General features: G+C 58.8%; 52 protein-coding genes (1 of these 52 running past the window's edge). 20 read left to right on the top strand and 32 right to left on the bottom strand.

Features of this window, described 5'->3' with window-relative positions; translation table 11 throughout:
- The 16 genes from fleQ to BT119_RS21165 form a co-directional block, all read right to left on the bottom strand.
- Positions 1-1,176 carry the 5' portion of a transcriptional regulator FleQ gene (fleQ, locus tag BT119_RS21240; RefSeq protein ID WP_072366886.1) on the bottom strand. The gene continues 300 nt to the left of window position 1, outside the view, so only the first 1,176 of its 1,476 coding nucleotides appear in the window; the start codon lies at positions 1,174-1,176; its stop codon lies beyond the left edge, outside the window.
- Between the two features lie 177 nt (positions 1,177-1,353).
- A complete protein-coding gene (gene fliT, locus BT119_RS21235; RefSeq protein WP_003370114.1) occupies positions 1,354-1,650 on the bottom strand; it encodes a flagellar protein FliT in 297 nt (98 codons plus the stop codon).
- A 24-nt stretch (positions 1,651-1,674) separates the two neighbouring features.
- Positions 1,675-2,064: a flagellar export chaperone FliS gene (gene fliS, locus BT119_RS21230; RefSeq protein WP_003370112.1), complete on the bottom strand. Its 390-nt coding sequence runs from the start codon at positions 2,062-2,064 to the stop codon at positions 1,675-1,677.
- Between the two features lie 124 nt (positions 2,065-2,188).
- Positions 2,189-3,670 carry a flagellar filament capping protein FliD gene (gene fliD, locus BT119_RS21225; RefSeq protein ID WP_003370109.1) on the bottom strand — a complete coding sequence of 494 codons (1,482 nt, stop codon included), beginning with the start codon at positions 3,668-3,670 and terminating at the stop codon, positions 2,189-2,191.
- A gap of 83 nt (positions 3,671-3,753) precedes the next feature.
- Entirely contained in the window at positions 3,754-4,146 is a 393-nt protein-coding gene (locus BT119_RS21220; RefSeq protein ID WP_003370107.1) for a flagellar protein FlaG, read from the bottom strand.
- Positions 4,147-4,218: 72 nt separating this feature from the next.
- Positions 4,219-5,067, bottom strand: a complete 849-nt coding sequence (locus BT119_RS21215) for a flagellin domain-containing protein (protein ID WP_003370106.1) — start codon at positions 5,065-5,067, stop codon at positions 4,219-4,221.
- A gap of 328 nt (positions 5,068-5,395) precedes the next feature.
- The gene (locus BT119_RS21210; RefSeq protein ID WP_054081560.1) at positions 5,396-6,322 is read right to left on the bottom strand and encodes a ketoacyl-ACP synthase III; all 927 of its coding nucleotides are present in this window, start codon (positions 6,320-6,322) and stop codon (positions 5,396-5,398) included.
- Between the two features lie 307 nt (positions 6,323-6,629).
- Positions 6,630-9,536 (bottom strand): TIGR00180 family glycosyltransferase, encoded by a 2,907-nt coding sequence (locus tag BT119_RS21205; RefSeq protein WP_072366885.1) that lies wholly within the window; start codon positions 9,534-9,536, stop codon positions 6,630-6,632.
- Between the two features lie 114 nt (positions 9,537-9,650).
- Positions 9,651-13,223: a glycosyltransferase gene (locus BT119_RS21200; protein ID WP_072366884.1), complete on the bottom strand. Its 3,573-nt coding sequence runs from the start codon at positions 13,221-13,223 to the stop codon at positions 9,651-9,653.
- An 89-nt stretch (positions 13,224-13,312) separates the two neighbouring features.
- The gene (locus tag BT119_RS21195; protein ID WP_003370095.1) at positions 13,313-14,905 is read right to left on the bottom strand and encodes a flagellar hook-associated protein 3; all 1,593 of its coding nucleotides are present in this window, start codon (positions 14,903-14,905) and stop codon (positions 13,313-13,315) included.
- Positions 14,906-14,918: 13 nt separating this feature from the next.
- Positions 14,919-16,979: a flagellar hook-associated protein FlgK gene (gene flgK, locus BT119_RS21190; protein WP_054081556.1), complete on the bottom strand. Its 2,061-nt coding sequence runs from the start codon at positions 16,977-16,979 to the stop codon at positions 14,919-14,921.
- Between the two features lie 10 nt (positions 16,980-16,989).
- Positions 16,990-18,234 carry a flagellar assembly peptidoglycan hydrolase FlgJ gene (gene flgJ, locus BT119_RS21185; protein WP_003436082.1) on the bottom strand — a complete coding sequence of 415 codons (1,245 nt, stop codon included), beginning with the start codon at positions 18,232-18,234 and terminating at the stop codon, positions 16,990-16,992.
- A gap of 10 nt (positions 18,235-18,244) precedes the next feature.
- On the bottom strand, positions 18,245-19,354 hold the full coding sequence (locus BT119_RS21180) for a flagellar basal body P-ring protein FlgI (protein ID WP_003436081.1): 1,110 nt from the start codon (positions 19,352-19,354) through the stop codon (positions 18,245-18,247).
- Between the two features lie 13 nt (positions 19,355-19,367).
- On the bottom strand, positions 19,368-20,081 hold the full coding sequence (gene flgH / locus BT119_RS21175; RefSeq protein WP_002554309.1) for a flagellar basal body L-ring protein FlgH: 714 nt from the start codon (positions 20,079-20,081) through the stop codon (positions 19,368-19,370).
- Between the two features lie 84 nt (positions 20,082-20,165).
- Positions 20,166-20,954 (bottom strand): flagellar basal-body rod protein FlgG, encoded by a 789-nt coding sequence (flgG, locus tag BT119_RS21170; protein WP_003412455.1) that lies wholly within the window; start codon positions 20,952-20,954, stop codon positions 20,166-20,168.
- 46 nt (positions 20,955-21,000) lie between these two features.
- Positions 21,001-21,741 carry a flagellar basal body rod protein FlgF gene (locus BT119_RS21165; RefSeq protein ID WP_003370079.1) on the bottom strand — a complete coding sequence of 247 codons (741 nt, stop codon included), beginning with the start codon at positions 21,739-21,741 and terminating at the stop codon, positions 21,001-21,003.
- Between the two features lie 283 nt (positions 21,742-22,024).
- Between BT119_RS21165 and BT119_RS21160 the strand changes: the two genes are divergently transcribed.
- Entirely contained in the window at positions 22,025-22,216 is a 192-nt protein-coding gene (locus tag BT119_RS21160) for a hypothetical protein (RefSeq protein WP_032609907.1), read from the top strand.
- On the opposite strand, the gene BT119_RS21155 is transcribed toward BT119_RS21160, so the two are convergent.
- From BT119_RS21155 to flgB, 5 genes are all read right to left on the bottom strand, one after another.
- On the bottom strand, positions 22,217-23,962 hold the full coding sequence (locus BT119_RS21155; RefSeq protein ID WP_072366883.1) for a flagellar hook protein FlgE: 1,746 nt from the start codon (positions 23,960-23,962) through the stop codon (positions 22,217-22,219).
- 197 nt (positions 23,963-24,159) lie between these two features.
- On the bottom strand, positions 24,160-25,488 hold the full coding sequence (flgE, locus tag BT119_RS21150) for a flagellar hook protein FlgE (RefSeq protein WP_003436076.1): 1,329 nt from the start codon (positions 25,486-25,488) through the stop codon (positions 24,160-24,162).
- Positions 25,489-25,513: 25 nt separating this feature from the next.
- Positions 25,514-26,203, bottom strand: a complete 690-nt coding sequence (flgD, locus tag BT119_RS21145; protein ID WP_003370069.1) for a flagellar hook assembly protein FlgD — start codon at positions 26,201-26,203, stop codon at positions 25,514-25,516.
- Positions 26,204-26,218: 15 nt separating this feature from the next.
- A complete protein-coding gene (gene flgC, locus BT119_RS21140; protein ID WP_002554316.1) occupies positions 26,219-26,659 on the bottom strand; it encodes a flagellar basal body rod protein FlgC in 441 nt (146 codons plus the stop codon).
- Positions 26,660-26,662: 3 nt separating this feature from the next.
- The gene (gene flgB / locus BT119_RS21135) at positions 26,663-27,070 is read right to left on the bottom strand and encodes a flagellar basal body rod protein FlgB (protein ID WP_003370068.1); all 408 of its coding nucleotides are present in this window, start codon (positions 27,068-27,070) and stop codon (positions 26,663-26,665) included.
- 288 nt (positions 27,071-27,358) lie between these two features.
- On the opposite strand from flgB, the gene BT119_RS21125 reads away from it, so the two are divergent.
- Positions 27,359-27,802 (top strand): hypothetical protein, encoded by a 444-nt coding sequence (locus BT119_RS21125; protein ID WP_072366882.1) that lies wholly within the window; start codon positions 27,359-27,361, stop codon positions 27,800-27,802.
- A 46-nt stretch (positions 27,803-27,848) separates the two neighbouring features.
- Here the strand turns inward: BT119_RS21125 and BT119_RS21120 are convergent, their stop codons facing one another.
- A complete protein-coding gene (locus tag BT119_RS21120) occupies positions 27,849-28,322 on the bottom strand; it encodes a nuclear transport factor 2 family protein (protein ID WP_003370064.1) in 474 nt (157 codons plus the stop codon).
- Between the two features lie 10 nt (positions 28,323-28,332).
- Positions 28,333-28,800, bottom strand: coding sequence for a cyanase (gene cynS, locus BT119_RS21115; protein ID WP_003370061.1), 468 nt, complete (start codon positions 28,798-28,800; stop codon positions 28,333-28,335).
- A 73-nt stretch (positions 28,801-28,873) separates the two neighbouring features.
- Between cynS and cynR the strand changes: the two genes are divergently transcribed.
- On the top strand, positions 28,874-29,785 hold the full coding sequence (gene cynR / locus BT119_RS21110; RefSeq protein WP_175550602.1) for a transcriptional regulator CynR: 912 nt from the start codon (positions 28,874-28,876) through the stop codon (positions 29,783-29,785).
- A 93-nt stretch (positions 29,786-29,878) separates the two neighbouring features.
- On the opposite strand, the gene cheR is transcribed toward cynR, so the two are convergent.
- Both cheR and BT119_RS21100 read right to left on the bottom strand, forming a co-directional pair.
- Positions 29,879-30,706, bottom strand: a complete 828-nt coding sequence (cheR, locus tag BT119_RS21105; protein ID WP_003347319.1) for a protein-glutamate O-methyltransferase CheR — start codon at positions 30,704-30,706, stop codon at positions 29,879-29,881.
- A gap of 51 nt (positions 30,707-30,757) precedes the next feature.
- Positions 30,758-31,684 (bottom strand): chemotaxis protein CheV, encoded by a 927-nt coding sequence (locus BT119_RS21100; RefSeq protein WP_003436070.1) that lies wholly within the window; start codon positions 31,682-31,684, stop codon positions 30,758-30,760.
- Between the two features lie 77 nt (positions 31,685-31,761).
- Between BT119_RS21100 and flgA the strand changes: the two genes are divergently transcribed.
- The 4 genes from flgA to BT119_RS21080 all read left to right on the top strand — a co-directional run bounded on the left by flgA (position 31,762) and on the right by BT119_RS21080 (position 34,342).
- A complete protein-coding gene (gene flgA / locus BT119_RS21095) occupies positions 31,762-32,520 on the top strand; it encodes a flagellar basal body P-ring formation chaperone FlgA (RefSeq protein ID WP_003417867.1) in 759 nt (252 codons plus the stop codon).
- A 161-nt stretch (positions 32,521-32,681) separates the two neighbouring features.
- The gene (gene flgM / locus BT119_RS21090) at positions 32,682-32,996 is read left to right on the top strand and encodes a flagellar biosynthesis anti-sigma factor FlgM (RefSeq protein ID WP_003370051.1); all 315 of its coding nucleotides are present in this window, start codon (positions 32,682-32,684) and stop codon (positions 32,994-32,996) included.
- 49 nt (positions 32,997-33,045) lie between these two features.
- Positions 33,046-33,513: a flagella synthesis protein FlgN gene (locus BT119_RS21085; protein WP_003370050.1), complete on the top strand. Its 468-nt coding sequence runs from the start codon at positions 33,046-33,048 to the stop codon at positions 33,511-33,513.
- 82 nt (positions 33,514-33,595) lie between these two features.
- Complete coding sequence (locus tag BT119_RS21080) at positions 33,596-34,342, top strand: flagellar brake protein (RefSeq protein WP_003370048.1); 747 nt, start codon at positions 33,596-33,598, stop codon at positions 34,340-34,342.
- A 68-nt stretch (positions 34,343-34,410) separates the two neighbouring features.
- Here BT119_RS21080 and BT119_RS21075 read toward each other — a convergent pair whose 3' ends face one another.
- The 3 genes from BT119_RS21075 to BT119_RS21065 form a co-directional block, all read right to left on the bottom strand.
- Positions 34,411-35,826, bottom strand: a complete 1,416-nt coding sequence (locus BT119_RS21075; RefSeq protein ID WP_054081552.1) for an MFS transporter — start codon at positions 35,824-35,826, stop codon at positions 34,411-34,413.
- Positions 35,827-35,880: 54 nt separating this feature from the next.
- Positions 35,881-37,122 (bottom strand): glutamine synthetase family protein, encoded by a 1,242-nt coding sequence (locus BT119_RS21070; protein ID WP_175550604.1) that lies wholly within the window; start codon positions 37,120-37,122, stop codon positions 35,881-35,883.
- 195 nt (positions 37,123-37,317) lie between these two features.
- The gene (locus tag BT119_RS21065) at positions 37,318-38,229 is read right to left on the bottom strand and encodes a methyltransferase domain-containing protein (protein WP_032609902.1); all 912 of its coding nucleotides are present in this window, start codon (positions 38,227-38,229) and stop codon (positions 37,318-37,320) included.
- A 236-nt stretch (positions 38,230-38,465) separates the two neighbouring features.
- On the opposite strand from BT119_RS21065, the gene BT119_RS21060 reads away from it, so the two are divergent.
- A complete protein-coding gene (locus BT119_RS21060; protein ID WP_054081550.1) occupies positions 38,466-39,275 on the top strand; it encodes a glycosyltransferase family 2 protein in 810 nt (269 codons plus the stop codon).
- Positions 39,276-39,340: 65 nt separating this feature from the next.
- On the opposite strand, the gene BT119_RS21055 is transcribed toward BT119_RS21060, so the two are convergent.
- The 3 genes from BT119_RS21055 to BT119_RS21045 all read right to left on the bottom strand — a co-directional run bounded on the left by BT119_RS21055 (position 39,341) and on the right by BT119_RS21045 (position 42,709).
- Entirely contained in the window at positions 39,341-40,036 is a 696-nt protein-coding gene (locus BT119_RS21055; RefSeq protein ID WP_044309047.1) for a sensor histidine kinase, read from the bottom strand.
- Positions 40,033-41,634 carry a tetratricopeptide repeat-containing response regulator gene (locus BT119_RS21050; RefSeq protein WP_003370034.1) on the bottom strand — a complete coding sequence of 534 codons (1,602 nt, stop codon included), beginning with the start codon at positions 41,632-41,634 and terminating at the stop codon, positions 40,033-40,035. Before BT119_RS21050 ends, BT119_RS21055 begins: the two co-directional genes overlap by 4 nt.
- Positions 41,635-42,034: 400 nt before the next feature.
- Positions 42,035-42,709 (bottom strand): TIGR04211 family SH3 domain-containing protein, encoded by a 675-nt coding sequence (locus BT119_RS21045; protein ID WP_003436066.1) that lies wholly within the window; start codon positions 42,707-42,709, stop codon positions 42,035-42,037.
- A 452-nt stretch (positions 42,710-43,161) separates the two neighbouring features.
- Here BT119_RS21045 and ppnN point away from each other — a divergent pair, with 452 nt between their 5' ends.
- Entirely contained in the window at positions 43,162-44,535 is a 1,374-nt protein-coding gene (ppnN, locus tag BT119_RS21040; protein ID WP_003436065.1) for a nucleotide 5'-monophosphate nucleosidase PpnN, read from the top strand.
- Between the two features lie 51 nt (positions 44,536-44,586).
- On the opposite strand, the gene BT119_RS21035 is transcribed toward ppnN, so the two are convergent.
- On the bottom strand, positions 44,587-45,456 hold the full coding sequence (locus BT119_RS21035) for a helix-turn-helix domain-containing protein (RefSeq protein ID WP_044309050.1): 870 nt from the start codon (positions 45,454-45,456) through the stop codon (positions 44,587-44,589).
- Between the two features lie 153 nt (positions 45,457-45,609).
- On the opposite strand from BT119_RS21035, the gene pobA reads away from it, so the two are divergent.
- The 11 genes from pobA to BT119_RS20980 all read left to right on the top strand — a co-directional run.
- Positions 45,610-46,794, top strand: coding sequence for a 4-hydroxybenzoate 3-monooxygenase (pobA, locus tag BT119_RS21030; protein ID WP_003370026.1), 1,185 nt, complete (start codon positions 45,610-45,612; stop codon positions 46,792-46,794).
- Between the two features lie 214 nt (positions 46,795-47,008).
- Positions 47,009-48,334, top strand: a complete 1,326-nt coding sequence (locus BT119_RS21025) for an MFS transporter (RefSeq protein WP_072366879.1) — start codon at positions 47,009-47,011, stop codon at positions 48,332-48,334.
- 170 nt (positions 48,335-48,504) lie between these two features.
- The gene (dapA, locus tag BT119_RS21020; RefSeq protein ID WP_003370023.1) at positions 48,505-49,383 is read left to right on the top strand and encodes a 4-hydroxy-tetrahydrodipicolinate synthase; all 879 of its coding nucleotides are present in this window, start codon (positions 48,505-48,507) and stop codon (positions 49,381-49,383) included.
- Positions 49,384-49,393: 10 nt separating this feature from the next.
- Positions 49,394-50,563 (top strand): iron-containing alcohol dehydrogenase, encoded by a 1,170-nt coding sequence (locus BT119_RS21015; RefSeq protein ID WP_072366878.1) that lies wholly within the window; start codon positions 49,394-49,396, stop codon positions 50,561-50,563.
- Positions 50,560-51,819 carry a four-carbon acid sugar kinase family protein gene (locus BT119_RS21010; RefSeq protein ID WP_072366877.1) on the top strand — a complete coding sequence of 420 codons (1,260 nt, stop codon included), beginning with the start codon at positions 50,560-50,562 and terminating at the stop codon, positions 51,817-51,819. The genes BT119_RS21015 and BT119_RS21010 overlap by 4 nt, the downstream gene beginning before the upstream one ends.
- On the top strand, positions 51,812-52,834 hold the full coding sequence (gene pdxA, locus BT119_RS21005; RefSeq protein ID WP_003436046.1) for a 4-hydroxythreonine-4-phosphate dehydrogenase PdxA: 1,023 nt from the start codon (positions 51,812-51,814) through the stop codon (positions 52,832-52,834). The genes BT119_RS21010 and pdxA overlap by 8 nt, the downstream gene beginning before the upstream one ends.
- Before the next feature lie 78 nt (positions 52,835-52,912).
- On the top strand, positions 52,913-54,337 hold the full coding sequence (locus tag BT119_RS21000) for a sodium:solute symporter family protein (protein WP_044309054.1): 1,425 nt from the start codon (positions 52,913-52,915) through the stop codon (positions 54,335-54,337).
- The gene (locus tag BT119_RS20995) at positions 54,324-55,448 is read left to right on the top strand and encodes a sialidase family protein (RefSeq protein WP_003370014.1); all 1,125 of its coding nucleotides are present in this window, start codon (positions 54,324-54,326) and stop codon (positions 55,446-55,448) included. The genes BT119_RS21000 and BT119_RS20995 overlap by 14 nt, the downstream gene beginning before the upstream one ends.
- A 54-nt stretch (positions 55,449-55,502) precedes the next feature.
- Positions 55,503-56,189 carry an SDR family NAD(P)-dependent oxidoreductase gene (locus BT119_RS20990; protein ID WP_072366876.1) on the top strand — a complete coding sequence of 229 codons (687 nt, stop codon included), beginning with the start codon at positions 55,503-55,505 and terminating at the stop codon, positions 56,187-56,189.
- A 39-nt stretch (positions 56,190-56,228) separates the two neighbouring features.
- Positions 56,229-56,999, top strand: coding sequence for a DeoR/GlpR family DNA-binding transcription regulator (locus BT119_RS20985; protein WP_003436038.1), 771 nt, complete (start codon positions 56,229-56,231; stop codon positions 56,997-56,999).
- A gap of 302 nt (positions 57,000-57,301) precedes the next feature.
- A partial coding sequence (locus tag BT119_RS20980) for a toxin VasX (RefSeq protein WP_371857181.1) occupies positions 57,302-57,671 on the top strand: 370 nt, incomplete at its 3' end.

The following is a 57,671-nucleotide window of genomic DNA, read 5'->3' as shown; positions in this document are numbered from 1 at the left end:
GTAGCGAAACTTCTTTGGCAGCTCGGCTACACCAATCACACCATACGGATGCATGATCGCCATGCGCTCGACCAGGTTGGCCAGCTCACGGACGTTGCCCGGCCAGGCATGGCGACACAGCGACATGATGGCTGCGGAGTTGAAGCGAATCGAACCGCGCTTCTCGTGCTCCATACGCGAAATCAATTCGTTCATGAGCAGCGGGATGTCTTCGACACGCTCACGCAACGGCGCCATCTCGATCGGGAACACGTTGAGACGGTAGTAAAGATCTTCGCGGAAGCTGCCCAGCTCGATCATGGTCTCGAGATTCTTGTGCGTTGCGGCGATGATGCGCACATCGATGCTCTGCGTCTTGTTGCTGCCCACACGCTCGAACGTGCGCTCCTGCAAGACGCGCAGCAGCTTGACCTGCATCGGCAGCGGCATGTCGCCGATTTCGTCAAGGAACAAGGTGCCGCCGTTGGCCAGCTCGAAGCGGCCGGCACGGCTGGTGATCGCGCCGGTAAACGCGCCCTTCTCGTGTCCGAACAGCTCGCTTTCGAGCAGTTCGGCCGGAATGGCACCGCAGTTGACCGGCACGAACGGCGCATCTCGGCGCTTGGAGTGGTAGTGCAGGTTACGCGCAACCACTTCCTTGCCCGTCCCCGACTCACCAAGGATCAGTACGCTGGCGTCGGTATCAGCGACCTGCTGCATCATCTGCCGCACGTGCTGAATCGCACGACTGGTACCTACCAGACTGCGGAACAGGTTCGGTTCACGATGACGGCCGCGCTCGCGAGCCTGGTCGTACATCTCGCGGTAGACCTGGGCACGGTGCAGCGAATCGAGCAGTTTGCTGTAGCTGGGTGGCATTTCGAGTGCGGAGAGCACTCGCTTGCGCAAATCCTCGGGCAATTCGACAGAGGAATTTTCGCTCATCAGCAGCACAGGAAGGAACTCATCCCATGCCGCGATGGTCTTAAGGAGCCCTTGCAGGCTGCCCGGCGCGTTTACGCTGCCGACCAGTACGCACAGTACTTCTCGTGGAGACGCCAGAGAGCCGACCACCTGCTGCCAGTCCTGACTCGAACAGGAGAGATTTTCTTCGCCAAGAAAATTCAGGATCACCGCCAGATCCCGGCGGCGCTGGCTATCGTCATCGATTAGCAGAATCTTGATTTCACGCCACATGCAATAGCAACTTCCCTAGTCAACTCAATGCCCATGATTGGGGGGCAGCTTGGCTTCTCAGATGTATAAACCTTGAGACGCCAGAAAATAGTAAACATCACTAGTTAAGTCAAAAAAACGAACACAGTCAAATTTATGGCGAAATTCTTGTCGAACAATAAAAATGACAATTAAACATTAACCGAACAGATGGTATACCTTCGTAGCACTCTTCGCATTCTGGATTTGAGTCATTTCTTCGACAACCGCTTGACGCTCGCCGGTGGCAACATCAATCAATTGCCGATAGACCCCCAATAACTCCTCAAGGTTGCTGCGCAGAGCAGGTTCGTCATCGGGCGCTTCGCTCACCACCGCGTCAACACACTCGCGACACGCCAGATCAAGCTTGACGATAGCCTCCCAGTCACGCTCGGCCAGTGCCCCTACCAAGGCTTCCCGGGTTTCTTCGATACGCTTGAGCGCAGCACTCATTTTTATTCTCCTCGGAACAGCGGGTTATTGCATGGTACCGATTGCATCCCAGCCTTCCTTGACGGTGATCAACAGGCCAGCGACTTCATCGAGTATCTTCTGATCATTGCGAGCGTTGGCTTCCGCCAGACGCGTCATCATGTAGTGATACAGACTGTCCTGCCTGAGCAGCGTGTCACTGGGTGAATTTTCCAGATCCAGCCCCTCACGCAGACCGCCCACAATGTCGATGGCCTTGCTGATGAGTACGCCCTTGTTGGCGACGTCCCTGCGCGCCATGGCGCCCTTGGCCTGAGCGATGCGGTCGAGGCCACCTTCCATCAACATTTGCACCAGACGATGAGGGCTGGCCTCTGAGGTCTGGGCCTGGGAGCCGATCTTCTGATACTGCCGCAACGCTAACATCGGATTCATAAGGGGCCTCGTAACAAATCCAGAATACTGATACTCAAGCTATCGACGCAGTGCGCAGAAACTTTAGCCCAAAAGCAGAAACCCGACACAGAGTCGGGTTGCTGATACTTCCACACTCGTTTTTTTACGAGGCGTTTTTCTGGGCGTTCATCGCTTCAAAAATCGAAGTAATGCTTGAAGCCGTTGCCTTTAACTGCCCGACGACCAAGTCCATTGCGTTGTATTTCTTGGTGAGGGTTGCCGTCAACGTGGTAATACGACGGTTGAGCGCCTCCTGATCACTGGCCAGTCGAGTCTGCACTTTATTGAGGCTGGTGGTCTTGCCAGCCAGAACGCCGTCGGCTTTCGTGTAGGGTTCAAGCGCAGTGTTCAAGCGTGCGATCAAGCCACCCGAGGTCGTGCCGTCAGCGCTGGTCACACCGGTGAACATCGCCTGAATCTGGCTGCCCAGCTTCTTGTCGCTCAACGCTGTAGTCAATTCGGTGGTGTTCAACGACAACTTGCCGTCAGCCTGCTGAGTTTTGATCCCCAATTGCGCCAGGGAACTCAAACCGGCATTCGACGTGGCAGTGGAAATCTGGTCGCGTATCGTTGCCAACAGCGCACGCGGGGTGGAGTCGCCGGTCAATGCAGCGGCAGTGTATTTACCCTCACTGTCGACAGTGCCCTTGGTCAACGAGGACACCAGTGAAACCAGCGTGTTGTAAGAGTCGACAAACGACTGCAATGAGGTTTTCAGACCATCGGTGTTGGTGGCGACCGTGACCGTGGTCGATGCCGAAGCAGCAGAAGAAGCGCTGGGCGCGACCAGCTCGAATGTCAGACCGGAAATGGCCGTGCTCACGGTATTGGTCTTGCTGGTCAGACTCAGGCCATCGACCGTGAATGCGGCGTCCTTGGCGACAGCGGTAATCGCACCGGCGCCAGGAATGGCGTTTCCATTGGCATCAGTGCCAGTACTGGATTCACTCATCAACTTGGTGCCATCGATGTTAAGTGCTTCCTGGCCGGAAGCACCCGTCACCGAAATGTCACTGCCCTTGCCGGTGGTCGTCGAACTGAACACCAGCCTGGAACCGTTGTTGTCGTTGATGATGTTGGCGGTGATGCCTTTACCCTGCAGCGTCGAGTTGATCTTGTCGCGCACTTCCTGCAGCGTCGAGGTCTTGTCGATCGCCACGTTGTAATCAGTGCCATTTTGAGTGATTTTCAGCGTACCACTCGGAATAGCACTCGACTGCGTCGAGTCCAGCGCGGCGGTAGCCACCTTCGAAGGTGTTGCCAACTGGCTTATATTAATCGCATAGGTGCCATTGACTGCCGTGTTGCCCGCAGTGGCCTTGACCACCGCTTCATTGGCAGACGTGGCAGCAAAGCCCTGGAAAGCAGGTGTGGTGGAACTGGCGAGAGTGTCCAGTGTTTTCTGGAAAGCAGCCAGTGCAGACGTCAACTGGCTGACACCCGACAGGGATGCAGTCGTGGAGGCGCTCTGCTTGTCGATCTGGTTTTGCTTGGGCGCTTTTTCAGCACCGACAAGACCTTCGACGATGGCGGAAATTGCCAGCCCCGAACCCAGGCCTGTTGAAGATGTAATCGGACTTGCCATGGTGCTTCTCCCTTCAAGAATGCTGCGGGGTTCGCCGCCCTTTCAAAAGGCGAATGACCCGACAACACATACCGTACCGGCGATCAGGCCTTGGCGCGGAACAACAAACTGTTCGCATCACTCAGGCTATCGGCCAGCTTCAGGATTTCTGCATTGGGAATCTGTCGTACTACTTCACCGGAATCGCTTGCAATCACTTTGACAATGACTTTGCCAGAATCTTCGTCGATCGAAAACTCGAGATTGCGCTTGACCTCGTGAAAGAACTTCTGGATGTCCTCGGCGGCTGCCTTGACTTTGGCATCGTCCTTGGAATCATCCTTGTGCAGACCGGAGCCTTTACTTTCAGCCGTGGCGGCAACACGCTCGACGGGCGCCTTATCGGCAGGCTTGTCAACGGACGCGTCCGGCACAGGGGCCTGACTCGTCGGTTGAACGGCCGGATAAGTCACGTTCAACTTCACACTCATATCCATGACCATCACCTCAGAAAGTAAAAAAGCGAGAGAGCACTGTTAAGTACTCCCCCGCTAAAACTCACGCTGATATTACTGAAGCAGTTTCAGTACAGCGGATGGCAGCTGGTTAGCCTGAGCCAGAACAGAGGTGGAAGCCTGTTGCAGAGTCTGTTGCTTGGTCAGCTGTGCAGTTTCAGCAGCGAAGTCGGTATCCTGGATACGACCCAGTGCAGCACTGGCGTTTTCGTTGATGTTCTGCAGGTTGGAGATGGTGCTGGTCAGACGGTTTTGTGCAGCACCGAGATCAGAACGCGTGTTGTTGATGGTCTGCAGAGCCGAGTCGATAGCGGCCATTGCAGCAGAGAAGTTGGTCTCTGCAGCAGCACTGTCGGAACCGACGATGGTGATTGCCGAACCGACACCCAGGGTGTTTGCATCAAAGCTGGCGCTCAGAGTCAGAGTGATCTGGTTCGCGGAGCCGGAGTTGGAGCCAACCTGGAAAGTCATGGTGCTGGCAGAACCGTCGATCAGGTTTTTGCCGTTCAGGTTGGTGCTGTTGGCGATACGGGTCAGCTCAGAACTCATCTGGGTGAATTCTTTGTTCAGTGCAACGCGGTCAGTAGCGCTGTTGCTGTCGTTTCGCGACTGAACAGCCAGTTCACGCATACGCTGCAGAATGTTGGTCGACTCTTGCAGCGCGCCTTCAGCGGTCTGAGCAATGGACATACCGTCGTTGGCGTTTTTGATCGCCATGGTCTGACCTTTGATCTGCGAGTTGATCTTGGTGGCGATGTTCAGGCCAGCAGCGTCGTCTTTGGCGCTGTTGATTTTCAGACCGGAAGACAGACGAGTCATCGAGGTCGAAAGGGCGTCGGAAGCGCGACCCAGGTTCTTCTGGACGTTCAACGATGCTACGTTGGTGTTTACTGTTAAAGCCATGATGAATTCCTCGTTGGTTTGGTACTACGTGGCTTCCGGCCCCTGCAAGCGCCGGGTGTGCCTAGAGAACCTTCGTAATAGTTATCGTCGCGATGGCAGGTTGCTTGAGTGTTTTTTTTTAATATTTTGCCATCACCGTGACACCCCTTATAAAACAAGGGTTTGGGGGCATAAACCCGCGACGCAACAGAGAGAAATTCGTGACAGTCAGAAGTGGCGACAGGCGAGTGCGTTGTGCCACGAAGTTAAAAGTGTGACGTGGATCACTATTTAATTTAAAAACGCCTGGGGATTTATCCGCAGGCGTTCTTTGTCAGGCGAAGTAAACTCAGCCTTTATAGATAATTGCAGAGCCCCAGGAAAGCCCCACACCAAAACCACTCAAGGCGACGCGCGTCCATGAAGAGCCGAGCACGTGCTTTTCGATCAGCAGCGGAATGCTGGATGACACGGTATTGCCGGTTTCGACCATGTCCTTGAGAAACTTCTCGGGCTTGTCTTCAAAGCGCCGCGCGACCGCATCGACGATCGCCGCACTGCCCTGGTGAATACAGAAGGCATCGACGTCGTCAGGGGTCAAATCAGACTCGGCCAATAGCTCGTGCAGATGCGCTGGCACTTTCAACAGTGCGAAGTTGAACACCTGGCGACCGTTCATGAAGAAAATGCCGTTGCTGACCTTGAGATGTGGCGCACCGGAACCATCGGTACCGAATTTCGCCTTGCCCAGCTGCCATTCGGCCCCCTCGCCCATCCAGGTGGCCGTCGCAGCATCACCGAACAGCATGGTGGTATTGCGGTCTTCCGGGTCGACAATTTTCGAGTACGGATCGGCAGTGATCAACAGGCCGTTTTTCAAGCCTGCCGCTTCCATGAAGCCCTTGATCGCATAGATGCCGTACACATAGCCGGAACAGCCCAGCGAAATGTCGAATGCAGCAACGTTGGTCGACAGCCCCAGCTTGTCCTGAACGATGGCCGCGGTGTGCGGCAGCCCTTCCTCGTCGCCATTCTGGGTGACGACGATCAGCACATCGATACTTTCGCGCTTGAGCTGCGGGTTATTGGCAAACAGCGTATTGGCTGCCTCAACGCACAGATCCGAGGTTTCCTGGCCGGCGTCTTTGCGCGGCAGAAAGGTGGAGCCGATCTTCCCAAGGATGAATTCTTCATCCTTGCCGAATTTGGCGCCTTGAGCGTAGTTATCGACACCTGCAACAGGCACGTAACTCGCTATGCTTTTAATGCCAATCATCATGGCTTCCCGATGAGTAAACAGGTCATTTTTCGTCCCGATGAAATCGGAGCGCTACCGAATAGGAGTGATTTACGGACATTTTCAGGGCGCTTGGCAGGTTAAAGCAAGTCAGGCGCATGTCGCTCCCTGTAAAACAATACAGTGGAGATGCACGTTATGACCCGCAGGTCACTCCCGTCTGCATGCTTTACGATAATTTGCGTCGAGGGAACAGGCACTTGATCCTTGCCGACTGCTCTCTGCGAGGAAGCCTTCAAGGCAGCGAACCGGCCGCGAAGCAGCCGGTTTTACGAGGGCGGACGACTCAGCCGGCCAGAGTGAAACCCTTGCCGTCGAGATCCAGATTGGCGTTGTAGGCCTCATCCTGTGCGAACTGCGCTGACCACTTGTCCATCAATGCTTCGCGCGCCTGCTGCGGGGCATGCACCACACCGGAATGCACCACCTGCACATGCGGCGTCCATACCGTCAGGTAGCCGGCCTGCGCAGCCTTGAGGCAAAGGTCGACATCGGCAAGCGCTTCGGCGAATAGATCTTCATCCAGACCGCCCACAGCGTTGTACAGCTCCTTGGCAATCATCAGACAGGCCGATGACACGGCAGAGTAGTTCTGCTCGACCACCAGGCGCTGCATGTAGCCGGTGGCGGTCTTCGGCTCGCCGACAAACCCCGAACCCACGCCGCCATTCAGTCCCAGCACCAGACCGGCCTGAGTCACTGCGCCTTCGCCATTCACCAGCTTGGCGCCTACTACGCCCACTTCCGGGCGCTGCGCCTGGTTGAGCAGTGATTCGATCCAGCCGACATTGACGATCTGACTTTCGGCATCCAGCAGGATCAGGTATTCGCCACCGGCTTCCTGGCTGATCAGATTGCGCAGGGCCGCAGGGCTCATGCGCTGTTCGGCACGGAACACCCGCACGCGACCCGACACCTGCTCCTGCCGGTCAAGCCAAGTCGACAGTTCGGCAGAGGTGCTGGCATTGTCACCGATCAGCACTTCATAACGCTGATAGCGGGTGCGTTGCAGAATGCTTTGCAGGCAGCGCTGCAATTCGGGCAGGTTGTCCTGGCTGTGCAGCAGGATCGAAACCACCGGCCGATGGGCGTGGCGATAATCGATCTTGTAGGCGCCAGGCTGCGCCGAGCTGACTTCCGCCTGATAACCGCGCTTGCCAAGATGGCGCTTGAGCGCTTTCTGTTCGTCCGGATTGTCTTTCAGTTCGGGCGCATCACAGATCAGCAACGGTTCGCTGAGATGGGCCAGGCCGCTCATGCCGCCCTGCTCGATCAGACGCAGCAACAGATCGAATTCCAGCGCCTCGGGAAACTCGCGCGAGTAACCACCCGCCTCGACCAGCAACTCACGGCGCACCAGCCAGTGACGAGCCATCAATGCCGGCAGGCTTTGCAGCAGATCAAGGTTGAAGCCGGGACGGAACACCGGGGTCAGTGTGCCATTGGCTTGACGCTGAATCTCGTCCACGGCAACAGCCCGGCATTGCGCCGCATCGATCAGCTCGGCGCTGGCCAGCAGCAGACCGCTGCGGGTGAACTCTTCGCCGGCCCGTGCCAGCATCAGCCAGTCGCTGGGTGACTGCTTGACGACCTGGTTGATCTTGTCGACGTAGTTGCTTTCGGTAACTTTCACAAAGTGCAGGGTATTGTGCAGCGTGGTCACCGCTGGCAATTCCCCGGTGGTGAACACCACCACCCTGAAGGACTTGTAGTGACTGTTGATCAGGCTGTCGAACGTGGCCTGCAGCTTGAAGACGTCCGCGTCCAGGTCCAGCAGCAAGATACCGATCTGCGACCCGGCCGGTTTGCTGGCGAGCCTGTCGCTGATCTGCTTGAGGGCCTCAGGCGCCGGATCGCGCGAATCGAGCCAGTTGAGCAGTCGACCGGAAGCCATGCCATCGAACAGCCGACCGTTGTCGAAACCGGATGCCGCCTGCAGACGCTGGCTCCAGGCCGAAACCATTTCGATCTGCTTTTCACTGTCCTTGCCTTTGCTGCTGATCAACTCCGCGATCAGGCTCTGCACGACACCCAGGTTAAAAGCGTAGGTTTCGTAGGCATACCACAGGCGGCTGATGCGCGCTTCAGCATCCGGGTTGCTCTGCTCGCGCAACAATTCAGCCTGCTTGAGCAGCACCGCTTCCAGCCCTTCCAGCTGCAAACGACCCGCTGGCATGATGTGGATCAGGAATTCGATTTTGGCCAGCTCATCGAACAACGCCTGGTTGTAGAACGGCATTTCGACAAACTGACGAGGCTCGAACAGCGCGTCCGATTGCTCAAGGCCGACATTCCACACCGCGCTGATGATTTTCTCATCGCCCTGGAAAGCCTGGGTCTTAAGGCATTCGCCCATGACTGCAAGGCCAGCCTGGATCTTTTGCAGGCCCTGTGCGCCTTCAAAGCCCGAGCCTTCGCCGAGCAGCGCGACCAGTTTTTCGGCGAATGCGTCGCGGGCGGCCCTGGCTTTGGGATCAGTGTGTCTGACGGCTGCGGCAATGGCGGTGCCGTGACGTAGCTCGACCTGCTTGCCCGAGGTGAAGTGCAGTGCATAAGGGATTGGCAGGATGCGCAGGCGGGCCGCAGCAACCAGGTAGTTCATGTGGCCGATTTCCTGCCAGTGCGGCTCGGTGTCATCGGCAACCGAGGTGAACCACTGCTGCGCCAGTTCCGTGCGCGTCACTGCGCTGAGCAGCGACAGACTTTCGCTCATGAAACCCAGAACCCGCTCGCCCGCATCATCTGCGGCATAGTCTTCGCAGGTTTTGCGATCGCGGCGGAAATAATCCACCTGGCCGACCTGCGCCTGATAGCTCAGGCTGTAGCCCTGACAGGCACCGTATGTCGGGTTGGCCTCGAGAAAGCTCAGCGCTGCGCGCAGTGCATCAGGCAGCAAAAAACTGTCGACCGGAGCCTGGACCACGAAGGGTGTGGTCACCTGTTTGAGCCCCTCTGCGACCCTGACGCCAAGGCTGGCATTGACCAGCGCGTCACTCTGCAGGTAATGCAAGCCAGCGCTCGCGGCAATTCCCGCATCAGGCTGGGCCGATGCATCGACCACTATCAGGTTGCACGGAAACTCGCTGTAATACTTCAAGGCGCGGCGCAGGAAGTCTGGCTGGTCCCTGGCCATCAACAGCAGGGTCAGACGCTGATTCAAAGCGTTATGTTCATTTCCCGAATGGCTTTGCATGATCTTTCCTTATAACGAATCGATTGCGCCTTCAACCGCAGCGGGCGTTGAAGCAAGAGCGTAGCGTGACCGCGCCGGCAGGCAACCTGCTGGTGCGTGTTCAAACGGATCGGATCAGTCCGGCAACCAGCCGTTGGCCCAATATTGCAGGTTTTCGCCGCGCAACATGAAGTCGCGCAGTACTGTCTCGCGCAACTCGTCACCCATGCGGTAGCTGGCATTGGGGTCGGACAAGTGCATGCGGATTGCCTGCAACCATTCATCCGAGCTGTTGGTGTACACACGGGTCGCTGGCAGATGGCCCCGATACGCTTCGGTGTCGGAACAGATCACCGGGTAGCCGCAGGCGCCGTACTCAAGCAACCTGAGGTTACTTTTGCAGTCATTGAAAATATGGAATTCCAGCGGCGCCAGTGCCAGATCAAGGTTCAGGCTGGCGAGCTTGGCCGGGTAGGTTTTCAGGCTGACCCCCGGATGGAACTCATGGATGTAGGGCTTGAGCAGGTCCGGGCACATGCCGAAGAATACCCACTCGACTTCATCAGCCAGTTCGCGCACCACATCGACAATCAGCTCCAGGTCCCCGCGATGGCTGGTTCCGCCGCCCCAGCCGATACGCGGCTTGTCGGAGCTGCGACGCTGGCTCCTGAGATTGCTCCACAAATGCGTCGCCAGCATGTTCGGCACGACGCGAATGTCGCTGTGCATGCCCGACAACGCCTCGGCCAGCGGGTGAGTCGAGACCACCACGCGATCACACAGACCTATGCCCTTGCGCAGCATGGCGCCGATATTGTCCGGCATGTTGCGCTTGTGCTCATTGCGCTCGGGGACATCGGCGATGTAGTCATCGAGCTCGAAAATACGCATGGCATTGGAGTAGTTCTTTGCCAGCTCGATGTCCGGGACCTTGGCTTCTGTGTACCGGCCCTGAAAGACGATGACATCTGGCGACTGGCGCTCGATTTCGACGGGCGTCGCGGTCTCGTAAGTCATACGGCCAACCACCCGCCCGGCCGCCATCAACTCCAGCAGAGGCTGGCTGACCCGGTAGTGACCCACCGCCGAAGAGTTGACCGCCATACCGAAAATGAAAGGCAGATGGCGGGTGGAGAACGGACTCCAGCCCGCCAGCAGACCGGGATCGAGGGTGAACGACAGCGCCTCGTTGAGGTACAGGTTGGGATTGTAGGCCTGATCCCTGGCCATTTTCGGCAGCCACTTCTGAAAGAACGATTTCTGCTCGTCATCGAGCGCCTGGCGAGACGCCTCATTACGTTCAACGGCAGCAGGCTCGGCCAGTACCAGCGATGCATCCGGGGTGCCAACGATCAGGTAACCCTCGCGCCCGACGCGCATGCACAGGTCCAGGTCCTGCAGACCCTGCGTGAAGGTCGCTGCCTCCAGTGCGCCAACAGCGTCGAACACCTCCTTGCGCACCATCAGGCAATTGCCACTGACCGCGCTCCAGTTCTGGGTCAACTGCAGACGCTGCATGTAGCCGCTGGCCCCTGCGGGGAAATTGATGAACGGCCGACCGGCCAGGCCATCCATGCCCATGACCATGCCGGCGTACAGAATATTGCCTTGCGGATTGAGGATGCGTGGACCGACGATCCCGACCTCGGGACGCTGGGCATGGTGGATCAGCCCCTGCAGCCAGTCCGCCTGATGGATCAGGGCATAGGCGCTGAGCATCAGCAGATAATCACCACGCGCCTGACCGGCGGCATGATTCTGGGCGGTTGCTTCGCTGCCAGCCTCGGACAGGGAAACAATCCGCAGCTTGTCGCTGCCCAGCTCACTCATCGCCGTGAACCATGCCCGCGCTTCGGCGCTTTCGCTGGCGTTGTCGACGATCAGGACTTCGTAATTCGGGTAGGTGGTGTTGCTGAGCAGACTGTCTATGCAGCGCTCCAGGGCGCCGAGTTGATCCCTGGCGGTGATGATGATCGAGACCAGAGGCAGCGACGGATGAACGTACTCGATGCGATTGAGCAACGGCAACTGATCGTGATGAATGACGTGCTCTCTGCCGATCCGCGACAGGTGGGCCGCAACCAGAGGTTCGCTGTGCTCGATGACACAAGGCAGTGACAGCCAGTCGGCGAATGCCAGACGCGACTCGACCTGCACTTCGGCGATGTGCTCGATGCTCTGCGGCCCTGCCCCCTCGACCAGACGCCAGATCACATCGTGCGGGGCGAGCTCATCGAAGGCCGGATCGAAACCACCCATGTCCAGCAGATTTCGCCGCTCGAACGCCAGCGTGCGCCCGACATAGGGATAGGCACGCAGCAGATCCAGGTTGAAGCCGGGTTTGAAAATAGGCTCTCTGGACTCATCCTCAACCAGCGCGCCTTCGTCGCTGTAGACACACAGCAGACCGGGAGTCTGGGCAATACGCTCGGCCAGAATCAGCAGCGCCGGCTGCGTCAGCCGGTCACCGGCGCGCAACAGGTAGACCCAGTCGGCACTCTCCAGCAGTGGCAATACTTCGTTCAGCTGCCGAGCCCAGTCCGGCTGCAGAGAAAAACGCAGCACCTGCGGATCGTCGACACTGGCGTTGGTCAGTACCACCACCGAGTCTGCGGCATAATCCTGTTCGGCCAGGCTGCGCAAGGTGATGTCGAGGGCTTCGGCATCACCCTGCTGATCGATGATCACCGGCACAATACGTGGCTGCCATGCCCAACTCACTATGCGTTGTTCGAGCAGCTTTTTTTGCGGCTCGGAAAACCGGCGGCAGGACAGCCATTCGGCGTACAGTTCGGCATAGCTGTCACTGGCACTGCCGACGCGGCTCATCATCACGCCCTGGCGACCCGCCATCACCCCGTAAAGGCCTACCTCGTCCCACTCGCGCGGCTCTTCGTGCGCGCGGCGCAGAGGCAGAAAACGTACCCAGCCCTGAGCCGGTGCGTCTTCGCCGCTACGCGCCTTGAGCATTTCGTTCAGCCAGCCCCATTCGGTGGTGGCTTTCTGGTACATATCGCCCTGACTGCTGAAGCGCCCCGGGTGCAGGCGTTCGGTACTCTGGATGCTGTGCAGCACAACCAGATTGCCGCGCCGCAGCAGGCAGATGAACAGCGTGAAATCCAGCAGCGCAACGAAGCCCTGCGGCAGCGCAATGGACGGCAGGTATTCCTGCACATCGGCGCGACGCATCATCGCGCCACTGAAACCGCCCAGATAATTGCGCGGCGTGCGCTCGAAAATCGCCAGCATGTCCTCGCCCTTGAACACAGCGTCGTAGGGCACCAGACCAACGTTTTCCATGCGGGCCGGCAGGACATAATCATCGACGTCCACCAGATGGCGTTTGCTGACGACGAGCTGGACATCCTTGTAGGTATCGAGGGTTTGCGCCTGATGCGCAACGCAGTAGTTATAGAGGCGGTCGTCATCGCAGAGAAACTTGATGTATTCGCCGCTCGCCTGCTCCAGACACTTGAGCAGATTGCCCTGAAATCCCAAGCGCTGAGGATTGCGCAGGTAACGGGCCCGGTCGCTGTCGGGAGCTACCAGCTCGTCGAAAATCGCCTTGATCTCGTCGCTACGGCAATCGTCACAGACGATGATTTCGAGATTGTCGTAGACCTGGTCGAGCGCACTTTGCAGCGCTGCGCGGAAGAAGCGCGAATTGAAGGCGGGAATGACAATACTGACGAGGGGGACTGAATTCACTATGACTGACTCGCGAGCGGCTGGGGGCCCTTCAGTCGAGTGGCCCCCCTCACCGCTGAAAAAAGACGGCGGATGCTCAACGTCAGAACTCAAAGCTGACTGAACAGGTTCAACTTGGATAGCATGGTAAACACCTGCTGAGAAGCGTCCAGCATGGTTTTCTGCAATGTCAGGCGGGTGGTCGCCTCGACGATGTCAGCGTTTACGTAAGTACCTTGCTCAGTAGTGTTGTTGCCTTTGAGCAGATCGTTGGTCGTACCTTGGGCGGTTGCCGCCAGCTGACGCGCGCCGCCACTGGAACGTGCCGTGGAAGCTTGTTCGATGGCGCTGCTCATGTTGCCCAGCGCAGAGTTCAGCGCTGCCGTCATATTCTGCGAGGCCACCAGGTTGCCATCGGTGGGCGTCGACAGGGCTTTGATCGCCGCTGTCAGCGTATTGAGAATGTTCTCGGTCTGGTGCGTGCCAGACTCGACGATGAACTGATCGCCGGCAGCCGGTGTACCGCTGATATTGAAGTTCACACCGGAGGCGTTGGCCGTCGAGCCGGTCATGGTGCCGCTGGACACTGGCTTGCTGCTGGTGGTCAACGGCGCGGCGTACAGCTCGTAATCGGTCGGGCTGGTGAACTTGAGGATCGCGCCGTCTGTCGGGAAGGTATTGTTGAAAGCAGTCCGGTCCGCAGCGGTATTGCCCACGACAGAGCTGCTGACGGTCGCCGTTGACGTATTGCCGGCGCTGCGCGAGGTGGAAACACTGTCCGGTGTCGACGCCAGCTGATAGCTGCGATTGGCCAGTGCCGCATCTGCGGTAGCGTCCGAGACCCGGTCAGCGGCCGGCAGGTTGACGTTGAGCGTCATTTCCACGCCGCGGAAGGTAAACGTCTGGGCATCGAACGAGCCGTGGGAAAACTTGCCGCCAGTCGAGGTATCGGAACTCACGTCAGTGCCACTGGCATCAGTGATCTTGAATTGCGTGCCGCTGAGAAAAGTCAGCGTATAGGGCTCGCCGCCCTGGTAGCTGGAGTTATAGGTCGGAGTGGACGTCACCAGGCCACTGCTGAGGCCGATCTTGCCGTCATCGGTTGCAGGCGAAAGCAGTGTGGCAGACGTACGGGTTGTGTTGACCGACTGCTCGAAGGCCTCGAAACCTGTCGTGTTGCTGGCCATGACCAAACCATCACCTACCGCTAGATTGACGCTGGTCTGGTCGCCCTTGTAGCTATAGGAGCCATCGGCGTTCAGCGAATACGGTGGCGTCGAGGCCTTGGAACCGGAAAATATGTACTGACCGTTAGGGTCCTGGCTGTTCATCAAGCCCAGAATCTGACTCTGGTACTGCTTGAGGGCCGAAGCCTTGGCGAGCCGGTCCGAGTCGGTAAACGCGCCACTGCCTGCCGATACGATCTGCTCCCGCGCAGCCTGCATCGTGTCGATGATGCTGGTCAGCGTGGTCTCGGTGGTCACCGCGTTGGTATTGATCGTGCCGATATTGGTTTCGTACTGGGTCAGCATGGAGTTCTGCTGCGCCAGTTGCAGTACGCGCGCGGCACCCACCGGATCATCGCCTGCGGTATTGAGCTTGATGCCGCTGGAGACCTCTTCGCTGGTCTTGTTCAGGTTCGAATAGTTACGCTGATAATTGGTGTTCGTGGATTCGAAGAACTGGGTAGTCGAGATACGCATGGCTCACGATTCCTTAAAGACTGTTGATCAGCGTGCTGAAAATGGTTTGTGCCGCCTTGATGATCTGCGAAGAGGCGGTGTAGTACTGCTGATACTTGATCAGGTTGGACGCCTCTTCGTCGAGCGATACACCCGAGACCGAGTCGCGTGACGATTTGGCCTGGCTGACAACGGCCGCAGTGGCGGTCACATCGTTCTTGCTCTGGCTCGCCAGCGTACCCACAACCGATACCGTATCTGCATACGAACCGGACAGGCTGGTGCCCACGCCACCGTTGACGACACCGACGGTCTTGGCGGTCTGCAGGCCGACCACTGCCAACGCGTTGCGGTTGTCGGACGAGCCGCCACCGGTCATGCCGATGCTGAATGTGTCATTGGCAACCGGCGAGCCGGAAATGGTCATTTCCAGCTGGAACGCAGTGCTGCTGCTCGGCGTCGTTGTGGTGTCGGTATAGCCGACGTTCAATTTGATCGTGTTGGCCTGGCCCTGGATGATCGAGCCACCAACGGCATTGCCGTTCTGGTCGAGCACCGCTCCGCCACTCGCATTGATCAGGGTGTAACTCTGCACGCCGGTACTGCTGACCGCACCCATCACCAGTTTCATCGGGGTGGAGTCTTTGAGCGCATTGCGCAGGTCAGCGGTCTGGGTGCTGTCGTAGATATCCGACCTGGTGTTCAGCACCGGCTGGGTGAAGCCACCAGTACCGGAGTTGCTGGATCCCGCCGTTGCCGTCAAGGGCGCGGCCGCTGCAATATCCTTGGCGTCGGTCAGAACCACCGAGATCCCCGACGCGCCAGTGCGGGTCGGGATAACCTTGAAACTGTCACCGGCTGCCAGCGTATTGCCGTTGAGGCTCACACTGAAGCCGTCGAACTGTTTGGGCGGATTGTCAGCCAGCGAACCGGCACCGACGCTCTCGCCGTTGGGCAGACGACGTACGGTGAAATTCGACGAGTCGCTGAACGTCACTTCATAATCGTTGGCGGTCAGCTTGCTGGTGTCGCCAATGGTGACGTTGAGGTTGCCGGAGCCGACACTGTTGGTGGTTTTGCCGATGCTGCGCTGGGTAATGGCTTCGGCACTGTTGATGCTGGAATACAGGTTCGAACCGAAATTGCCCTTGCTGTCGATGCCCTGGTTCATCTGGCTGTTGACCTGGTCCGACAATACCATCGCGGTACGGCCCAGTTCGTTGGTCGCAGGCACCAGCACTTCGTTGCGGTAACGCAACAGACCACCGATCGAGCCGCCAGTGAGCACTGAGGTCACATCGGTCTGGGTCTGGCCGTAGGCAACCTGCACGTTGTACTGCAACGGATCGGACGGGCTCGGGCTGGCCGACATCTTGTAGGACGTGCCGCCACTGACCAGTGATTGTCCGGTACCGGTATAGATGTCGAAGTTACCGTTGTTCTCGACCACTTTCACACCGACCAGCTCGTTGAGCTGACGAACCGCTTCACTGCGCGAGTCAAGCAGGGTGTTCGGCGTGGCGTTGCCCGCAGACGCTTGTGTGATCTGCTTGTTCAGGCTCGCCAGGGTGGTGGTCAGCTCGTTGACCTGTTTGGTGAAGGTGTTGAGCTGCGTGTTGACGTTATCGTTCTGCGTGGACAACTGCGACGAAACCGAGTTGAAGCGTGCGCTCAACGCGCCAGCCTGGGTCAGGAACGACGAGCGTTCGGCCGACTGCGTGGCACTGGTGGCGATGCCCTGCATCTTGGTGAAGAAGTCCGCCAATTGCACGGAGATCCCCGTCGCATTGTCTGACAGTAATGTATCGGTCTTGCTGGCCTGACCGGAATAAGCCACTGCATCCGCGCTGAGGGCGGTGCTCGATTGCAATTGGGTGTCCAGATAGCTGTTGTAGATGCGACGTACGTCCGACAGCGTAGTGCCGGTACCGATGTAGCCTACACCCTGACCAAGAGCGATCTGCGCCGAAGCCGTGGTCAGCACCTGCTGACGCGAGTAACCCGCGGTATCCACGTTGGCCGTGTTGTTACCGATGGTGTTGATCGCGGCACTGCTGGCATTGATACCTGAGAGCCCAATTGAAATCAGCGACATGAGTCAAACCTTATAAAGTCGTGGAAGAGCCCGCTGCAGCGGCGTAAGTCTGGTAACTCTTCATCTGCTTCGCAATCTGCGAAATCTTGCTGGCATAGTCCGGGTCAGTGGCGTAACCGGCCTTCTGCAATTCTTTTACAAACTGTTCCGGTTTATCGGCCGAATTGACCACTTCTTTATAGCGGCTGTTGTTCTGCAACAGACTGACCAGGTCGTGGAAGCTGTCGGCGTAGGAATCATAGGAACGGAAATCCGCCGTTTCCTTGACCATCTTGCCGTCGCGGAACTCGCTGGTGATCGCACGCGCTTCGGCACCCTTCCAGCTGCCCGCCGCCTTGATGCCGAACAGGTTGTGACTGCTGCTACCGTCCTGCTGACGCATGATCGATTTGCCCCAACCGGTTTCCAGTGCCGCCTGCGCCACCAGCATGACCGGGTCGACGCCGATACGCGCTGCGGCTTCCTTGGCCAGTGGCAACATGGTTTCGACGAACTGATCGGCGTTGCTGAACGCGCGCTTGGCCGGTGCCAGCGGTGGCTGGGCCATGGAGCGCACGTATTCCGGCGCGGGTGCCAGGTTCGGATCGAGTGTCCAGTCGCCGTTGTTGCCTGAAGTACCGGCTGTCGCACGAGCCGGCACCGGGCTGTTGCTGACGGCTGTGGTGGCAGAAGGCACGATGCCGGCCAGCAGACGATCGGTGAGTTTGGCGGGCAGCGACAGACGACGCGCGTTGAGCAGCGCCATGTCGTTGCGCCCTTCTCCGGACGCCGAGGCCGCAGCCGCCGCCTGATCGGCAGCCGCCGAGCGCGTGGCCCACAACGGACGCTGATAGACGCTGGTCGCCAGACCGGTCTTGGCCGGCGCAGCGTCAGTAGCGGCCGTTGCAGCGTCGGTCGTATTGACCGGCGCAGCGTGGTTTATCCCCTTGTCTTTCGACAATTGGCGCATCAGCACGTCCTGCAAACCGATACCGTTGCCACGGGTGGACAGCGTGACCGCCAACTGCTGGTCATACATATCCTGATACTGCCGCGTGGCCGGGGTGTTCATCGGATTGTCCTTGGCCAGCACTTCGTTGGCCGAGCGCATGGCCTTGAGCATCTGGCTGACGAACAGCGACTCGAACTCGCGGGCCACCTTCTTCTGGTTTTCCACACTGTCCTTGTCGCCATGCTTCAGCGACGCCAGACGGTTGACGTCGGTGTAGGCACCCGAATCGACCGCCGACGAAATTCCGCTCTTGGGCATATCCATGCTCGAATCCTCAGATCACGATCAGGTCGGCTTGCAACGCGCCGGCCTGCTTAAGGGCTTCGAGGATGGCCATCAGGTCACCGGGCGCAGCGCCCACCTGATTGACCGCGCGAACGATCTCATCCAGCGTGGTGCCTGGACCGAACTTGAACATCGGGTGCAGTTCCTGCTGGGCGTTAACCCGCGAGCGAGGCACTACCGCAGTCTGACCGCCGGACAATGCGCCCGGCTGGCTGACGATCGGGTCTTCGGTGATGGTAACGGTCAGGCTGCCGTGGGTGACGGCAGCAGGTGAAACCTTGACGTTCTGGCCGATGACGATGGTGCCGGTCCGCGAATTTATGATGACCTTGGCAGCGGTCTGGCCCGGATCGATTTCCAGGTTTTCCAGAATCGACAGGTAATCCACACGCTGGCTTGGGTCGAGCGGCGCAGTCACGCGCACCGAACCACCGTCCAGCGCCTGAGCGACGCCAGGGCCAAGCATGTCGTTGATCTTGTCCACGACGCGCTTGGCAGTGGTGAAGTCGGAGCGATTCAGGTTCAGCGTCAGGGTGTTGCCCTGGTTGAAGCCGCTCGGAACAGCGCGTTCTACCGACGCACCACCGGGGATTCGACCCGACGACGGAACGTTGACGGTAATCTTCGAGCCGTCACGGCCTTCCGCGTCGAAACCGCCGACCACCAGGTTGCCCTGAGCGATGGCGTAAACGTTGCCGTCGACACCTTTCATCGGTGTCATCAACAGCGCACCACCGCGCAGGCTTTTGGAGTTACCGATCGAGGAAACAGTGATATCGACCGTCTGGCCCGGTTTGGCGAACGCTGGCAAATCTGCGTACACCGCAACCGCCGCGACGTTTTTCAGCTGCACGGTGCCCGAACCCGACGGCACCTTGATGCCGAACTGCGACAGCATGTTGTTGAAGGTCTGCAGGGTGAACGGGGTCTGTGTGGTCTGGTCACCTGTACCGTTGAGACCCACGACCAGACCGTAACCGATCAACTGGTTGGCCCGTACGCCGGAGATGCTTGCGATATCCTTCAGACGCTCGGCATGCACGCCGAACGCTGTGGACAACAACAAGGTCGCCGCTATCAGTTGCTTGAGCTTGATCATGTCTATCCCGCTATCAGAAAGGGAACAACGGGCTGAGGAAGAACCGGTCGAACCAGCCTGGCTGGCTGGTATCGGCAAAGGCTCCGGTCCCCGAATAGGTAATACGTGCATCGGCGATACGGGTGGACGACACGGTATTATCGGTCGCGATGTCGTCAGCCCGGACCAGGCCGGCAATCCGCACCAGTTCGTCACCGGTATTGAGGGTCATCCACTTCTCGCCACGCACCGCCAGAATGCCGTTGGGCAGCACATCCGCAACCGTCACGGTGACCGAGCCGGTCAGACTGTTGCTCTGTGCGGCCTTGCCATCACCCTTGGTAGTCCGCGCGCCGGTGTAACCAGCGTTCAGGCTCAGGTCGTTACCGCCAATCGGGTTGTTGGTGGTCAGACCCGAACCGAACAGCGAGGTCAGACCAATGCTGTTGGTGCTGTCCTTGGTCATCGCCGAAGTGGCCGCCTTGCTCGCCGCCATACGCTCGGAAAGCGTGATGGTGATGATGTCGCCAATACGGAAGGCCTTGCGGTCGCCGTACAGGTTCTGCTCGAAACCGGCCTGATAGATGGCGCCATTGTTGGCAGCCGCCGACATGGGCGTACGCGGCAACACCGGAGCGTAATAAGGGTCATTGGGCTTGGCCGTCGGCGCAACACAGCCGGACAGCAGGGTGATCCCGCACAATGAAGCGATCAACACTGAAAAACGCGGAACACTAAGGCGGTTCATGACACTTGAAACCTCGCGGTGTAACAGGCGCTTATCAGGCGCCCCATCGGATTGAGCGGTTCTACGAGCAGCGACATCAAGGACTTACAGGTTCTGAGTCAGGTTTTGCAGCATCTGGTCAGCGGTCGAGATCACTTTGGAGTTCATCTCGTAGGCGCGCTGGGTAGTGATCATGTTGACCAGTTCCTCAACGGTGCTGACGTTGGAGTTTTCAAGGGTGTTCTGCAGGGTCGGGCCAAGGCCGTTAAGGCCAGGGGTGCCGATCTGCGGCGCGCCGCTCGAACCGGTTTCCAGGTACAGGTTGCCACCGATGGCCTGCAGGCCGGCGGGGTTGATGAAGTCGGCGGTCTGGATATTGCCGATGATCTGCGGCGTAGCGGTTGCGCCTGCCAGCGTGACGGAAACAGTACCGTCCTGACCGACCGTAAAAGTCTGGGCGTTCTGCGGAACGACGATCGCAGGCTCGAGGGCATAACCGTTGGCCGTGACGATCTGGCCGTTGGCGTCGAGGTGGAACGTACCGTCACGGCTGTAGGCAATGGTGCCGTCCGGCTGGGTCACCTGAAAGAAACCACGACCGTTGACCGCCAGGTCCAGCGGGTTGTTGGTGGTCTGCAGGCTACCGGCAGTGAAGTTCTTCTGCGTGCCGACAATACGCACACCGGTACCCAGTTGCAGGCCGGAAGGCAGTTCGCTGTCCTGAGTGGACTGGGCACCCGGCTGGCGTTTGATCTGATACAGCAGGTCCTGGAACTCGGCCCGGTCACTCTTGAAACCGGTGGTCGAGACGTTCGCCAGGTTGTTGGAGATGGTGGTCAGGTTGGTGTCCTGAGCGGCAAGACCGGTTTTGGCGACGTATAGTGCAGGAAGCATGTGTGTTCTCCTCGAGCGCCGGTTTGTCGGCGCAAGCTGTCATTGATTAGCCAAGTTGCAAGACGCGAGCCATAGACTGATCGTCTTCTTCGGCGGTCTTCATCATCTTGACGTGCAATTCGAATTGACGGGACAAGGCCAGTACCGAGGTCATTTCCTCGACCGCATTGACGTTGCTCGCCTGCAGAAAGCCGGACTCGACCTGAACGGTGGCATCTGCATCGGCAGGCCGGCCGGTCTTGGTGTGGATCAGGCCATCAGGGCCCTTCTCCATGGTCTTCAGGTCAGGCTTGACCAGCTTGATGCGGTCGACCTGCGCCATCACCTGAGGACTCTCGCCCAGCGAACGAATACTGATCGTGCCGTCGGCGCCGATCTCGATCTGCTGCTGAGGCGGCACGGCAATCGGACCGCCGTTGCCCATAACCGGCAAACCACTGCCGTCGCGCAACACGCCCAGGGCATCGATGTTCATGCCGGAACTGCGGGTGTAGGCTTCACCGCCGTCGGGCGTCTGCACTGCGATCCAGCCATCACCCTTGACGGCGATGTCCAGCTCACGACCGGTCTGCACCATCGCACCGGCGGAAAAGTCGGTCCCGGGACGCTCGCTCATGGCGTAGGCTCGCGATGGCATGACCTCGCCAAACACCGGCATCGAGCGGGCCTGTTCCAGGTCCCGCATGAAACCGTTGGTCGAGACGTTTGCCAGGTTGTTGGCATGAGCCTTTTGCGCGATCGCGTTTTCGGATGCACCGCTCATTGCGACGTAAAGCAACTTGTCCACAGTCTTCCTCCTCCGACAGACGCTTGCCGCCTGTAGCTGTTCTGAAAGGGTTAAAGCAATTTTTGAACCAACTTGTCAGGCTCGATACAAATGCCTGATTAGCCAGTAAAAACTGGCGATCGCCGATGGCTTGAGGAAAGAGCGCCAACCAATAGCGGCGGTGGACTGCCGCCTGCCGCTTGCCAGACAGGAAACACCGCCAAAAAAACTTCATCGAACTGCGCCGAGAACCGGATCGACAGTGATAATCTTGCCGACACCGCAACCGTGACCGGGAACCGCCATGCCTTTTCGTGCGTGCATCATCGGTATCGCGAGCGCGAGCCTGATGACCTTTGCCCTGCTCTCTCAGGCCGCTCCCGCCCACTATTACAAATGGCAGGGCGACAGCCGGATCGTCTGCGCCCAGGCCAGCCCGGGCCCAGGCTGGAAACGCTTGAAAGGCCACTTCATCAAAGCCGACTGCTCGATCTGATCAGGTCGACTGGATCAGCGTCTGCATCAGCGTCACTTCGGTGGATATCGCCTTGGAGTTGGCTTGATAGGCCGTCTGGGCCTGGATCAGCGCAATCAGCTCATCGGCCAGCACGACGTTCGAACCTTCCAGTGCGCCACTGACGATGCTGCCCAGCGTACCGACGCCCGGCACATCATATTCAGCCACTCCGGAATCGGCAGTGGCGGTCCAGCGTGTATCGCTACGCGGCTGCAAGCCATGCGGATTGGCGAAACTGGCGAGCATCACCTGACCGATATCTTTAGTCATGCCATTGGTAAACCCGGCACGCAGAATGCCGTCCCGGCCAACGTCGAGGCTTTTCAATTCCCCTGCCGAATGGCCATCCACGTATGCGGCGGAGCGCGAACTGGCAGCGTTGTGCTGAAGCAGATGGGTGAAGTCGATGGTGATGCCGTCAGCGCTGCCAGCCGCTCCATTGGATATCCAGCGCTCGCGACCGGTGCCAGGATCAACCGCCATCACAGGCGACCAGCCCGTGAGCTTCAGCTGATCGCCATTGCTGCTCAGGCCCGGACTGCCGGTCAACGACGCGACGGCGCCATGGGAATCGAAGACGATGTTTGCCGTCAGCGGCGTGGTGGACCCGGAGTTCTGCGGGTTTCGATCGTCGATCAGTACGTGCAGGCGCCAGCTGTTGGTGCCGTCCTTCACGAAATATTGTTTCAGCTCATGGGTGTTGCCCTGACTGTCAAAGATCTGGTTACCGAACATCCTGCTATAGGTGTTCAGATCTGCGGGGTTGAAGTGCGGAACCGGCCGATGCATGACCGTATCGCCCGGATCGAGCAGACTGGCCCCGGCGTCGCTCAACGGCAACGAAACAGCCCCGCCGTTCAGGGAGCCATTTGCCGCCCAGGCGCCATTGACCTGCGCGGCAGGCACCCAACCCTGCAAGGCAAACTCGGTGTCCGAAAGCTTGCGCAGATGCTGATCATTGCCGCTGTACGACAGGGAACCGTCAGGCTTCAGCTCAAGGCTTACCTGCAACGGCGCTACGCTGTCGGGATCCACCGGGTTGCGCCCGTCCACCAGTACATACATCGACCACTGATCAGCCTCGGTCTTGACGAAATACTGCTTGAGTTCATGGTCGGCTGCGGGCACCGGAGTGATCCCCACATCCTGGATGGTCCGGGTGGCAACCCGTGTATAGGTCGCGGGGTTGTCCGGGTCAAAGGTCGGCAAGCGGGCGAGTGACGGCAGCGAGGCATCCAGATTGATGGTTTCGGCCACCCGGGTCGTGGCCCGAGCACCGACGTTGGACGTATCGATCTGCAAGTCCGTGCGGATACCACTGGCAATCTCGCGCTTGTCGTTTGCGGCATAACCCTGCAAACGCCCACCATCGCTGTCGACGACAAAGTTGGCAGCATCCTTCAGAAAGGCGCCGGCCCGGGTATAGGCCAGTGAACCCTGATCACTGACCACAAAAAAACCGTTGCCTTGAATACGCATATCCAACGCATTGCCGGAACTGATCACGGTTTCACCCTGATTGAAATTCTGCTGCACCGAAGCAAGTCGTACGCCATCCCCGACAGCGTGCTGCCCGGCCCCCAACTGTGCGGACGCATATAGAGCAGAAAACTGCGCACGAGACGACTTGAACCCCAGGGTGCCGACGTTGGCAATATTATTACCCGCTACTTCCAGTCGTTTATTGGCAGCCTGAATACCGCTGATCGCTGTATTGAATGACATGAGAACTCCCTTGCCATAAAGGCAATTCATAGAGGAGTTTTATTCTCACACCATCGTGCGTAGGAAGTTTCCAAGTAGGCTGAGGGAGTAATCCGTAACTTTCAGCACTAAAAAAGACATGACAAAATACTTTGCAGACACCCATAAAAAAGCCCCTTTTTACAGGGGCTCTTTCAGCACGTATCAAACAACGCGTATTACGTCATCTGAATAGTGGTCTGCATGATGGTGCTTTGGGTGGAAATGGTCTTGGCGTTAGCCTGATAGTTGCTCTGCGCCTTGATCAGGTTAACCAGTTCCATGGTCAGGTCGACGTTGGACTCTTCCAGCGCCTGACCGGTGATGTAACCCAGCGTACCCGACTGTGGTGCGCCGCTCACCGGTACACCGGAAGCGAACGTTTCACGCCAGTTGGTGCCGCCGGCCTGCGCCAGACCCTGCACGTTGGCGAAGCTGGTCAGCGAAGTCTGACCGATCACCTGCGACTTGCCGTTGGTATAAGTGGCGAACAGGTTGCCGCTCGAGTCAACGTTCATGCCGCTCAGCTGGCCAGTGGCGTAGCCATTCTGATCCTGTTTGAGCAGACCGGATACCGAAGCGGTCTGGGTAGTGCTCGACATGTCCAGCTTGATCGAAGCAGCGCCCGTCGCACCGTTGGCTGCCCAGGTAGCTGTCGTGCCAGTACCGACCTGCACGCCAGGCACCCAGTTGGTCACGGCGAATGTACCGTCAGCATTGAACTTGATGTTGGCGCTGTCGGTAGGAACAGAGCCGCCGGCAGTGGTCACCAGATTGCCCGAGGAGTCGAATGTCAGGTTATTCTTGTCCGGCGTGGTGGACGTCGGATCGGAAATGCTGCGCCCGTCCATCAGGGAATACATCGACCAAGTATTGGTGCCGGTCTTGACGAAATACTGATCCAGGGTATGCGCATTACCCTGAGTGTCGTAAGTCGGGGTGCTGTACTTGACGTTGTAGCTATTGGTGTCGGTGGCATCGAACGTCGAAACGGTCGGCAGCGCGGTTGTCGAGTTCAGGTTGGCGGAGTTGGTGATTGTGGTCGTCGCCTTGGGCTCCAGGTTGGACGCGTTCACACGCAGATCGCTGAGCGCGCCAGTCACCACTGAGCCATTGGCGTCAACGTTGTAACCCTGCAGCTTCATGTTGCTGCTGTTGACGACATAGCCTTCCTTGTCGGTGTGGAATGCACCGGCACGGGTATACAGCTTCTCACCGTTATTGCTGAGCATGAAGAACCCGTCGCCATTGATGGCAAGGTCCAGACTGTTGGCTGTTCCGGTGGTCAGACTGCCCTGGGAGAACTGCTGGGAAACCGCAGCGGTAGTCACGCCACTGCCGACGCTGGTATTGCCGGAAGTACCGCGAATCGACTGAGCATATTGATCAGCGAACTCGGCACGTGACGATTTGAAACCGGTTGTCGCGACGTTGGCAATGTTGTTGCCGGTAACGTCGAGACTTTTGTTTGCAGCATAGAGCCCACTAAGGCCGATATTGAAAGACATGTTTCACTCCTGCGCCGTAGCGGCTCTACAATCCGATAGTTTGAACTTTGGACAGGGCGACACTGCCGCTGGCCAGGTTAAGCGTTGTTTCTGCGCCATTGACACCCAGCGTGACACTGTTGACCGTGGCGGGCAGGTAAGTTGAAAACTGCGTGTTCTTGCCTTCCACCGAGCCTTCAGCCTTGAAGCTGTAAGTGCCCGATGGCAGCTGGGTACCGCTTGAGTCCGTACCGTCCCAGGCAAAGCTGGTGGTACCGGCTTTTTGCGTGCCCAGGTCGACACTGTCGACCAGATTCGATTGCGCGTCGTACACCTTGACGGTCGTCAGCGAGCTTTCGCCCGGCACCACGATCGAACCGGTCAGGCCTTTGGTGGTATCGACCGAAGTACTGCTCGCATCAATGATCACCGAGCGACCGACCAGTGACGAGGCCTGCAAGGCCTGCGACGACTTGTAGCTGCTGGCGATCGTATCCACCGTCGACGTCAGGTTCTGCATGCTTTCAAGGCTGCTGAACTGCGCCAGTTGCGCCACGAACTGCGTGTTGTCCTGCGGGTCCAGAGGATTCTGGTTCTTCATCTGCGTGACCAGCAGTTGCAGAAACGAATCCTTGCCCAACGTACCGGTAGAGTCCGTCTTGGTCGGTGTCGGGTTCTGCAGCGTATTCAGGAATGTCGATGAGACGCTGGTTGCTGAGGTGTTATCAACGGCCATAACTTTCGCCTTCTATCACTGACCGAGGGTCAGAACCTTCTGCATCATGGATTTAGCGGTGTTCATGATTTCTGCGTTGGTCTGGAAAGACCGGCTGGCAGAAATCATGTCGGCCATTTCTTCCACGACATTGACGTTGGGGTAATAGACATACCCGTCCTTGTCAGCGGAAGGATGATTGGGCTCGTAACGTGCTTCCAGGTTCGAGCTGTCTTCGATGATGCCGTTGACCTGAACGCCCTGCCCGGCTTCGCCCTGGTCCTGGAACAACGAACCACCTGTGGACTGCTGACCCTGCATCACGGTGGCGAACACCGGGTGACGGGCGCGGTAGGTCTGGTCCATGCTCGAAGACACGGTCTCGGCGTTGGCGATGTTACTGGCCGTGGTGTTCAGACGCGTGGTCTGGGCACTCATGGCGCTACCGGCAATGTTGAACACATTGGCTAGTGACATGAATTATTCTCCGCGAAGGGCTGCAACCAGCCCCTTGAACTTGCTGTTGAGCAATGTGAAGCTGGCCTGGAAGCCCATGGCGTTCTCGGTGTAGCTGGCCTGCTCGACCTGGGAATCAACGGTGTTCTGGTCCAGCGAAGGCTGCGACGGCGTGCGATACATCAGCGTACCGTCGTCATTGCCCATGCCCTCGGCTTCGATATGACGGCTGTTGGTCTTGTTCAGCGCGAAATGACCGTTCTGCACCTTGTCGTTTTCGGCAGCCAGCACCGACGAGAAGTCCAGATCGCGAGCCTTGAAGTTCGGGGTGTCGGCGTTGGAGATGTTGTTGGCCAACACCTCTGCACGCTGAGCCCGGAAGTTCAGAGCCTTTTCATGTATGCCTAGCGCTTTATCGAAGCTGATGCTCATTTCGGGAAACCTTTGCCGGTTGACCTGATTCTGTTGTTACTGACAAAGCAATCAGCGTGCCATGTTGTAAAAGCCAATGATTGCAGGGCCCACAGGCGGCGGCGAGGCGGCAATGCCAGAAAAGCGGCAAGGCATTTCCGCTGTGGAGGGGCAAAGCGGCAAGGTGGGTGCCGTTTTTTTGCCAGTATGGGGGCAGCGTTGGCGAATCTCGTATCTGCACTACAGGATTGTGGTGATGACCGATACACTCAAGCGCACAAGGATTGGGAATTGGAAAGGAGCTTCATCTTGGTCGACTCAATAGGCACTCACAACAACCCGGTCATTAACACCGCGAAAGCTGTGGCGTCCCCCGCCACCTCACCCTCCCCCCGTGCCCCTTCTGCCACCTCAAACAAAGCGGAGGACTCAGGCAAACTTTCTTCTCTTTCTGTGCAACTCAGCGAAAGCGCGACGCGTGCGGCGTCAAGAGATGCGAGCCTTGATCATGATGCACTGGGGGCGAAAGCAGCTGAGAAGCTTGACCAGATCATTGGCCGAAGCTACGACGTCAACAAGGCTAAAAATGATGCCGAGGTGCCTGACACGACTGATCCCGAACTGCTGGCACACGCGAAAAAAGCAACTCAATTCGTGAACGGCGGTAGAGAGAATCCTTTCGCAGGCATGGCTAGAGATCAAAGCTTATTTGGCGACAGTGCATCAGCTACCGACGCACCCGCCACCGAATGAAAGTCCGGGCGGTTTTCGATCATTTCCGCCCGGACAGCGCTTTCAATCAGAGACCCAGCTCACTCAAACCCGGGTGATCATCCGGTCGGCGCCCCAATGGCCAATGGTATTTGCGCTCGGACTCGGCGATCGGCAAATCGTTGATGCAGGCAAAGCGCCGCTGCATGAGGCCGTTTGCAGCGAACTCCCAGTTTTCGTTGCCATACGAACGGAACCAGTTGCCGGAGTCGTCATGCCATTCATAGGCATAGCGCACGGCTATGCGGTTATCCGTGAATGCCCAGAGCTCCTTGATCAGCCGGTAGTCCAGTTCCTTGCGCCACTTGCGTTCCAGAAAGGCCTGAGCCTCTGCGCGGCCATTGATGAACTCGCTGCGGTTACGCCAGTACGTGTCTTCGGTGTAGGCCAGCGCAACTTTAGCCGCATCGCGAGAGTTCCAGCCATCCTCGGCGCCACGGACTTTCTGGACAGCCGTCTCCAGGGTAAAGGGTGGAAATGGCGGTCTTCCTTTATCACTCATACCAGCGTCCTCAGAACGGTTTGTAGGGCAGAAATTTTCCATCGAGGGTGATCACGGCTCGCTCGCCCCCTTCCGGATCTTCGACTTTCTTGATGTCGAGCTTGAAGTTGATTGCGCTGATGATGCCGTCGCCGAACTGCTCATGCACCAATGCCTTCAGCGTTGTGCCGTAGACCTGAACCATTTCGTGGAAGCGATAGATCGTCGGGTCACTGGAGACGTCTTCGACATTGCCGCGCAACGGGATGGTTTGCAGTTCGGCGACCGCGTCCCTGTCCAGCCCGAGACGCTCGGCGACTACCTCGGCCACCGCCTCGGGTAAAGGGTGCTGACCGAGCAATGCAGCCGTGACATACACCACGCTCAACCCCGTACCTTCTGCAAGCCCTGCCCACGTCAGGTTCTTTGCGGTCTTGGCCTGCAGCACACGTTCAGTCAGATGCTGGCGCGGCGCTCTGGAAATGTTGCTGTGCGGCATAGGTAACCCTCCGGAATGAATTCACGTCAATCACAGCATCGGCAACTATCACCATAAGATCCAAGACTGATTTATGATCATCGCCATAACCCTGACTTATGGTGATTCCATGCTGTTACGCCATATACGTTATTTGCTGGCGGTCGCCGATCATGGCAATTTCACCCGGGCGGCCGAGGCCCTGCATGTCTCGCAACCGGCGTTGTCGCAACAGATCAGGCAACTGGAAAGCAGCTTGGGTGTGCAACTGTTCGACCGCACTCGCCGCAGTGTCGTGCCGACCGATGCCGGCCGCGTCTATCTGGACCACGCGCGTCGCTGCCTGCTTGAGCTGGAGGCCGGGAAGCGTGCGCTCAACGATGTCAGCGACCTGTCACGCGGACACTTGCGCCTCGGCGTCACGCCCACCTTCAGTGAATACCTGATAGCGCCGCTGATCGACCGCTTCAGCGCGCTGTATCCCGGCGTGGCAATCATCCTCACGGAGCTACCTCTGGAGCGGATCACCGAGGCATTGATCAGTGACTCGCTCGATCTGGCCATCGGTTTTGCCGGCAGTCATGCCGTCGAGATAGACAGCCAGCCTCTGTTCGATGAACAACTGTGCCTGGTCATGGCCAAGTCTGCCCCCGAAAAACAGACCGTGCTGACACTTGAGGACCTGCAAACGCTTCGCTTTGCCTTGCTCGCCCCCGGATTCGCCACTCGCCAATTGCTGGATGCCTGGTGCCATACGCAGAACTTCAAGCCGACGGTCGGCCTCGAGGCGAACTCGATTGCCATTTTGCTCAAGGTCGTTGCCCAGGGCCGCATGGCGACCATTCTTCCCGATGCCATCGTTCGCGAGCAGCCTGGGTTGTGCGAAGTTCAGACGATCCCTGCCTTGCCCGGGCGGACGGTTGCGCTGCTGCGGCGTAAAAACGGCTACCAGAGCGCCGCCGCCAACGCTTTTGCAAAACTGGTGAGCAACAGTACGCAAACATGAAACCGATGGGCAGACGATCAAAGCTGTTTTCAGCCGCGCACAAAAAAAGAGACCCGAAGGTCTCTTTTTTCATCGCAGGCAACTGACAGACCGTCACTTGGCCTTATAGATGATCCCGGGGCTGCACTGAACCATCTGGTAGTGATCGGGCAAACCATTGAGTGCTTCGGAAGCCCCCAGAAACAGGTAACCGCCTGGCTTGAGCGTTCCGTGGATACGCAGCAGGATGTCTTTCTTCACTTCAGCGGAGAAGTAGATCAATACGTTACGGCAGAACACGATGTCGAATTTGCCCAGCGAGGCGTAGCTGTCGAGCAGGTTGAACGAGCGGAACTCCACACGACTCTTGATCGGCGCCTTGACCACCCAGCGGCCCGGGCTTTTAACGTCAAAAAAGCGCTGCAGACGATCCGGCGACAGGCCGCGGCCGATAGCCAGACTGTCGTATTCGCCGGTCTTGCAGTTATTGAGCATCAAGCCCGACAGATCGGTTGCGACGATCTGCACGCCCGATTTGAGTTGACCCTGATTGGCACGCTCGAACTCGTCGATGGACATCGACAGCGAATACGGTTCCTGACCCGACGAACAGGCGGCCGACCAGATGCGCAGTCGCTGACCAGGGCTGGCCTTGATCTGCTCGGGCAGCACCTTGTTCTTCAGCACTTCGAACGGATAGGTGTCGCGAAACCACAGGGTTTCGTTGGTGGTCATCGCATCGACGACCTGCTCGCGCAAACCACTGCGCGGCTGGGTCTGAATACGCTGGACCAACTCGCCAAGCGACTTGATGCTTTGCTGCTCCATCAATTTGTTGAGGCGGCTGGACACCAAGTACTGCTTGTTTTCCCCAAGCAGAATGCCACAGGCTTTTTCCAGAAATACCCGGAACTGATCAAAATCCAAATTACCCGTAGACAAAGTGCCGCCTCTCAAATCATGTGAATCACCGGGGACGACGCCCCCGGCTGGTTATTCTGCTGCATTGATCCGCGCAACGACCCTGGCCGCCAGATCATCAGGCCGGAATTTCGCGAGAAAGTCATCCGCGCCGACTTTCTTGACCATCGCCTGGTTGAATACCCCTGACAACGAGGTATGCAAGGTGATGTGCATCTTCTGCATGCGTGGATCATTACGTATTGCTGCGGTAAGGGTATAGCCATCCATCTCCGGCATTTCAATGTCGGAGATCATCATCAGGAACTCTTCTTCAGGCTTTTTGCCTTCTGCGACCATATTGAGCAGGTAGTCCAGCGCCTGACGACCATCGTTGAGCGCGACGACCTCCACCCCGACGGTTTCCAGGCAGCGGCTCACTTGCTTGCGGGCCACCGACGAGTCATCGACCGTCAGCACGCGCATAGAGACAGCCTTGTGCTGAACCTCGGCGTCAATGACACCGACCGAGATTTCTTCGGACACTGGCGCGACTTCGGCGAGAATTTTCTCGACGTCGATGATTTCCACCAGTTGGTTATCAACCCGGGTGACGGCGGTCAGGTAATGATCGCGCCCGGTGCCCTTGGGTGGTGGATGAATCTCTTCCCAGTTCATGTTGACGATGCGTTCGACAGAATGCACCAGAAAGCCCTGAACCTTGGTGTTGTACTCGGTAATGATGACGAAGGAGTTAACCAGCGAAATCATCCCTGTGGATCCTGTCGCCATTGCCAGATCCATGATCGGGATCGTGCCGCCACGAATATTGGCCACGCCCCGAACGATCTTGCTCGATTTGGGCATGATGGTGAGTTTCGGGCATTGCAGTACTTCTTTCACTTTGAAGACGTTGATCCCATAGAGCTGCTTGCCGTCGAGACGGAACAAGAGCAGCTCCAGGCGATTCTGACCCACCAGCTGAGTTCGCTGGTTTACCGAATCCATTACACCTGCCATGCCGAACCCCCTTACAAAATGACCGCCGCCCAGACACCAGATCAACAAGCGGCACGGGCTTTGCTATTTATTACGTCATGAACGCAAAGACGACAATTTCTCGACACCTCGCATTAGAAACCCGCAGGCTTCTGTGCGCAATCGCTCTGCTGTGCCTTTCCAGCACGGTGACCCTCGCTCGTGCCGAGAATTTCACACTCCCTGAACAGCTTATCGGCGTCACCCAAGGGTTTCTTGAGTTCACAGTAGAAGACTATTTGGCAACCAACCAGATTGACGGGCGTCATGAGATACAGGTCAAGCAGCTCGACCCGCGTTTAAGGATGGGTGCCTGCGACAAGGATTTGACAGCCACACTGGAAAGTCCGCGCCCGGTTGGCCGGGTTACCGTGCGCGTGCGCTGCGAAGGTTCTTCGCCCTGGACGGTGTTTGTGCCCGCTCAGGTATTGCTGTATCGCAACGTCGTGACCGTGATGCGCCCGCTCAAGCGTGACGCGATCGTCACCGAAGAAGACGTCGCGATGCGTGAGCGGGATGTCAGCAGCCTGGGCCAAGGATTTCTGGCGTCGCTGGATCAGGCGGTCGGTCAGAAGGTTGTCCGACAAATGGTCATCGACCAGGTCATTACCCCGGTGGCGCTTGAGCAGCCACAGATGGTTCACAAGGGCGATCAGGTGGTGATCATCGCGCGCAGCGGCTCGCTGGCGGTTCGCATGCCCGGCGAAGCAATGTCCGACGGAGGCTTCAACGAACAGATACGGGTGAAAAACCTCAATTCCCAGCGGGTGATCAAAGCAAGTGTCACCGGCCCAGGGCAGGTGGAAGTCGCTATGTAGTGCATTGATGGTGGCGCGAAGGGTGTGTTTTTTTTAGACTGCGGGGAATGCCCGACGGCAAATGTCGTCTATTGGGAAGCTTTCTCACAATCAGCCTAAAGTTTGACAGGGGTTGGCCGAAAACAAGGCAAGCGTCCAAACACCCAGAGGTTTTTTCAATCATGGTCATAGATTTCAGTCGCCTTAACAACTCACAGGCTGTTGCCGGTACTTCACGTACCAGCGCCAGTAAAGACACCGCCAAAACCGATGCCCCAGCCCCTGCCGTCACCGCAGGTGTCAAAAGCACCGGGGAAACTTTTTCCTTGAGCAGTGAGGCTCAACAGTTGCAGAAAATCACGGACAAGCTGACCGATCTGCCAACCGTCAACAGTGCTCGCGTTGCCGAGCTCAAACAGGCCATCGCCGACGGTAGTTACACAGTGGACAGCAACCGTGTCGCCAGCAAACTGTTGAATTTCGAAACCCAACGCTAAGCCAAGGCTGGCGCTGGATATTCTGGACGCTTAAAAACCAGAGCATGCGATGCACGACACTACTTTGCTGCAGATGATCACTGACGACATGGTTTCAGCCCGACAGCTTCTTGAGTTGTTGCAGGCCGAATCATTGATTCTTCACGGCCGCGACATGGGCGAGATGGAGCAGGTGCTGGCGCAGAAACAGGCGCTGGTCATTCTTCTCGACCAGCACGGCCGCAAGCGTAGCCAGGTGCTTGCGGGCATGGGCCTGCCAGCCAATCGCAGTGGTCTCCAGCAACTGGCCAGCCAGTCGGATATCGGTGAGCAATTGCTGCTGGCCGCCGACGAACTGAATACACTGATCAACGAATGCCAGACGCTCAACGAGCGCAATGGTAGTCTGATCCAGCTGCAACAGGTCAGTACCGCTCACCAGCTTCGCATACTGAACGGTGGCGATACGCCTACACTCTATGACAGTCGCGGATCGACTGCCCTTAGAGCAAAACCACGCCCCCTGAGTCAGGCGTAACTTCCTGTATCAAGGTTTCGTGCATAGTGGCAGAATGCCTGCTGTTGCGTTGCCGTAGTATTTTGCCTGGAGATTCAAGAACGTGAATGGCTCAAGCGCGGACGATGCTCCGCAGCCCCCGAAGGTTCTCAATACACCTTTGGAAATCGCCGCAAACCTGCGGCTGCTACTCGAGAGTCATGATCCTCTGATCATTACCTTCCATGAGCGTCCCCAGCGCTTTCAGAGTTATCTGCTTGAAGTCGACCGTGACAACAACGTCATGGCTCTCGACGAGATGATCCCCCGTGATGGCGAACGCTTTCTGAGCAACGGCGAATCCTTCCGTGTCGAAGGCTTTCATGACGGCGTGCGGATTGCCTGGGAAAGTACTGCGCACATGGACATCCTCAGCACTGACGGTCAACGCATGTACCGTGGCCCGATGCCTGAGGAAGTGGTCTATCACCAGCGGCGCAACGCATTTCGGGCTGCGCTGAAGCTGGCACAACTGGTCGATGTAGAAATCGGCGGTGACCGCTTGAAGTTCACGCTGGCCGGCAAGCTGCTGGACATTTCTGCCACAGGTTGCAAGTTGCGCTTCGAGGGCGACGTGTCCGATCGCATGCAGTTGGGCCAGGTATACGAGCGTTTCGTCGCCAAGCTGCCTTTCGGCGCCATGACAGCACCTGTCGAGTTGCGCCACCTGCATTTCGAAGAACGATTCAACACCACCTTTGCCGGCGTCCGCTTCCACAACATGAGTGGGCTGGTGCAGCGTCAGGTCGAGCGCTTCGTCTATCAATTACAGCGCGAAGCACGACGCTTCGACAAAGACGAGGACTTCTGACACTCACCTGAATCCTTCGGCGATTGCGGCAATGCTGCCGCAATCATGCACTACCCTGCACTCTCCCCTCAGGCCTTCCAGGTCTCGCTTTCACGCTCGCGTTCATGCTCATCGGCTTCAGCTGGTTCCGCTCCGGCAGCCGGCTCGGTCTGCGCCAGAACCTCGCTTTCTGCCTCAACCTCCGATTCAGGCACCGCCTCGGGCTCCGGCTCAGGCTCAACGGTTGCCTGCATCTGTTCCTGAACCACCTGCTCATCGACACGCGGGTCAAGTGCAACTACCAGTGGCGAACTGGACATACTGTCCGGCATCGCAACGTGGTGCAGCGGTGCGTTTTCGACCTGATGCAAGTGAGTGACCGCCTTGGGCCTGATCAGCAGTACCAGAATCACGCCCGCGCCACAGACGAACGCATAGAGCATGTGACCGCCAAACTGCTTCATCACCACACCCGCGGCCAACGGACCGATACTGGCGCCAATGCCGTAGGTCATGAGCAACATGGCCGTCAGCGATACCCGGCGCTCGGCCTCGACGTGGTCATTGGCGAAGGCCACTGCCAGCGGATAAAGGCAGAACTGCATCAGCGAAGCCAGAAACCCGACACCGAACAGCACCTCGACCGGCACACTGGGAAACACCGCCAGCGGTAATGACGCCACCACCAGTGCGGCGGCAAAGATGCGCATCAGTACGGAACGGTCATAGCGGTCGGACAGCAGGCCCAACGGCCACTGCACCAGAAACCCGGCCAGAATGCAGCAGCCCATGAACAGACCGACCTGCTCGGTGGACAGCCCCTGCTCAGCGGCGTAGACCGGTGCCAGACCATAGAACGAGCCGATGATCAGGCCGGCGCCCAGTACCGCCGTCAACGACTGCGGCACACGCTTCATGAAGAAGCGCGGCTCCAGTGGTGCCGGATGCAGGGGTGCCGGGTGAATCGCCCGGGTCATGGCGACCGGCACCAGGCACAGTGCGAAACACAGCGCTACCAGCATCAGCAGCTCAGGCCCCAGTTGCGGGTGAACCACCAGCACCAGCTGACCCAGCACCAGCCCCAGGTAGGAGGCAATCATGTAACCGCTGAAGACCATGCCGCGCTGTTTGGCAGCCGCCTGCTCGTTCAGCCAGCTCTCGATGACCATGTATTGGCACATCATGCCCAGACCTACGATGACCCTCAGCACTAGCCAGGCCGGCAACCAGCTGATCAGGCCATGCCCGAGTACCGCCGCGCCGACGATGCCGGCACAGGTGGCGTAGGCGCGAATGTGACCGACACGGCCGATCAGGCGGTGACCGATCTTGCCGCCCAGCACCAGACCGAAATAGTTGGCGGCCATCAACGCACCGACCCACAGGCTGTCAACCTGATCGGCCGCCAGGCGCAGGGCCAGATAAGTGCTCAGCAGACCCGAGCCGATCAACATCATCAACGAGGCAAAATAAAGCGCTCGAAAGGACTTCCAGATTTGGCGCATCAACTTTCCAAAAATAGGGAGTCGCCCGACTGGGCGAGCCCAACACTGCGATTCTTAAACCTGAGCAGCCAGCACGCGCCGTTCCCAGGGGGTTATCTCGTCAAAAAAACTGGTCAGTTCCAGGGTCTTCGACGCGATGTAGCCTTCGATGAATTCATGACCAAACAGTTCCTTGGCCAACTGACTGCTTTTCAGACGCTCCAGAGCAGCGTGCAAGGTACACGGCAATAACAATTCTTCCGGCACCTCGAGTTCGCCCTGCAGCGGCGGCGTCGGTTCCAGCCGTTGCTCGATGCCATGCAGCCCGGCCGCCAGACTTGCGGCAATGGCCAGATAGGGATTGGCATCAGCGCCCGGCAGACGATTCTCCACCCTTCTGGCCGCCGCTGCACTCGACGGTATACGTAATCCGGCAGCGCGATTGTCGTAGGACCAGCAGGCGTTGTTGGGCGAGGCATACGGATGGCACAGGCGCTGGTAGGAATTCACATTGGGCGCGAACAGCGCGGTGAAGTCCGCCATGCAGGCTTGCTGGCCAGCAATGAAATGACGAAACGTGTCGGTCGGCTCACCCTGCGCATCACTGAAGATGTTCGTTGCGGTCTCTGCTGTCACCACGCTCTGATGAATATGCATCGAACTGCCCGCTGTATGGGCGAGCGGCTTAGCCATGCAGACCACAATCAGCCCGTGCTTGAGCGCGACTTCCCTGAGCAGGTGCTTGAACAGAAAGGTCTGATCGGCCAGCAGCAGCGGATCGCCATGCAGCAGGTTGATCTCGAACTGACTGACGCCCATCTCGTGCATCACCGTGTCACACGGCAGGCCCAACGCCGACATGCAGGCGTATACCTCGGCGAAAAAAGGCCGCAAGCCGTTGTTGGAACTGACGCTGAATGCCGAATGCCCCTGTTCGCGTCGTCCGTCCAGCCCGGTCGGCGGCACGAATGAATGAAGCGGCTCGGGATTGGGCGCAAAGACAAAAAACTCGAGTTCAGTGGCCACCACCGGCACCAGGCCCTGCGCAGCGTAACGGGCGATAACTGCCTTGAGCTGATTACGGGTGGAGAGCATGCAGGGCTGACCATTGAGGTCCTGCGCATCACAGATCGCCAAGGCGCGCGGCGATGTGCTCCAGGGCAGACGGTGGAGCTGCTGTGGATCACTGATCAGCGCCAGATCGCCGTCGTCACTGCCGTAGAAGCGCGCCGGCGGATAGCCGCCCATGATGCATTGCAGCAACACACCGCGCGCCAGCTGCAAACGGCGGCCCTCGAGAAAACCTTCAGCGGTCATTACCTTGCCGCGCGGTACACCGTTCAAATCCGGGGTTACACACTCCACTTCATCAATGCCCATCAGCATTTCTTTCTGCGAATGGGGGTCATTGCCTGTCATGGGTCAGTCCTTTTAGTTGAGCAGCAAACGCCAAGCTTCAACCTTCAGACTGCAATCTTCAAGCACCGCGCTTCAGGCTGTCGGCCTGCCGCGTCAGAGAACCGGGTTATGGAAAGGCGTCCCGGTCACTTCGATGAACTCCTTTCGGTAGTCTTCGTTTTCCGGGTCGACCACAAGGGCCTGACGCAGGAATTCGACGCCTTCGGCCACATTGCCCAACTGACGACTCAGAGCGCCGGCAAGGTGCAGCCTGGTGGCATCGAAAAAATTGAATGACAGCATGATTTTGGTCAGCGTCAGCGCGTTCTCGAGCTTGCCCGCCATCAACAACTGATTGAACTGGGTATTGAAGTCGCCGACGTCCTGCCACTTTTCCGCAGACAAGCCCTCCACTTTGCGGAGCACGACGGTGTGGCCGTTGCCTACTTTCGAATCGGTTTCTTCGACGCACTCGATGTACCAGCAACCCAGGCCTGACGAGTTAACATAATTGACTGCGCGGAGCATGCTTTGCAGGGAAAAGACCTGATAGTGACCGCGCCACTCGCCTTCAGTGACGGTGGTCATGTCGACCTTGTTTTCATAGTCCTCGATCATCTGCGCCAGCGTCGTCAAACGACGGGCCCGATCAGTCTTGGCTGCGGTGCGCTTGGGAAAGATGCAGAAGAATACCCCGCCGTTCTTCAGCACTCTGAAGGATTCGACGTAGGCAGAGAGCAGGTTGGGGACGTGCTCGATGACGTGCGAACTGATCAGATAGTCAACTGACGAGTCGGCCGTATGGATGCACTGAAAATCGCCCAGCATGTCGACCTTCGAAACGTCGCCCGACACTTTCATCTGCTCGACGAAGTACTGCTGATAGTCTTCCATGTCGCGAGGGTGCAAAAAATCCACACCGTTGCACGGCGCAACGTTCAGGCAATTGGCAAGATTGAACGCATTGTGAGCCGCTGCGCCCAACTCTATACCATGCCCCTGGCAGTACTTTTTAGCTAACAGCATCACCCACCCACCGCTCATCGTGATATCGAATACAGTCTTTCATCGGTTTCGGCGGTGTCCGCTAAAACTTTAACCGGCACCGCTCCAGGTCTTTGGCGTGCCCGCAATTGGCGCAAATATTGCAATCCACCGCGTACATACGTCGATTGACGTCAGCGCAGGCCTGAACCACTCGCCACGCTGCGACGCCAATCAACAAACAATCATGCTAACGCCCAAGAGAACAGAGGATCACCATGATCAATGGTCAAAAGGTTGGCTGCGGAATCGTCACCTATAACCGTCCTGCGCTGCTGAAAAAACTTTACGATTCCCTGCCTGCCGAGATCATCGACTGCGTTGTCATCATCAATGACGGCGATGTGTATCCGGAGTTTTCCGCGTATGACAGCGAGGTTTTCTTCAATAACGAAACCAACCTCGGCGTTGGAAAATCCAAGAACAGAGCCTTGTCGCGACTGATGGATGCCGGGTGCGAGCATCTGTTCCTGATCGAAGACGACATCTACATAAAAAGCCCGGAAGTCTTCGAGCTTTATATTCTGACTTCGACACTGACCGGTATTCAGCACCTCAATTACAGCCAGCATGGCCTGATGAACAAGACGCCGTCCGGCGAGGCCAATGCGGTGTACAAGATTGACTACGGCAACGGCATCAATCTGCCCTTGTACCGCCATTGCGTCGGTGCGTTTTCCTACTATTCCAGACGGAGCCTGGAAGCGGCCGGCCTGATGGACGAGACGTATCACAACGCCTTCGAACACGTCGATCACACCCTGGCCATCATCAACCAGAACATGCACCCGCCGTTCTGGTTTTTTGCCGACATCGATAATTCGCAGCTGTATCTGGGGGACGAGCCCTGGACGCTCGAGGGCTCAACGATCTCGTCCGATACCCTGCATCGGCAAAATGCTCTTGCGGCCATCGAGCACTTCACGCTCAAGCACGGCTGCGAACCGGTCAGACATCCGTTGGCATCTGATCAGGACCTGATGGACAGCCTGAACAGCATCAAACAGAACTTCGGGCTGAATATCTAAGCGCCGAATACGCCCCGCAATCCTGACAAGGCGTTGCGGGGTGCTCTTGGAAAGGCTGCGGCCTCTCAGGGCAGGGTCATACTGAACATCGCCCCGCCCAGCACGCCGCCGTTGGCGATTTCAATGCGCCCGCGCATGCCGTTGCGTACATGCAGCCGGGCAATGTGCGCAGCGAAATACAAGCCCAGGCCGGTACTGCCGCTGCCCTGGTTGATGCCCTGCACATAGTCGGTCTGGCGTTCGATCAGATACGCCGGGTAGCCGGGGCCATCGTCATTGATGGTGATCTTCAGCTGCCCGCCTTCATCACCGACACTGACAACAATCTGCTCGCGGGCAAAGCCGATGGCGTTGACGATGATATTGCCCACCACCGAGCCGATCAGTTCGCGGTCGAAAAAGCCCAGGGGGCTAACCACATCGATCGCATGACGCGCGGCAATCCCGCGGCTGGCCAGCACGTCCTGATGATGGGCCAGTTGCGCTTCGATGAAATCGTCCAGTTCGTGGTAGTCCGGACGCAACGGCATCTGGTTGACACCCAGCTTGTAAAGACCGAGCAACTGCACGAGCATCCCGTTGAGGTTGGCGAACTCGTAATTGATGACGCCATGCTCCGGCGTATCGCGCTGCTGGACCGAAAGCTTCGCCTGCCACTGGCTGTGTGCCTGGATCAGCGTCGCCAGCGAGTTCTTCATGTCGTGCACCGTGGAGGCGATCACCATGGAAAAGTCGAGGCCCTGCTCTGTCTCCTCACTCATGCGCTGAATGCCCTCTCCCTGAGTTTCTGGTAGCGCTCATAGCGTGGATCGCTTTCCGGGATCTTGCCAAGCATGGTCAGGCTGGCACGGCACTCGTCAATTCCGGCCTGGCCCAGATTCTGGCCAGGGTGAAGCAGCGACTGCACCATGTTCAGCGCAATACTGATGTTCTTTGGCTGCAGCCCCAGCGCACTGCGGAAAAATGCCTGTGCTTCCGTAAGATTGCCGGCCTTGTAGCTGCGCACGCCTTGCAGGTTGAAATCGACAGCCGCCTTGCTGGCACCCAGAATCGCCGGATCATCGGTCATGCTGGCAATGCTTTTCATCACCGCAGGATCATCGCCATAGGCTCCCGCACAACTCTTCAAGACGCCGGCACCGGCCTCTTCCTGACCAAGCTTCTTCAGTTGCGCAGCCACCATCAGTGCGGCATCGGCACTGAGCACCTGCTCCATGCCATCCAGTCTGGCCATTGCCTGCTCGGTCAGCTTGGCTGCGGTTTCCGGGTCCGAATGCTGCAGGCTGGCCGCTTTCATCAAGCGGGTGCGCACTTGCAGACCCTCGTCGTCGCCATGCTCCTTGGCCACGTCGACCAGGGCGTTGTTGATCTCGACACGGGTGCGCGCATCGAGCCCCTGATCACCGCCTTTGCTGATCAGCGCATGCGCCAACCCCAGGTTGGTTTCCGGATCCTTGAAACGCGAATGCTGACCTTGGGAGACGGCCTGGCGATATGCCTTGGAAGCGCTTTCGAAGTCCTCGTTGCCCAATGCCAGCTTGCCCAGCAGCTTCTGCCGACGCACCGCCAGCGGCGACAGGCGCACTGCGCTTTCCAGCACGGACTGCGCGCGCTTGCCATCGCCAAGCGCGACCAGCACATCAGCCAGGCCATCGAACAGCGCAGGCATGGTCGGAAATGCCTTGATTGCCTGTTCGTAGACAGCCTGCGCCTCGGCGGTCTTGCCGCGCTTGAGCAGCAGGCTGCCCAATGCACCGTAGGCCCACGGCGTGGCCCGATCGGCCAGAATGGTCTTGAGGAACGCTTCCAGGGGCTCGTTCTGCTTCAGGTCACGCAGGGCATCGGCCTTGTAGCGCAGGCACAACGGCGCATAACGTGGGTCCTGCTCGATCAGCTTGTCGCACGCGGCCAGTACTTCGGCCGGTTTGCGGCGGTCGAGGGCCTGCAGAATCGGCTTGAGCAAGGTCTTGCGCTGCACCAGCTTTTCCAGGCGCTGGGCCAGCCCGGCGCGGTTGAACGGCTTGGTCAGGTAACCATCCGGCTCCCACTCAAGCGCACTCATGACCATCGCCTGACTGTTTTCGGCAGTGACCATGATGAATACGCTTTCGTAACTCAGCAGCCGCTCGATCATCAGGTCTTCCAGCACTTGCTGACCGTTCTTGCGACCATCACCCAGGTTGAAATCGTGCAGCACGAAGTCATAACGCTTTTGCGAGCACATGCGCAGAGCCTGCTCGCCGGTGTCGGCGGTGTCCACTTCCTTGACGCCCAACTCACGCAGCATCGATCTCACTGAACTGCGAAAGTCAGAGAAATCATCAACGATAAGAAAGCTTTTTTGGTTGTACGCCAGCATCCGGATTCCTGCACAGGAGAGGGTGAAAATATGAGACCCGCGGCCTGAAAATCATTCAGGCCCGACTCGGCAGCCCATTTTTCAGGACGCACATAATAACTGATGGCAAAGAGCCATAACACAACTTGCCGGTCCCCTCCTCCTATGCGTCAGCGCACGAGGTTGAGGGCGACACTCAGTTTTTCGACCATCCACGCAGAAACTGTAGAACGAACATCAACTTCGCGCACGAACCCTGTGCCAGGCAGGCATAAAGAGTGTGGGCTGTATCTTGATTGCGGCAGGGGAAAGGCATTTTCGGAGAGGTCCGTCACACATCGGCTGCGCACTCGATAAAACGCACAGCGTGGCGGACAACATGCCAGCGCGGGACGCTGGCATGTGAGGTGATCAAGGTGGTTTACACCCAGCCGTCGTTCTTCTTACGGCCCTTGGTCAGCGCCGGAAGGATCAGGCCGACCAGCAAGCCGGCACCGGCAATGCTGCCGCCGTAGACCATGTAACGCATCATCACTTGCTTGTTCTCATCGCCAAGTCGTGCCTGAGTCGCACGCAATTCAGCCTGAGAGTCGGCCAGTTGATCGTTGAGGGTCTTGGTGCGCGCCTCCAGCTCATCGACCAGTTTCTTGCGCGCGTCCAGCGTTTCCTGCATGCCCTGCACGCGAGTCTTCCAGGTGTTGTCGATGCCCGCCAGCTGCTCGGTCAGATCGGCGACCTGCTGAGTCAGTTGTGGGACACGCTCGGCCTGGCCAGGGACTTCCTGCAAGTCGCTGCTCGGAATCCACACCGTGGAACCGCCTTCGCCGCGCACCTGGCTGAACTTGCCCGAAGCGCTGAGCAGCTCGACCTTCTGCCCGGATTTCAGCGTTCCCACAATCCGGTGATCATCGGTTGGTCCGCTGCGTACATAAGTCGTAAGACTGTCGCTAACCCAGCGATCGCTGCCTGCGGCCTGTGCGCTGCCAGGCACGACAACGGTCAATGCAGCGCCAACCAGGCCTGCGCCGAGCAAGCGACGCGAAACGACGAACAGGCCAGGGGCTCGGGAAAGAAGTGCGGAAAAATGACGAGACATGGCGATAATTATCTTTATCTGAAATGAAAATAAAGCCTCGTTTAACGGGCCGGCTAAGGATGGGAGCGGCAAGTGATCAACGGTTTTGCAACTCCTGCCCGGACGGAATGTCTGCCTATCAGGCGCGCTGAAAAAGCACCTGATGATCCCTTTCGTGCAGGCCGTCCAGAAAGTCCATCAGCTAACAGACTCCGTTAACGGGGTCAGGTTCACTATTGCCCGTTGTCCGCGTCAAAATTCAGCCGCACGGTCATGCGAAGCAAGTGCCTGCTTTCAAAAGAATTCACCTGCCGATTCAATCCTGCGATGACGCACAACGGCTCAAACAGGGGACGTCTGCGGTCCGGCGTTTGCTTTCCCGGCCAAGTGCTGTAGAAAAGGCTCCACAGGGGTGAATGTTCTCGATATTCACCATCCTGATGCTCGACTGCATCGCTCTAATGGAAAATAGAATGATCCCAAGACAAGTGATTAACGCCACCGTAAGCCCGAAAGGCAGCCTTGAAACCCTGTCCCAACGTGAAGTGCAGCAGCTCAGCGCGGCCGGTTCAGGCAGCACCTATACCCTGTTTCGCCAGTGCGCCCTGGCCATTCTCAATACTGGCGCCCACGTCGATAACGCCAAGACCATTCTTGAAGCGTACGAGAGTTTTGAAGTCCGCATCCATCAACAGGACCGCGGCGTTCGCCTGGAGCTGCTCAACGCTCCGGCCGATGCCTTCGTCGACGGCGAGATGATCGCCAGCACCCGCGAAATGCTGTTCAGCGCCTTGCGCGACATCGTCTATACCGAAAGCGAGCTGGACAGCCAGCGCATCGACCTGAGCAATTCCCAGGGCATCACCGACTACGTGTTCCACCTGCTGCGCAACGCTCGTACCCTGCGTGCCGGTGTCGAGCCGAAGATGGTGGTGTGCTGGGGCGGCCATTCGATCAATACCGAAGAATACAAATACACCAAGAAAGTCGGCCACGAACTGGGCCTGCGCAGCCTGGATATCTGCACCGGCTGCGGCCCCGGCGTGATGAAAGGCCCGATGAAAGGCGCGACCATCGCGCACGCCAAGCAGCGTATCGTCGGCGGTCGCTACCTGGGCCTGACCGAGCCGGGCATCATCGCCGCCGAAGCGCCCAACCCGATCGTCAATGAGCTGGTGATCCTGCCGGACATCGAAAAACGCCTCGAAGCGTTCGTCCGCGTCGGTCACGGCATCATCATTTTCCCCGGTGGCGCAGGCACTGCCGAAGAGTTCCTGTATCTGCTGGGCATTCTGATGCACCCGGACAACAAGGACGTGCCGTTCCCGGTGATCCTGACCGGCCCGAAAAACACCGAGCCGTACCTGCAGCAACTGCACGCATTTGTCGGTGCTACGCTGGGTGAAGAGGCGCAGCGCCACTACCAGATCATCATCGACAACCCGGCAGACGTTGCCCGGCAGATGACTCAGGGCCTTAAGGAAGTGAAGCGGTTCCGCCGCGAGCGTAATGACGCGTTTCACTTCAATTGGCTGCTGAAGATCGAGGAAAGCTTCCAGCACCCTTTCGATCCGACCCACGAGAACATGTCCAGACTGCAACTGAACCACGATGTGCCGACTCACGAACTGGCCGCCAATCTGCGCCGGGCGTTTTCCGGCATCGTCGCCGGCAACGTCAAGGACAAGGGCATTCGCCTGATCGAACAGCACGGTCCTTATCAGATCCACGGCGATCCATCGATCATGGGCCCGCTGGACAAGCTGTTGCAGGCCTTCGTCGATCAGCACCGCATGAAGCTGCCAGGCGGCGCGGCGTACGTGCCGTGCTACCAGGTCGTGACCTGACCGCACAGCGACCTGCGACAAGCCAACGGGGTGCTCTTGAGCACCCCGTTTCTATTGCTGCCGACGAAATGCCTTGGGTGATTGCCCGGTAGCGCGCTTGAAGAAACGCGAAAAATACGCCGGCTCGGAAAAGCCCAGGCTGTCTGACACCTGATTGATGGTCAGGGTGGTGTAGATCAGGTTGCGCTTGGCCTCCAGCAGCAAGCGCTCACTGATGATCTGCAAGGCCGACTGGTTGCACAGCCGCCGACACAGAGCATTCAAATGCGCGGCGCTGATGCCCATCGCTTGGGCATGCTGGTCAATCGACCAGTGCTCGCGAAAACTCGCTTCCAGTTGATGCATGAACACCTGCAAATGCTCGCGGCCGCGATCCATGGCGTGAGTCTCTTCGCCAGCACCTTCACTGCTGCGCCGACTGAGCCACACCGCCAGCACACTGACCAGCGAGTGCAGCATCAGATCGCGGCCCGCTCTGGGCTGCCGGTATTCATTGGCAATGGCATTGAACAGCGTGTCGACATAATCGCTGTCCGCCCCGAGCGCATAGCAGCGGGCAGCGCTAAGGGCAGAGACGTCGAGCGCAGCCTCGAGTTGCTCTACCAAGGGTCTGGCCAGGCTGAGAATATGGCCCTGAATATCTCTGGAAAACCTGAAGGTGTGCACGCTGAGTGCGGGCACGACCTGCAACGAAGGCATCTCGACCTCGCTGACCCGGTCCTCGACCTTGAGCATCGCCTTGCCCGACTGCACGTAAAGCAGCTGGACCAGATCGCCATGCCGATGCGGCTTGATCTCCCATTCGTGAATCCTGCTGCGCTCGGGGATCGACTCACAATGGATCAGATCGGGGGTCGGCCAGGCCGCGGTTTCCCCATAGAGTTTGAACACCGGTATCGCTGCTGTGGCAGGTCTGGCCATGTCGTCCTCTCTGGTCCGGACCCTCGAAAAGTCCAGATAATGCAGCGGATATTGCCTTCTTATCTCGACGGCATCCATTAAAAATGCAGGAGACAAAAACAAACATTTCCCGCTGACTAAACCTGGCAGGGATCAAAAGACAGGACTATCGCCATGAAAACCAAGGTTGCCATTATCGGTTCAGGCCCTTCCGGATTGTTGCTGGGCCAACTGTTGCAACGTGCCGGCATCGATAACGTCATCGTCGAGCGCAAGGACCCCGACTACATCCTGTCGCGCATCCGCGCCGGCGTGCTGGAACAAGGCATGACCGACCTGTTGCGTGAAGCGGGCGTCAGTGAACGCATGGACGCAGAGGGCATGATCCATGACGGTTTCGAGCTGGCGTTCGCCGGTCGTTGCGAGCGCATCGACCTGAAGAGCCTTGCCGATGGCAGGACGGTGATGGTCTACGGCCAGACCGAGGTCACCCGCGACCTGATGGCCGCGCGCGCAGCCAGCGGTGCAATGACGATCTATGACGCCGCAGACGTCAAAGCGCACGACCTCAAAAGCGATAGTCCGTACCTGACCTTTGTGAAAGACGGCGAGACCGTGCGCCTGGACTGCGATTACATTGCCGGCTGTGACGGCTTTCACGGCGTGTCACGGCAATCGATTCCCGCCGACGCCCTCAAGGTATTCGAACGCGTTTATCCGTTCGGCTGGCTCGGCGTACTGGCCGATACGCCGCCGGTCAACGAAGAGCTGGTCTATGCCAATCACCCGCGCGGCTTTGCCTTGTGCAGCATGCGCTCGGCCATTCGTACCCGCTATTACGTGCAGGTCAGTGCCGACGAGAAGGTCGAAGACTGGTCGGACGAGCGCTTCTGGGATGAACTCAAATCCCGCCTGCCCGAGCAGCTGGCAGAGCGCCTGGTCACCGGCCCGTCCATTGAGAAAAGCATCGCGCCGCTGCGCAGCTTTGTGGTTGAACCCATGCAGTACGGTCGCCTGTTCCTGCTCGGCGACGCCGCGCACATCGTCCCGCCGACCGGTGCCAAGGGGCTGAACCTGGCGGCCAGCGATGTAAGCACGCTGTACCGCATCCTGCTCAAGGTCTATCAGGAAGGCCGCACTGACCTGCTGGAAAAGTATTCACAGATCTGCCTGCGCCGAGTGTGGAAAGCCGAGCGCTTCTCTTGGTGGATGACGTCGGTGCTGCACAACTTTCCCGACACAGACGCGTTCAGCCAGCGCATCCAGCAGACCGAACTGGACTACTACGTCGGCTCGGAAGCCGGGCGCAGGACCATTGCCGAGAATTATGTGGGCTTGCCGTATGAGGCTGTCGAGTAGAGCATTGGCCCCGGCGCAATGATTTTCGTTGCGTGCTGACATTCGCGGCAAGCCATAAGCTCCCCGGGGGCACGCGTTGTGCAATCACACAACGCGTGCCCCCTGCCGCCGTGCAAAACCCCAAAGCGTTTTTGTCACTGCCCACCTATGATCAGGAGTGCATCCAGTAGCTATCCGGCTATATAAAAACAACAAGCACAGAGGAACACCCGCCATGACACCTCTCTCGACCCACGAGGTGGGCGACGCCGAAGGCAATCATGTCTACCGTCGCATCACCCTGCGCCTTATCCCGTTTATCTTCATTTGTTATCTGTTCAATTACCTCGACCGCGTGAACGTGGGCTTTGCCAAGCTGCAGATGCTCGATGCCCTGAGTTTCAGCGAGACGGTCTATGGCCTAGGTGCCGGTATCTTCTTCATTGGCTACGTGCTGTGTGGCCTGCCCAGCAATCTGGCGCTGAACCGCTTCGGGCCGCGTCGCTGGATCGGTCTGATGATGATTACCTGGGGAATCTTCTCGACCTGCCTGCTGTTCGTCACCACGCCGGTCGAGTTCTACGTGCTGCGCTTTCTGACCGGCATGGCAGAGGCCGGCTTCTTCCCCGGCATCGTTCTGTACCTCTCGCGCTGGTATCCGAACCAGCGTCGCGGACGGATCATGGCACTGTTCATGTCGGCCATTCCGGTCTCCGGCCTGCTGGGCGGTCCTTTTTCCGGATGGATTCTCAACCATTTCGCTGCGGGCCAGGGCGGAATGGCCGGCTGGCAATGGATGTTTCTGATTCAGGGGCTGCCGACCGTGGCGCTGGGTGTGCTGGCCTTCGTTCTGCTGTGCGACAGGGTCGAGGATGCCCGCTGGCTGACGCCCGCGCAGCGTCAGCGGGTCAAGACCGATATCACCAACGATGAACTGAGCCGTCCGGTGCACGGCAAGAGCTCGGTGGCTTCAGTGCTGACCATGCCGTTCATATGGATTCTGGGCTTTATTTACTTCTGCATTCAAAGCGGCGTCTACGCGATCAATTTCTGGCTGCCGTCGATCATCAAGAACCTCGGTTTCAGCGATGCACTGGTGATCGGCTGGATCAGTGCCGTGCCGTACCTGATGGCGGGCGTGTTCATGCTGCTGGTCGGCCGCTCCGCCGACCTGCGTAATGAGCGCCGCTGGCATCTGGTGGTGCCAATGCTGATGGGCGCGACCGGCCTGATCATTGCCGCCAACTTCGCGACGCTGCCCATCGTTGCCATCATCGGGCTGACTATCGCGACCATGGGTGCGCTGACCAGCCTGCCGATGTTCTGGCCATTGCCAACCGCCCTGCTGAGCGCCAGCGTTGCCGCAGGCGGGCTGGCGCTGATCAACTCGATCGGGCAGATGGCAGGCTTTCTCAGCCCTTACCTGGTGGGCTGGATAAAGGATCAAACCGGCTCGACTACCCTGGCGCTGTATTCACTGGCCGCGCTGACCATCGTCGGCAGTCTGGTGGCCTTGCGGGTCAGTCGTTCGTCGGCAATCGAGGTGGCTAGGCCCGCCTGACCTTTTCGATACCCTCATCTGGAGCCAGGCCTTGTGCCTGGCTTTTTGATCGGTTCTTTCATTTTTACTGCATCACCCCACTCCTTCGTGAAAAAAACGCTCAAAATGCTTGCCAGTAATGATCGATTCAATCACTATCGTTTTACTAAAAATAAAACGAGAACCTGGCCATGCAATTTCGCGGCATCATTCCAGCTCTGGTCACGCCCTTCACCGAAGATCAGCAGCTCGACGAGCAGGCCCTGCGCAATCTGATCGAAAACCTTCTGAATGCAGGTGTTCACGGGCTTTTCGTACTGGGCACCAACGGTGAGTTCTTCGCCCTTTCCGAAGCGGAAAAACTAAAGATCGCTCGTATTACCGTCGAAGCGGCGGCAGGACGCGTACCTGTCGTGGTCGGCACCGGGGCATTTGCCACGCACGAAGTGATTGAAATGAACAAAAAGATGATCGATGTGGGCGCCGATGCCCTGTCGATCATCACGCCGTACTTCAATGCTGTCAGCCAGCGCGAGCTGATCAAGCACTACACCAGCATCGCCGATGCGTCCGAACTGCCGCTGATGATGTACAACATTCCGGCCAAGACCGGCATGTCGATCGGCATGGATGCCGTGGCCACCCTTAGCCAGCATCCGCAGATCAAGGGCATCAAAGACAGTGCTGGCAACTTCGATGCACTGGTGCAGATGATGAAGTACCGCAGCGACGACTTCGCGGTATTCGCCGGAACCGACTCGCTGATCCACTGGAACCTGCTGGCCGGCGGTGACGGCGCGGTGGCTGCAACCGCCAACGCGGTGCCGGGTCTGGTCATGTCGATCTGGAACCACTTCCAGTCGGGCAATCATGACGCTGCCCGCGCCGCGCAGGAGTCCCTGCGCCCGCTGCGCGATGCCTTCGCGCTGGGCACCCTGCCTGTAGTGCTGAAAACCGCCACGCAACTGCTCAATGTACCGGTCGGCCCCTGCCGTGCGCCGGTACAGCCGCTCGACGCCGCCGCGCTGGAAAAACTTCACAGCCTGTTGGCCGTTTACCGCCAAGCCTGAGGTCATTGCGATGTCTGCTACCTACCATTTCCAGACCGTGAAGCATGTTGTCCACGGTCCCGGCAGCCTGGATCTGCTGGGCGAAAAGCTGCCACTGCTCGATGTGCCGGTCAGGACCGTCATTCTGGTCACGCAAAACGCCATGCATAACCTTGGTGTCACCCAGCGCGTCACCGATCAGCTACGCGACCTGAATATCCGCGTGCACATGCTCGACAACGTCGAAATCGAACCGACCCTGGAAAACATCGAACGTGTGTTCCGTGACGACGTCGCTCCGCATGCGCCGGACGCCCTGATCGCCATCGGTGGGGGCAGCGTGCTGGATGCCGCCAAGCTGTTCGCCGTCATGTTGACCAATGACACGCCACTCAGAGACCTGCTGGGCATCGACAAGGTGACCCACCCCGGCAAGCCCATGGTGCTGGTGCCCACCACATCCGGTACAGGATCGGAAGTGACACCCAACGCGATCGTCACGCTGCCCGATGAAGAACTGAAGATCGGTGTGGTCAGCCGCCATCTGCTGCCGACGCTGGTGATTCTCGATCCATTGCTGACCCTCAGCCTGCCCCGAGCGATCACTGCCGCGACCGGAATGGATGCCTTCACGCACTCGCTGGAGTCCTTCATTTCCACCAAGGCCAACCCGATCAGCGATGCCTTTGCCCTGGAGTCGATGCGTCTCATCGCAGTCAGCATTGTCGAAGCCTGGCAACAACCGGAATCAGTGCGCGCTCGCGGCGACATGCTGCTGGGTTCGATGTACGGCGGCCTGGCGCTGACGGCTGCCGGGACCGCTGCAGTGCATGCGCTGGCCTACCCGCTGGGAGGCAAGTTTCACGTCACTCACGGCGTAGCCAACGCCATGCTGCTGCCCCACGTGATGGCCTTCAATCTGGACAGTTGCGCCGAACGCCTCAAGCGCGCGGCACTGATCTGCGGTGTAGCACAGCAGGACGACAGCAATGAGGCGGCGGCCCACAAGCTGATCGAACAGATTCGCCAATGGACTCAAGTGCTGAACATCCCGCAGAACCTGCGTGAGTTTGGCGTGGCCGAAGAGCATCTGGCTGACATGGCCGTGGCGGCCTCAAGGGTCACCCGCCTGATGACCAATAATCCCAAGGCGCTCAGCCTTGACGATATCCAGCAACTGTACCGGTGCCTGCTGCCATGAGTCACGTCGAGTTTCCCGGCCTGTTGATCATCGCCGATGACTTGTCCGGGGCCGCCGATTGCGCGGCGGATTTCGCCTCGCGGGTCGATACCCATGTGCTGCTGAGCAACGGCGCCCCAGACCTGCAAGGGGTCATCGCCTTCGATACCGATTCGCGTCGCCTGGCGCCGCAACAGGCCGCCGAACAGAACCGCGTAGCGCTGCAGCAACAGTCCCGCGCAGGCATGGCGCTGTACAAGAAAATCGACTCGACACTGCGCGGCAATATCGCCAGCGAGGTCGATGCCTTGCAGAGACTGCGCGGCATGGCGCTGGTCGCTCCGGCGTTCCCGGCCATGCAGCGCACCACCGTGATGGGTGTGCAATTGATAAATGGTGTGCCGGTCGATCAAAGTGATGTGTGGCGCAACGAGCACCTGCAGGGCACCGGCGACCTGCTTGAGCTGTTTGCCGCGCAGGGCCTGCACACGCAATGGCTGGGGCTCGATGCCATTCGCGACCCTGCCGGTCTGAAAACCGCTCTGCGCAGCGCGCTTGAGCAGGGTGTGCAGGTGCTGGTCTGCGACGCTGAACTGGACAGTGACCTGCTGCGTCTGGCCGACGCGTCAGTGGGCTGGCACGACGAGCTGTTCTGGGTCGGCTCTGCCGGGCTGGCTCGCCATCTGCCACAAGCGTTCGGTCTGGCCGCAGCCCTGCCGATCAGTGTCAGACCACGCTCACCGGTGCTGACCGTGATCGGCAGCATGTCCCGGCACTCTCAAGCCCAGGCCGACAGGCTCGCGCACGCCAGTCAGGCACTGTGCCTGACGCTGCAACCTTCGACGCTACTCAATGAAGAGAGGTGCACCGAGCGCGATGCCCTGAGCGAGCAGCTTCAGCAACACCTCGCCGCCGGGCAGGATGTACTGGTGCGCCTCGATCAACAACAGCGCGATCCAGCCCAGGCAGCCACCTTGAGTCACGCGCTGGCGCAATGGCTGGCACCCGCCCTGCCCCATGCAGGCTCGCTGATCGCCACGGGCGGCGAAACCGCCAGGGCGATCCTGATTGCCGCCGGTATCGAACGCCTGATGCTGTCTGGCGAACTGGCCACCGGCGTGGTTCTGGCCGAAGCGCAACTGGGCAGGCACACACTCAATGTAGTGACCAAAGCCGGCGCTTTCGGCGACCCCGACACGTTGCTTGACGCCTGGCAACGGCTCCACGCACCGGCTGCGACCGACACCCCTTTCAACGAGGAAGCTTCCTATGTCTGAACGTCCCGTCATTGGTATCACCATGGGCGACGCCGCCGGGGTGGGACCGGAAATCATCATGAAAATGCTCACCCACGCCTCGGTGTACGCGACTTGCCGACCGTTGGTGATCGGCGATGCGCAACGCCTGGAAGACGCCAACCGCATCGTCGGCAGCCAACTGCGCGTCAACAGCATCGCCAGCCCGGCAGAAGCGCGCTTCATTCAGGGCAGCGTGGACTGCATCGACCTGGGTCTGATCCCCGCCGACCTGCCTTATGGAAAACTCTCGCCGGTCGCCGGTGATGCGGCCTTCCGCTATATCGAGCGTACGGTGCAACTGACTCAGGCCGGCGAGCTGGATGCGATCTGCACCGCTCCGTTGAACAAGGAAGCCCTGCACGCAGGCGGGCATATCTTCCCCGGTCACACCGAAATGCTCGCGCACCTGCTGGGCATCGAAGAAGTGTCGATGATGCTGATGACCCCGACATTACGGGTAATTCACGTCACAACCCACATCGGCATCATCGACGCCATTGCGCGCATCGAACCTGGGCTGGTCAAGCGCACCATCGAGCGCGCCAGAGAGACGCTGACCCGCGCAGGCATCGACAACCCGCTGATCGCGGTCTGTGGCATCAATCCTCACGCCGGGGAAAACGGCCTGTTCGGCTATGGCGAAGAAGCCACCAAGATCCAGCCTGCGATTGATGAACTGCGCGCCCGTGGCTGGCGCGTGGAAGGCCCGCTGCCCGCCGATACGTTGTTCTTCCGTGCCGGACGCGGCGACTTCGATGCCGTGGTTGCGATGTACCACGATCAGGGCCACGGCCCGGTCAAGGTCATGGGTCTGGAGGCCGGGGTCAACGTGACCATCGGCCTGCCGGTGATCCGCACCTCGGTGGATCACGGCACCGCTTTCGACATCGCCGGCAAGGGCATCGCCGACGAACGCAGCCTGATCGAAGCCATGCGCCAGGCCGTGGAGCTGGCCACCCGAAAACGCGACACCCGCAATTCCATCGCCGTCTGAGGTCGTTACCGGTACTGACCCAACGATCCCCAGCGGCACCCCATAACGCGCCAGAACAAAAACAATGGAGCGAGACTGATGGATACCTTCAACGCGCAAGACACCTCGATCATCATCGGTATGGTGGTCGTCTACATCCTCATAACCACCTGGATGAGCATGCGCCTGCGCAGCAAGACCAGTGAGCAATACATGGTCGCCTCGCGCACCATGCCCGCCTTTGTCGTCGGCGTACTGATGATGTCCGAATTCATCGGCGCCAAGTCTACGGTCGGTACGGCACAAGCGGCCTTCGAAAGCGGTTTTGCCGCCTCCTGGTCAGTGATCGCCGCAGCCATCGGCTTCCCGCTGTTCGGACTGCTGATGGCGCGCAAGCTGTACAGCTCCGGCGAATTCACCATTTCCGGCTTCATCGCCAAAAAATACGGCACCTCCACCAAACTCGCAGTCTCGATCATCATGATCTACGCGCTGTTGCTGGTGAACGTCGGCAACTACGTCAGTGGCGCGGCGGCCATTGCCACGGTTCTGAAGATCAACCTGACCACTGCGGCCTTCATTACCGCGATCATCAGCACGCTCTACTACGTGTTCGGCGGCCTGAAAAGCGTGGCTTACATGAGTATTCTGCACACCGGGGTGAAATACATCGGCGTGCTGATCGTGCTCGGCGTGGCACTGAAAATGACTGGCGGCTTCAGCCCCGTGGTGCAGAACATGCCCGAGCATTACTTCACGTGGGACGGCGCCATCGGTGGTTCGAAAATCCTCGCCTGGATCATCGGCACGGTCGGCGCGATTTTCTCCACGCAGTTCATCATTCAGGCCATCTCCTCGACGCAGAATCAGAACGCAGCACGCCGCTCGACCTTCTATGCCTCGCTGCTGTGCATCCCGATTGCCCTGGCGCTGGGCTTCATCGGTGTCGCGTCCAAGTACCTGCACCCGGAAATGAGCAGCCTGTACGCGCTGCCGATCTTCCTGCAATCGATGAGCCCGGTATTGGCAGGCGTAGTGACCATCTCGCTGGTCGCTTCGATTTTCGTCAGCGTCAGTACGGTAGCGCTGGCCATCGCCTCGCTGGTCGTCCGTGACTTCTACGTACCGTGGCGCAAACCGTCCGTGGATCAGGAATTCAAAACCACACGCCTGATCGCGTTGGTGATCGGTTTCGTGCCGCTGTTCTTCGTGTTCTTCGTCCCTGAAATCCTCAACCTGTCATTCTTCACTCGCGCCCTGCGCCTGTCGATTGCCGTTGTCGCCATGATCGCCATCTACCTGCCGTTCTTCGGTTCGGGCCGAGGCGCCACGCTGGGTCTGATCGCCTCAGCGATTACCACCAGCGTCTGGTATCTGTTGAACAACCCTTACGGCATCGACAACATGTACATCGCCCTGGTGACACCTGCCATTGTGATTGCCATCGAGCGCCTGCTGCCCCAGTCCGCGCCGAGCCAACCTGCCAATCCTGTAGAAACCGAGGTCCCCCATGCCAACCGCTGATACCCGTCAGGACGCGTTCCTGCCAACGCCTTACGCACAGAACCATGCGGCAAACCTGCACGAGCTGGCCGACGGCACAGTGCTATGCACCTGGTTCGCGGGGACTCAGGAGGGTATGGCCGACATCTTCGTACTGCTGTCGCGCCGTGACCCGGTGACGGGCGTCTGGAGCGAGCCCCGGAAAATGTCCGAAGACTCGACCCGCTCCGAACAGAACCCGATTCTGTTTCAAGCACCCGACGGCCCGCTGTGGTTGATCTGGACCGCACAGATTTCCGGTAATCAGGAGACCGCGATCATCCGCCGTCGCCTGTCGCTGGACCACGGCCAGAGCTGGGGGCCTATAGACACCCTGTTCGACGAGCCGGGCACCTTTGTACGCCAGCCGCCAGTGGTACTGGATAACGGTGACTGGGTATTGCCGGTCTGGTACTGCATCACCGGCCCCGGTGAAAAGTGGGTCGGCAACCATGACGTCAGTGCAGTAATGATCTCCACCGATCAAGGACACAACTGGTCACGCCACGACGTGCCTGACAGCACCGGCAGCGTGCACATGAATGTTCATCAGTTGGCGGATGGTAGCCTGCTCGGTCTGTTCCGCAGCCGCTGGGCAGACTTCATCTACAGCAGCCGGTCCAGCGACCGGGGACGAACCTGGAGCGTGCCGGCACCGACCGAATTGCCCAACAACAACTCGTCGATCCAGTTCGTGAGACTGGCGACGGACGAGCTGGCACTGGTCTATAACCCTGTCAGCGCCGACGGCCACGCCCAGCGCCGCGCCTCGCTGTACGACGAAATCGAAGACGAAGGTGACGAGCGGATCACACCGGGACCGCGTGAGGACGGCAAGGCTGCAGTGTGGGGCATCCCCCGTGCACCAATGAGCCTGGCGGTCTCGCGGGACGGCGGTGGTACCTGGCCGACCCGTCTGGACCTGGAGCTGGGCGACGGCTTTTGCCTGACCAACAACTCACAGGAAAAGCTCAACCGCGAATTCTCCTACCCCAGCATCATCCAGGCCGCGGATGGCAGCCTGCATGTCGCCTTCACCTACTTCCGACAGAAGATCAAACATATTCACTTGCCGCTGAACGCGATCCGTTGACCCACCCGCGTCGATCAGCCTGCTGCCGATCGACGCCTTTGCGGAACCCATGCCATGCCCGAACCGATTCAGTCCGTACTCGTCACCGGTGCCAGCTCCGGCATTGGCAAAGCCATTATCACGCGCTTGCTGACACAGGGCTTGCAGGTCACCGGTCTGAGCCGCCGCACGCCAGACCTGGAACACAAGAACTTCACCTGGCGAGCGTGCGACCTCAACGACTTCAACGCGCTGGACGCAGCCCTGCAGCAAACACCGCGCATCGATGCACTGATCCATGCGGCCGGCTTCATGCGCACTGCAGCGCTTGGCGAACTGGACGATGCCGATGGCCAGGCGATGTGGCATCTGCATGTGGCCGTTGCCAGCCACATGGTCAATGCGCTTTACCCACGCCTGCGCGACGGTGCCCGTATCCTGATGATCGGCAGCCGCACCATGCAGGGCGCGGCGCAACGCAGCCAGTACGCAGCGACCAAGGCGGCGCTGCAAGGCATGGTTCGCTCATGGGCGATCGAGCTGGCCCCGCGTAACATCACCGTCAACCTGATCGCCCCCGGCGCGACCGAAACGCCGATGCTGCTGGACCCGGGACGCAGTGGCACGCCGCCGCGAAAGCCTCCGATAGGCCGCTTCGTGCAACCCGAGGAAATCGCCGGTCTGGCGGCGTTTCTACTCGGCCCCGACGCGGGTGCAATTACCGGGCAAAGCCTGGTGGTGTGCGGCGGTGCGTCGTTGTAAGGTTGCATTCCGCTTCCAGGCTTTAGTGCAAGGGCTGTAATGAAAGTCGCCAACCGTCGTCAAGCGATACTCGAACTGGTTCTTTCCGGCAAATCCAACGTGGACGAGCTGTGCGCCCAACTCGGCGTCTCGGAAGCCACGGTTCGCCGCGACCTGACCGCCCTGGCCGAACACGGCTTGATCCTGCGCACCTACGGCGGCGCGGCACACGTCGGTCAGCGCGAGCCGGAAACTTCCCTGGAAGAGCGCAGCCGTCAGCACAGCCAGGAAAAAATGGACATCGCCCGTGCCGCACTGGCGCACATCGAGGATCACGACACGCTGTTTCTCGAAGGCGGTACCAGTACCAGCGCGCTGGCGCACATTCTCAATCAGCGGCGCGGGCTGCATGTGATCACCAATAACCTGCTGGCGCTGAGCGATCTGGCGTTGATCCCCGATGGGCGCATCACCGTGCTCGGCGGCACGCTGCGCGCATCGAGCATGTCGACCTATGGCGTGGCGGCGCAGGCAGCCCTGGAACACCTGAGTGCCGACAAACTATTCATCAGTGCCGATGGCGTGGTAGCGGAGCTGGGTCTGTGCGAGGCCAGCGCCGAACAGGCGTATCTAAAGGAAAACATGGTGGCACGTGCCGCTCAGGTCTTCGTCCTGGCTGACGTCACCAAGCTGGGCCGAGCTCGTCAGCAGCACTGGACACCCTTGCGCCAGCCCTGGACGCTGATTACCAACCCGGTGGATGACGAATCCCTGCTCGCTCCGTTCAAGGCACGCAAGAGTATTCAGGTGGAAATTGCACTGCCTGCCTGATTCGGCAAACGACCTGATTTCCTGTTCGTGGCACTTGGCGCGGGCCGTGCAGACTTTTGCGCACCCAATACCTAAATAAAATCGACCAAGGCTTGTACTCAAAGCGATGCAGCGAGCATGCGCGAGTCAGCGCACGTGTGCAGATACTTGCGCACTATTTCATGCTTTTCTTGCTCGATGTCTTTGCTTTAAATTCCTATCTATTTGTTTTTTATAGATAAGTAGACAGTCGGCACACATCTTGGAATGCACCTCTGCATACAGCGGGCGATATCGACCGTTTCTGCGCAGAGATTCCATGCATGACCGACAAATCCGGCACCCATACTCAACGACGTGCTGCAACGTTCGCCAAAACTCCCGCCACGGCCACCAGCCTGTGTCCCTTCCGCGGACCTGACGTCGCCATCGTGCCAGTGCGCTATGCGCTGGATCGCTCCCGCTACGATACCGCTCCCCAGAAGCTGAAACCGCTACTCAAGGGCAGCCGCTGGGCGGTGATGCCGAAGCTGAAAACACGCAGCTATACCCTTCGCCAGCTGTATGACGGTTACGTATATGTCTATGACGAGACTGCCGAAACGTTGCACGAGTACGCGGTGTCAGCCGCCACCGGCAACCTGAGCCGTATTGTGTGGGCCGATACGCAGCTTGGCAGTGACCGGCGAAGCG

The organism is Pseudomonas sp. NFACC10-1 (assembly GCF_900119195.1).
GTDB lineage: Bacteria > Pseudomonadota > Gammaproteobacteria > Pseudomonadales > Pseudomonadaceae > Aquipseudomonas > Aquipseudomonas cerasi.
This window is presented reverse-complemented; position numbering and strand designations above follow the sequence as displayed.

Bases quoted from the DNA above. Each gene is read 5' to 3' on its own strand.
- fliT (WP_003370114.1), bottom strand. From the start codon at position 1,650: ATGAGTGCTGCGCTCAAGCGTATCGAAGAAACCCGGGAAGCCTTGGTA.
- fliS (WP_003370112.1), bottom strand. From the start codon at position 2,064: ATGAATCCGATGTTAGCGTTGCGGCAGTATCAGAAGATCGGCTCCCAG.
- fliD (WP_003370109.1), bottom strand. From the start codon at position 3,670: ATGGCAAGTCCGATTACATCTTCAACAGGCCTGGGTTCGGGGCTGGCA.
- BT119_RS21220 (WP_003370107.1), bottom strand. From the start codon at position 4,146: ATGGATATGAGTGTGAAGTTGAACGTGACTTATCCGGCCGTTCAACCG.
- BT119_RS21215 (WP_003370106.1), bottom strand. From the start codon at position 5,067: ATGGCTTTAACAGTAAACACCAACGTAGCATCGTTGAACGTCCAGAAG.
- BT119_RS21210 (WP_054081560.1), bottom strand. From the start codon at position 6,322: ATGATTGGCATTAAAAGCATAGCGAGTTACGTGCCTGTTGCAGGTGTC.
- BT119_RS21205 (WP_072366885.1), bottom strand. From the start codon at position 9,536: ATGCAAAGCCATTCGGGAAATGAACATAACGCTTTGAATCAGCGTCTG.
- BT119_RS21195 (WP_003370095.1), bottom strand. From the start codon at position 14,905: ATGCGTATCTCGACTACCCAGTTCTTCGAATCCACGAACACCAATTAT.
- flgK (WP_054081556.1), bottom strand. From the start codon at position 16,979: ATGTCGCTGATTTCAATTGGGCTCTCAGGTATCAATGCCAGCAGTGCC.
- flgJ (WP_003436082.1), bottom strand. From the start codon at position 18,234: ATGGATATGCCCAAGAGCGGAATTTCGTCGGCGGTCGATTCGGGTGCC.
- BT119_RS21180 (WP_003436081.1), bottom strand. From the start codon at position 19,354: ATGATCAAGCTCAAGCAACTGATAGCGGCGACCTTGTTGTTGTCCACA.
- flgH (WP_002554309.1), bottom strand. From the start codon at position 20,081: ATGAACCGCCTTAGTGTTCCGCGTTTTTCAGTGTTGATCGCTTCATTG.
- flgG (WP_003412455.1), bottom strand. From the start codon at position 20,954: ATGCTTCCTGCACTATACGTCGCCAAAACCGGTCTTGCCGCTCAGGAC.
- BT119_RS21160 (WP_032609907.1), top strand. From the start codon at position 22,025: ATGCCTTTTCGTGCGTGCATCATCGGTATCGCGAGCGCGAGCCTGATG.
- BT119_RS21155 (WP_072366883.1), bottom strand. From the start codon at position 23,962: ATGTCATTCAATACAGCGATCAGCGGTATTCAGGCTGCCAATAAACGA.
- flgE (WP_003436076.1), bottom strand. From the start codon at position 25,488: ATGTCTTTCAATATCGGCCTTAGTGGGCTCTATGCTGCAAACAAAAGT.
- flgD (WP_003370069.1), bottom strand. From the start codon at position 26,203: ATGGCCGTTGATAACACCTCAGCAACCAGCGTCTCATCGACATTCCTG.
- flgC (WP_002554316.1), bottom strand. From the start codon at position 26,659: ATGTCACTAGCCAATGTGTTCAACATTGCCGGTAGCGCCATGAGTGCC.
- flgB (WP_003370068.1), bottom strand. From the start codon at position 27,070: ATGAGCATCAGCTTCGATAAAGCGCTAGGCATACATGAAAAGGCTCTG.
- BT119_RS21120 (WP_003370064.1), bottom strand. From the start codon at position 28,322: ATGAGTGATAAAGGAAGACCGCCATTTCCACCCTTTACCCTGGAGACG.
- cynS (WP_003370061.1), bottom strand. From the start codon at position 28,800: ATGCCGCACAGCAACATTTCCAGAGCGCCGCGCCAGCATCTGACTGAA.
- cynR (WP_175550602.1), top strand. From the start codon at position 28,874: ATGATCATCGCCATAACCCTGACTTATGGTGATTCCATGCTGTTACGC.
- BT119_RS21100 (WP_003436070.1), bottom strand. From the start codon at position 31,684: ATGGCAGGTGTAATGGATTCGGTAAACCAGCGAACTCAGCTGGTGGGT.
- flgA (WP_003417867.1), top strand. From the start codon at position 31,762: ATGAACGCAAAGACGACAATTTCTCGACACCTCGCATTAGAAACCCGC.
- flgM (WP_003370051.1), top strand. From the start codon at position 32,682: ATGGTCATAGATTTCAGTCGCCTTAACAACTCACAGGCTGTTGCCGGT.
- BT119_RS21085 (WP_003370050.1), top strand. From the start codon at position 33,046: ATGCACGACACTACTTTGCTGCAGATGATCACTGACGACATGGTTTCA.
- BT119_RS21075 (WP_054081552.1), bottom strand. From the start codon at position 35,826: ATGCGCCAAATCTGGAAGTCCTTTCGAGCGCTTTATTTTGCCTCGTTG.
- BT119_RS21070 (WP_175550604.1), bottom strand. From the start codon at position 37,122: ATGACCGCTGAAGGTTTTCTCGAGGGCCGCCGTTTGCAGCTGGCGCGC.
- BT119_RS21065 (WP_032609902.1), bottom strand. From the start codon at position 38,229: ATGCTGTTAGCTAAAAAGTACTGCCAGGGGCATGGTATAGAGTTGGGC.
- BT119_RS21060 (WP_054081550.1), top strand. From the start codon at position 38,466: ATGATCAATGGTCAAAAGGTTGGCTGCGGAATCGTCACCTATAACCGT.
- BT119_RS21055 (WP_044309047.1), bottom strand. From the start codon at position 40,036: ATGAGTGAGGAGACAGAGCAGGGCCTCGACTTTTCCATGGTGATCGCC.
- BT119_RS21050 (WP_003370034.1), bottom strand. From the start codon at position 41,634: ATGCTGGCGTACAACCAAAAAAGCTTTCTTATCGTTGATGATTTCTCT.
- BT119_RS21045 (WP_003436066.1), bottom strand. From the start codon at position 42,709: ATGTCTCGTCATTTTTCCGCACTTCTTTCCCGAGCCCCTGGCCTGTTC.
- ppnN (WP_003436065.1), top strand. From the start codon at position 43,162: ATGATCCCAAGACAAGTGATTAACGCCACCGTAAGCCCGAAAGGCAGC.
- BT119_RS21035 (WP_044309050.1), bottom strand. From the start codon at position 45,456: ATGGCCAGACCTGCCACAGCAGCGATACCGGTGTTCAAACTCTATGGG.
- pobA (WP_003370026.1), top strand. From the start codon at position 45,610: ATGAAAACCAAGGTTGCCATTATCGGTTCAGGCCCTTCCGGATTGTTG.
- BT119_RS21025 (WP_072366879.1), top strand. From the start codon at position 47,009: ATGACACCTCTCTCGACCCACGAGGTGGGCGACGCCGAAGGCAATCAT.
- dapA (WP_003370023.1), top strand. From the start codon at position 48,505: ATGCAATTTCGCGGCATCATTCCAGCTCTGGTCACGCCCTTCACCGAA.
- BT119_RS21015 (WP_072366878.1), top strand. From the start codon at position 49,394: ATGTCTGCTACCTACCATTTCCAGACCGTGAAGCATGTTGTCCACGGT.
- BT119_RS21010 (WP_072366877.1), top strand. From the start codon at position 50,560: ATGAGTCACGTCGAGTTTCCCGGCCTGTTGATCATCGCCGATGACTTG.
- pdxA (WP_003436046.1), top strand. From the start codon at position 51,812: ATGTCTGAACGTCCCGTCATTGGTATCACCATGGGCGACGCCGCCGGG.
- BT119_RS21000 (WP_044309054.1), top strand. From the start codon at position 52,913: ATGGATACCTTCAACGCGCAAGACACCTCGATCATCATCGGTATGGTG.
- BT119_RS20995 (WP_003370014.1), top strand. From the start codon at position 54,324: ATGCCAACCGCTGATACCCGTCAGGACGCGTTCCTGCCAACGCCTTAC.
- BT119_RS20990 (WP_072366876.1), top strand. From the start codon at position 55,503: ATGCCCGAACCGATTCAGTCCGTACTCGTCACCGGTGCCAGCTCCGGC.
- BT119_RS20985 (WP_003436038.1), top strand. From the start codon at position 56,229: ATGAAAGTCGCCAACCGTCGTCAAGCGATACTCGAACTGGTTCTTTCC.